General features: G+C 64.3%; 50 protein-coding genes (2 of these 50 running past the window's edge). 28 read left to right on the top strand and 22 right to left on the bottom strand.

Annotation, left to right across the window (positions count from 1 at the left end):
• Together BLEFHOIH_RS00755 and rhaI are read left to right on the top strand one after the other, a co-directional pair.
• Positions 1-1190 carry the 3' portion of a bifunctional rhamnulose-1-phosphate aldolase/short-chain dehydrogenase gene (locus BLEFHOIH_RS00755; protein ID WP_088342576.1) on the top strand. The gene continues 913 nt to the left of window position 1, outside the view, so only the last 1190 of its 2103 coding nucleotides appear in the window; its start codon lies beyond the left edge, outside the window; it ends in the stop codon at positions 1188-1190.
• Between the two features lie 146 nt (positions 1191-1336).
• On the top strand, positions 1337-2626 hold the full coding sequence (rhaI, locus tag BLEFHOIH_RS00750; protein ID WP_088342575.1) for an L-rhamnose catabolism isomerase: 1290 nt from the start codon (positions 1337-1339) through the stop codon (positions 2624-2626).
• Positions 2627-2656: 30 nt separating this feature from the next.
• Here the strand turns inward: rhaI and BLEFHOIH_RS00745 are convergent, their stop codons facing one another.
• Complete coding sequence (locus tag BLEFHOIH_RS00745; RefSeq protein ID WP_088342574.1) at positions 2657-3259, bottom strand: TetR/AcrR family transcriptional regulator; 603 nt, start codon at positions 3257-3259, stop codon at positions 2657-2659.
• Positions 3260-3408: 149 nt separating this feature from the next.
• On the opposite strand from BLEFHOIH_RS00745, the gene BLEFHOIH_RS00740 reads away from it, so the two are divergent.
• From BLEFHOIH_RS00740 to BLEFHOIH_RS00730, 3 genes are all read left to right on the top strand, one after another.
• Positions 3409-4167, top strand: coding sequence for an SDR family oxidoreductase (locus tag BLEFHOIH_RS00740; protein WP_088342573.1), 759 nt, complete (start codon positions 3409-3411; stop codon positions 4165-4167).
• A gap of 277 nt (positions 4168-4444) precedes the next feature.
• Positions 4445-5284 carry a substrate-binding domain-containing protein gene (locus BLEFHOIH_RS00735; protein WP_088342572.1) on the top strand — a complete coding sequence of 280 codons (840 nt, stop codon included), beginning with the start codon at positions 4445-4447 and terminating at the stop codon, positions 5282-5284.
• Entirely contained in the window at positions 5281-7371 is a 2091-nt protein-coding gene (locus tag BLEFHOIH_RS00730) for an ATP-binding protein (RefSeq protein WP_088342571.1), read from the top strand. Before BLEFHOIH_RS00735 ends, BLEFHOIH_RS00730 begins: the two co-directional genes overlap by 4 nt.
• A gap of 40 nt (positions 7372-7411) precedes the next feature.
• Here the strand turns inward: BLEFHOIH_RS00730 and BLEFHOIH_RS00725 are convergent, their stop codons facing one another.
• From BLEFHOIH_RS00725 to BLEFHOIH_RS00700, 6 genes are all read right to left on the bottom strand, one after another.
• The gene (locus BLEFHOIH_RS00725; RefSeq protein ID WP_088342570.1) at positions 7412-8401 is read right to left on the bottom strand and encodes an ABC transporter permease; all 990 of its coding nucleotides are present in this window, start codon (positions 8399-8401) and stop codon (positions 7412-7414) included.
• A complete protein-coding gene (locus tag BLEFHOIH_RS00720; protein WP_088342569.1) occupies positions 8401-9954 on the bottom strand; it encodes a sugar ABC transporter ATP-binding protein in 1554 nt (517 codons plus the stop codon). Before BLEFHOIH_RS00720 ends, BLEFHOIH_RS00725 begins: the two co-directional genes overlap by 1 nt.
• Positions 9955-10007: 53 nt before the next feature.
• Positions 10008-10958, bottom strand: coding sequence for a sugar-binding protein (locus BLEFHOIH_RS00715; RefSeq protein WP_088342568.1), 951 nt, complete (start codon positions 10956-10958; stop codon positions 10008-10010).
• 59 nt (positions 10959-11017) lie between these two features.
• Entirely contained in the window at positions 11018-11788 is a 771-nt protein-coding gene (locus BLEFHOIH_RS00710) for an SDR family NAD(P)-dependent oxidoreductase (RefSeq protein WP_088342567.1), read from the bottom strand.
• Between the two features lie 123 nt (positions 11789-11911).
• Positions 11912-12907 (bottom strand): sugar-binding protein, encoded by a 996-nt coding sequence (locus BLEFHOIH_RS00705; protein WP_088342566.1) that lies wholly within the window; start codon positions 12905-12907, stop codon positions 11912-11914.
• Positions 12908-12968: 61 nt separating this feature from the next.
• Positions 12969-13952 carry an NAD(P)-dependent oxidoreductase gene (locus tag BLEFHOIH_RS00700; protein ID WP_088342565.1) on the bottom strand — a complete coding sequence of 328 codons (984 nt, stop codon included), beginning with the start codon at positions 13950-13952 and terminating at the stop codon, positions 12969-12971.
• 285 nt (positions 13953-14237) lie between these two features.
• On the opposite strand from BLEFHOIH_RS00700, the gene BLEFHOIH_RS00695 reads away from it, so the two are divergent.
• The 3 genes from BLEFHOIH_RS00695 to BLEFHOIH_RS00685 are packed head-to-tail and all read left to right on the top strand — an operon-like array spanning position 14238 to position 17215.
• Positions 14238-14978 carry an ATP-binding cassette domain-containing protein gene (locus tag BLEFHOIH_RS00695; protein ID WP_088342564.1) on the top strand — a complete coding sequence of 247 codons (741 nt, stop codon included), beginning with the start codon at positions 14238-14240 and terminating at the stop codon, positions 14976-14978.
• 31 nt (positions 14979-15009) lie between these two features.
• On the top strand, positions 15010-16008 hold the full coding sequence (locus BLEFHOIH_RS00690) for an ABC transporter permease (protein WP_088342563.1): 999 nt from the start codon (positions 15010-15012) through the stop codon (positions 16006-16008).
• A gap of 43 nt (positions 16009-16051) precedes the next feature.
• Positions 16052-17215 (top strand): LacI family DNA-binding transcriptional regulator, encoded by a 1164-nt coding sequence (locus BLEFHOIH_RS00685; protein ID WP_245296809.1) that lies wholly within the window; start codon positions 16052-16054, stop codon positions 17213-17215.
• On the opposite strand, the gene mgrA is transcribed toward BLEFHOIH_RS00685, so the two are convergent.
• Positions 17198-18238, bottom strand: coding sequence for an L-glyceraldehyde 3-phosphate reductase (gene mgrA, locus BLEFHOIH_RS00680; protein ID WP_088342562.1), 1041 nt, complete (start codon positions 18236-18238; stop codon positions 17198-17200). The genes BLEFHOIH_RS00685 and mgrA overlap by 18 nt on opposite strands.
• 355 nt (positions 18239-18593) lie before the next feature.
• Here mgrA and BLEFHOIH_RS00675 point away from each other — a divergent pair, with 355 nt between their 5' ends.
• From BLEFHOIH_RS00675 to BLEFHOIH_RS00630, 10 genes are all read left to right on the top strand, one after another.
• On the top strand, positions 18594-19715 hold the full coding sequence (locus BLEFHOIH_RS00675; protein WP_088342561.1) for a sugar ABC transporter substrate-binding protein: 1122 nt from the start codon (positions 18594-18596) through the stop codon (positions 19713-19715).
• Between the two features lie 68 nt (positions 19716-19783).
• Positions 19784-21340: a sugar ABC transporter ATP-binding protein gene (locus BLEFHOIH_RS00670; protein WP_088342648.1), complete on the top strand. Its 1557-nt coding sequence runs from the start codon at positions 19784-19786 to the stop codon at positions 21338-21340.
• Positions 21337-22317: an ABC transporter permease gene (locus BLEFHOIH_RS00665; protein WP_088342560.1), complete on the top strand. Its 981-nt coding sequence runs from the start codon at positions 21337-21339 to the stop codon at positions 22315-22317. Before BLEFHOIH_RS00670 ends, BLEFHOIH_RS00665 begins: the two co-directional genes overlap by 4 nt.
• Positions 22318-22333: 16 nt before the next feature.
• Positions 22334-23302 (top strand): ABC transporter permease, encoded by a 969-nt coding sequence (locus tag BLEFHOIH_RS00660; RefSeq protein ID WP_088342559.1) that lies wholly within the window; start codon positions 22334-22336, stop codon positions 23300-23302.
• Positions 23303-23368: 66 nt separating this feature from the next.
• Positions 23369-24244 (top strand): SMP-30/gluconolactonase/LRE family protein, encoded by an 876-nt coding sequence (locus BLEFHOIH_RS00655; RefSeq protein ID WP_088342647.1) that lies wholly within the window; start codon positions 23369-23371, stop codon positions 24242-24244.
• A gap of 217 nt (positions 24245-24461) precedes the next feature.
• Positions 24462-25976, top strand: a complete 1515-nt coding sequence (locus BLEFHOIH_RS00650; protein WP_245296808.1) for a sugar ABC transporter ATP-binding protein — start codon at positions 24462-24464, stop codon at positions 25974-25976.
• Positions 25973-26974, top strand: coding sequence for an ABC transporter permease (locus BLEFHOIH_RS00645; protein ID WP_088342558.1), 1002 nt, complete (start codon positions 25973-25975; stop codon positions 26972-26974). Before BLEFHOIH_RS00650 ends, BLEFHOIH_RS00645 begins: the two co-directional genes overlap by 4 nt.
• Positions 26975-27004: 30 nt before the next feature.
• Positions 27005-27955, top strand: a complete 951-nt coding sequence (locus BLEFHOIH_RS00640) for a substrate-binding domain-containing protein (protein ID WP_088342557.1) — start codon at positions 27005-27007, stop codon at positions 27953-27955.
• 214 nt (positions 27956-28169) lie between these two features.
• Positions 28170-29225: a sugar phosphate isomerase/epimerase gene (locus BLEFHOIH_RS00635; protein ID WP_088342556.1), complete on the top strand. Its 1056-nt coding sequence runs from the start codon at positions 28170-28172 to the stop codon at positions 29223-29225.
• Positions 29222-30394: a Gfo/Idh/MocA family oxidoreductase gene (locus BLEFHOIH_RS00630; RefSeq protein WP_088342555.1), complete on the top strand. Its 1173-nt coding sequence runs from the start codon at positions 29222-29224 to the stop codon at positions 30392-30394. Before BLEFHOIH_RS00635 ends, BLEFHOIH_RS00630 begins: the two co-directional genes overlap by 4 nt.
• Before the next feature lie 150 nt (positions 30395-30544).
• On the opposite strand, the gene BLEFHOIH_RS00625 is transcribed toward BLEFHOIH_RS00630, so the two are convergent.
• The 5 genes from BLEFHOIH_RS00625 to bhcA all read right to left on the bottom strand — a co-directional run bounded on the left by BLEFHOIH_RS00625 (position 30545) and on the right by bhcA (position 36106).
• On the bottom strand, positions 30545-31597 hold the full coding sequence (locus tag BLEFHOIH_RS00625; RefSeq protein ID WP_088342554.1) for a 2-dehydropantoate 2-reductase N-terminal domain-containing protein: 1053 nt from the start codon (positions 31595-31597) through the stop codon (positions 30545-30547).
• Positions 31598-31782: 185 nt separating this feature from the next.
• Positions 31783-32748: an iminosuccinate reductase BhcD gene (gene bhcD / locus BLEFHOIH_RS00620; protein WP_088342553.1), complete on the bottom strand. Its 966-nt coding sequence runs from the start codon at positions 32746-32748 to the stop codon at positions 31783-31785.
• A 9-nt stretch (positions 32749-32757) separates the two neighbouring features.
• Positions 32758-33915, bottom strand: coding sequence for a 3-hydroxy-D-aspartate aldolase BhcC (bhcC, locus tag BLEFHOIH_RS00615; protein ID WP_088342552.1), 1158 nt, complete (start codon positions 33913-33915; stop codon positions 32758-32760).
• A 16-nt stretch (positions 33916-33931) separates the two neighbouring features.
• Complete coding sequence (gene bhcB, locus BLEFHOIH_RS00610; RefSeq protein ID WP_088342551.1) at positions 33932-34912, bottom strand: beta-hydroxyaspartate dehydratase BhcB; 981 nt, start codon at positions 34910-34912, stop codon at positions 33932-33934.
• A gap of 3 nt (positions 34913-34915) precedes the next feature.
• Complete coding sequence (gene bhcA / locus BLEFHOIH_RS00605; protein WP_088342550.1) at positions 34916-36106, bottom strand: L-aspartate--glyoxylate aminotransferase BhcA; 1191 nt, start codon at positions 36104-36106, stop codon at positions 34916-34918.
• Between the two features lie 193 nt (positions 36107-36299).
• Between bhcA and bhcR the strand changes: the two genes are divergently transcribed.
• Positions 36300-37127 carry an HTH-type transcriptional regulator BhcR gene (bhcR, locus tag BLEFHOIH_RS00600; protein WP_088342549.1) on the top strand — a complete coding sequence of 276 codons (828 nt, stop codon included), beginning with the start codon at positions 36300-36302 and terminating at the stop codon, positions 37125-37127.
• Positions 37128-37396: 269 nt separating this feature from the next.
• The gene (locus BLEFHOIH_RS00595; RefSeq protein WP_245296807.1) at positions 37397-39379 is read left to right on the top strand and encodes a L,D-transpeptidase family protein; all 1983 of its coding nucleotides are present in this window, start codon (positions 37397-37399) and stop codon (positions 39377-39379) included.
• A 124-nt stretch (positions 39380-39503) separates the two neighbouring features.
• Here BLEFHOIH_RS00595 and BLEFHOIH_RS00590 read toward each other — a convergent pair whose 3' ends face one another.
• Together BLEFHOIH_RS00590 and BLEFHOIH_RS00585 are read right to left on the bottom strand one after the other, a co-directional pair.
• A complete protein-coding gene (locus tag BLEFHOIH_RS00590; protein WP_088342547.1) occupies positions 39504-41906 on the bottom strand; it encodes an MHYT domain-containing protein in 2403 nt (800 codons plus the stop codon).
• Between the two features lie 192 nt (positions 41907-42098).
• A complete protein-coding gene (locus tag BLEFHOIH_RS00585) occupies positions 42099-42398 on the bottom strand; it encodes a hypothetical protein (RefSeq protein WP_088342546.1) in 300 nt (99 codons plus the stop codon).
• Between the two features lie 736 nt (positions 42399-43134).
• Here BLEFHOIH_RS00585 and BLEFHOIH_RS00575 point away from each other — a divergent pair.
• Positions 43135-44070: a hypothetical protein gene (locus BLEFHOIH_RS00575; RefSeq protein WP_088342544.1), complete on the top strand. Its 936-nt coding sequence runs from the start codon at positions 43135-43137 to the stop codon at positions 44068-44070.
• Positions 44071-44279: 209 nt separating this feature from the next.
• Entirely contained in the window at positions 44280-44597 is a 318-nt protein-coding gene (locus tag BLEFHOIH_RS00570) for a hypothetical protein (RefSeq protein WP_088342543.1), read from the top strand.
• 72 nt (positions 44598-44669) lie between these two features.
• Here BLEFHOIH_RS00570 and BLEFHOIH_RS00565 read toward each other — a convergent pair whose 3' ends face one another.
• Both BLEFHOIH_RS00565 and BLEFHOIH_RS26500 read right to left on the bottom strand, forming a co-directional pair.
• On the bottom strand, positions 44670-45662 hold the full coding sequence (locus tag BLEFHOIH_RS00565; RefSeq protein WP_245296816.1) for an HAD family hydrolase: 993 nt from the start codon (positions 45660-45662) through the stop codon (positions 44670-44672).
• Positions 45663-45907: 245 nt separating this feature from the next.
• Positions 45908-46069, bottom strand: coding sequence for a hypothetical protein (locus BLEFHOIH_RS26500; protein ID WP_170936925.1), 162 nt, complete (start codon positions 46067-46069; stop codon positions 45908-45910).
• A gap of 176 nt (positions 46070-46245) precedes the next feature.
• On the opposite strand from BLEFHOIH_RS26500, the gene xth reads away from it, so the two are divergent.
• From xth to BLEFHOIH_RS00550, 3 genes are all read left to right on the top strand, one after another.
• Positions 46246-47016, top strand: a complete 771-nt coding sequence (xth, locus tag BLEFHOIH_RS00560; protein WP_088342645.1) for an exodeoxyribonuclease III — start codon at positions 46246-46248, stop codon at positions 47014-47016.
• A gap of 94 nt (positions 47017-47110) precedes the next feature.
• Positions 47111-47800 (top strand): alpha/beta family hydrolase, encoded by a 690-nt coding sequence (locus tag BLEFHOIH_RS00555; RefSeq protein ID WP_088342541.1) that lies wholly within the window; start codon positions 47111-47113, stop codon positions 47798-47800.
• Between the two features lie 54 nt (positions 47801-47854).
• On the top strand, positions 47855-48664 hold the full coding sequence (locus BLEFHOIH_RS00550) for a Ku protein (RefSeq protein WP_088342540.1): 810 nt from the start codon (positions 47855-47857) through the stop codon (positions 48662-48664).
• Positions 48665-48706: 42 nt separating this feature from the next.
• Here the strand turns inward: BLEFHOIH_RS00550 and BLEFHOIH_RS00545 are convergent, their stop codons facing one another.
• From BLEFHOIH_RS00545 to BLEFHOIH_RS00525, 5 genes are all read right to left on the bottom strand, one after another.
• Positions 48707-50143, bottom strand: a complete 1437-nt coding sequence (locus BLEFHOIH_RS00545; RefSeq protein WP_088342539.1) for a hypothetical protein — start codon at positions 50141-50143, stop codon at positions 48707-48709.
• Positions 50137-51075: a DUF6384 family protein gene (locus tag BLEFHOIH_RS00540; protein WP_088342538.1), complete on the bottom strand. Its 939-nt coding sequence runs from the start codon at positions 51073-51075 to the stop codon at positions 50137-50139. The genes BLEFHOIH_RS00545 and BLEFHOIH_RS00540 overlap by 7 nt, the downstream gene beginning before the upstream one ends.
• A gap of 9 nt (positions 51076-51084) precedes the next feature.
• A complete protein-coding gene (locus tag BLEFHOIH_RS00535) occupies positions 51085-52314 on the bottom strand; it encodes a cell surface protein (RefSeq protein ID WP_088342537.1) in 1230 nt (409 codons plus the stop codon).
• A 192-nt stretch (positions 52315-52506) separates the two neighbouring features.
• Positions 52507-52791, bottom strand: coding sequence for a hypothetical protein (locus BLEFHOIH_RS00530; protein ID WP_088342536.1), 285 nt, complete (start codon positions 52789-52791; stop codon positions 52507-52509).
• Positions 52792-53102: 311 nt separating this feature from the next.
• The gene (locus tag BLEFHOIH_RS00525) at positions 53103-53510 is read right to left on the bottom strand and encodes a lysozyme inhibitor LprI family protein (protein ID WP_088342535.1); all 408 of its coding nucleotides are present in this window, start codon (positions 53508-53510) and stop codon (positions 53103-53105) included.
• A 228-nt stretch (positions 53511-53738) separates the two neighbouring features.
• On the opposite strand from BLEFHOIH_RS00525, the gene BLEFHOIH_RS00520 reads away from it, so the two are divergent.
• The 3 genes in view from BLEFHOIH_RS00520 to BLEFHOIH_RS00510 are tightly spaced (at most 14 nt apart) and all read left to right on the top strand, a layout consistent with a single transcriptional unit that may run on beyond the window.
• Positions 53739-54440, top strand: a complete 702-nt coding sequence (locus tag BLEFHOIH_RS00520) for a rhomboid family intramembrane serine protease (RefSeq protein ID WP_210191735.1) — start codon at positions 53739-53741, stop codon at positions 54438-54440.
• Between the two features lie 2 nt (positions 54441-54442).
• Positions 54443-56701 carry an excinuclease ABC subunit UvrC gene (uvrC, locus tag BLEFHOIH_RS00515; RefSeq protein ID WP_088342534.1) on the top strand — a complete coding sequence of 753 codons (2259 nt, stop codon included), beginning with the start codon at positions 54443-54445 and terminating at the stop codon, positions 56699-56701.
• 14 nt (positions 56702-56715) lie between these two features.
• A protein-coding gene (locus BLEFHOIH_RS00510; RefSeq protein ID WP_088342533.1) for a putative glycolipid-binding domain-containing protein crosses the window boundary here: on the top strand, positions 56716-56810 show its 5' portion. Its footprint extends 457 nt past the window's final position; 95 of the gene's 552 nt are visible here — the first part of the coding sequence; the start codon lies at positions 56716-56718; its stop codon lies off the right edge, out of view.

Below are 56810 nucleotides of genomic sequence, written 5' to 3'. Positions count from 1 at the left end.
ATTTCCTGCGCACCAAGATCAGGCCGCTGCTGGTGGATTTCGACCCGGCCGCGCCCGACCTCGACCGCACCATAGCCGGTCTGTCCCCGGCCATCGCGGCGTACCGCGAGGACTACGCCGCCTATTACGAGCGCTGCAAGCACCCCGATTCGCCCCCCATGCGTGACCCCAATGCGGTGATCTATCTCGTCCCCGGCGTCGGCATGATTAGCTTCGCCAAGGACAAGGCGACAGCGCGCATCGCCGCGGAATTCTACGGCAATGCGATCAACGTCATGCGCGGGGCGTCCGCCGTGTCGGACTATGTCGGCCTGCCCGAGCAGGAAGCCTTCGACATCGAATATTGGCTGCTGGAGGAGGCCAAGCTCCAGCGGATGCCGAAGCCCCGGCCGCTCGCCGGAAAAGTGGCGCTGGTGACCGGCGGGGCCGGTGGCATCGGCAAGGCGACCGCCGAGCGGCTGCTGGCGGCCGGCGCCTGCGTCGTGCTCGCCGACATCGACGAGCGCGCGTTGGAAGAGGCCGACGCCGAGCTGGCCGCGCGCCATTCGCCGGACGCGGTGCGCAACATCCGGCTCGACGTGACGCAGGAAGCGCAGGTCGCGCAAGGCTTCGCCTTCGCCGCCGAGCAGTTCGGCGGCCTCGACATCTTGATCTCGAATGCGGGCATTTCCTCCTCGGCGCCCATCGAGGACACCGACCTCGCCGAGTGGCGCCGCAATTCCGAAATCCTGGCGACCGGCTATTTCTTGGCCGCGCGCGAAGCCTTCCGGCTTATGAAGCGGCAGCGGACGGGCGGCGCGATCGTCTTCATCGCGTCGAAGAACGGCCTCGCCGCCTCGCCCAATGCCGCCGCCTATTGCACGGCAAAGGCTGCGGAAATCCATCTCGCGCGCTGCCTCGCCTTGGAGGGGGCCGAGTTCGGCATCCGGGTGAACACGGTCAATCCGGACGCGGTGCTGCGCGGCTCGAAAATCTGGTCGGGCGAATGGCGCGAGCAGCGTGCGGCCGCCTATAACATGCCGCCGGACGGGCTTGAGGAGCATTACCGCAAGCGCTCGCTGCTGAAGCTCAGCGTCTATCCCGAGGACGTGGCGGAGGCCGTCTATTTCCTGGTCTCCGACATGTCGGCGAAATCGACGGGAAATATCCTCAATGTCGATGCCGGAAACGCACAGGCATTCACGCGGTAGGGTGGGTATTATACGAGCCCTTTTCTTGTCATTTCCGCGCCGGCGGGAGTCCAGTACTCCGCAGCGGCCTGGGTGATTAATGGATCCCCGCCTTCGCGGGGATGACAAAGGAAGAATACTGACTGTCTTGCGGATGGGAGCACGCCATGGACCAGATGATCGATCATGGGCTTGTCGAGGCGCAGAACGCCGCGCTGGCGCCAGCGCTCGAGCGCGATTACGGCGATCTCGGCGAGCGGCTGGACCGGCGCGACATCGCCATCGAGGAGGTTTACCGCAAGGTGGCGGCGTTCGGCGTCGCCATCCCGTCCTGGGGCGTTGGCACCGGCGGCACGCGGTTCGCGCGGTTCCCCGGGGAGGGGGAGCCGCGCGATATTTTCGACAAGCTCGAGGACTGCGCCGTCATCCAGCAATTGACGCGGGCGACGCCCAGCGTGTCGCTGCATATCCCCTGGGACAAGGCCGAGCCGGGCCGGCTGAAGGCGGCGGCGGAGCGTTTCGGCCTCGGCTTCGACGCGATGAACTCCAACAGCTTTCAGGACCAGCCGGGCCAGGAGCTGTCCTACAAATTCGGCTCGCTCAGCCACACCGACCCGGCGACGCGCCAGCAGGCCATTGCGCATAATCTGGAATGCATCGAGATCGGCGAGGCCATCGGCTCGAAGGCGCTGACGGTCTGGATCGGCGACGGCTCGAACTTTCCGGGTCAGGCGCATTTCGCGAGGAGCTTTGAGCGCTATCTGGCCTCGATGCGGGAGATTTACGCCGCGCTCCCCGGCGACTGGCGGCTGTTCTCCGAGCACAAGATGTACGAGCCGGCGTTTTACTCGACGGTCGTGCAGGATTGGGGAACGAACTACATCATCGCGCGCGAGCTCGGCCCGCAGGCCTTCTGCCTCGTCGACCTCGGCCATCACGCGCAGGGCGTCAATATCGAGATGATCGTCTCGCGGCTGATCCAGTTCGGCAAGCTCGGCGGCTTCCATTTCAACGATTCAAAATATGGCGACGACGATCTCGATACGGGGTCGATCGATCCGTACCGGCTGTTCCTGGTGTTCAACGAACTGGTGGATGCCGAGCTTGCCGGCGCGAAAGATTTTGCCCCCGCGCATATGCTGGACCAGAGCCACAACGTCACCGACCCGATCGAGAGCCTGATGATCTCGGCGACCGAGGTGCAGGCAGCTTACGCGCGGGCGCTGCTGGTGGATCGCGCGGCGCTTGCCGGCTATCAGAATGCGAACGACGCGTTGATGGCGAGCCAGACGCTGAAGGCGGCGTTCCGCACCGATGTCGAGCCCATCCTGGCCATGGCGCGGCTGCGGCGGGGCGGCGCGATCGATCCGGTCGCGGCCTATCGGGCAAGCGGCTATCGCGCAAGGGTCGCGGCGGCCCGCCCGGCCGTGCGGGCAGGGGGCGGCGGGATCGTCTGACGCCCGGCTTGCTGCCGCCGTACCCGGTAATCAGGTCGCGCTTTTCGCTCCGGCTTCAGGCCAGGTGGAAAGCGCCTGCTCGGCGACGGCCTCCAACTTTTCGCGGCTGAAGCCGGCCTTGGCCTGCACCGCCATGCCGTGCGTGATCGCCAGCACGAATGCCGCGAGCGTATCGGGATTGGCCGTTTCCGGCAGGTCGCCCTCGGCCTTCGCCCGTTCGAAGCGGTCACGAAGCAGCGCCTGACCTGCGGCGCGGAAATCGATCAGGGCTTGCCGCACCGGCTCCGCGTCATCCGATACCGCCAGCGCCCCGTTGATGCCGAGGCACCCTTTATGATCGGGGTAGCGCGTATTGAGGTCGGCCGCGTTGTACAGGATGTGCGCGACGACCTGGCGCGATGTCGGCAGCCGGAGCGCCTCCGGGATGTAACCCAAATAGCGCTCGTCATAGCGAGCGAGGGCCCGGCGGAACAGCGCCTCCTTGTTGCCGAAGGCGGAATAGAGGGCGGGGCGCTCGACGCCGGTCGCCTCGGTCAGGTCGGCGTAGGACGCACCTTCGAAGCCCTTGCGCCAGAACACGCACATTGCGGCGTCGAGCGCTCTCTCCACGTCGAATTCCCGATGGCGGCCCATCAGCTTTGTCCGCTCATTTCCATAACGATCGTTATTAAACCACTTGACAGCCTCTGTCCAGATTTCATATCAACTGTTACGGTAATGACCGTTACGAAATTGTCGCGCCGGCCAGACCGGCAGCGCGCAGGCTGGATAGGAGATTTCTTGTGTCGAATAGCTTGAGGGGCAAGGTGGCCCTCGTGACCGGAGGCTCGCGCGGGCTTGGCGCCGCGATCGCCGAGGCGCTCGCCGAGCATGGGGCGGATGTGGCGATCAGCTACGTCGCGTCGGCCGGTAAAGCGGAAGCTGTGGTCGAAAGGCTGATCGCGAAGGGCGTCCGCGCCCTGGCGATCCGGAGCGACCAGGGCGACATGGCGGCGGCCAAGCCGCTGGTCGGCGAGGTGCTGGCGCATTTCGGCAAGCTTGACATCATCGTCAACAACGCGGCGGTCGTCGCGAAGGGCCAGACCATCGACGATCCCGCGCTCGACACCGCCGCGCTCGACCGGCAATGGCAGGTCAACGTCATGGGCCCGGTGGCGGTCACCCGTGCGGCCGCGCCGGTGCTCTCCGACGGCGGTCGGATCATCTTCATCGGGTCGCTGAACGGCACCCACGCCTTGGTCTCCGGAGCCGCGGACTATGCCGGGACCAAGGCCGCCCTGATCGGCTATGTCAAGGGCGCCGCCCGCGATCTGGGGCCGCGCAACATCACCGTCAATGTGGTCCAGCCCGGCGCCATGCCGACCGACATGATGGTGTCGGTCCTAGGTGAAACCGTCCCCGAAAGCTTCCTCGACCAGCATCCCATCCGCCGCATCGCGACGCTGGAGGAAGTGTCTGCCCTCGTCTGTTTCCTGGCCGGCCCGAACGGGGGCTACATGACCGGCGGCGTGATCGACATCGCCGGCGGGCTGAGCATTTGAGTTCAGCGGCGCGGCGCCCGCGCTGATCCGAAAGTGGCTCCCGGACGGCTTGATGGCCGTCCGGGACGAGGCGGCTTCCTAAATCTGCAGCCCCGCAGACGCCAGGGCGGCGTGCTGTAGCGCCGCCTGGACCGCAATCCGCGCAGATAATGCGGAGCTTTGACTCGGCTTTCGAGTTAAAATATTAAGAAAATTCCTGCGATAGTCGGTTAGTTTCAGCAAAAGTAAGAAATTCTTATAGATATGCAAATTTAATTAAAGTTTAAAATCTGCGCGGTTGCGTGTATGCGAAAGTGCTCTGTTGACAAGATACTTAATAAAATTGGCGATATTTGCTCCTATTGCCGCGCTTGCGGCGATCCACCCGGCATCCGCTGAGACGCTGAGGATAGGAGGCACCGGATCTGCGACCGAAATGCTCCGGCAGATCGGCCCCGCATTCGAAGCGGCCACCGGCGTCGCTTTGCACGTTGTTCCCAGTCTGGGCACCAGCGGCGGCAACGCCGCCGTCGCCGACGGCGTGCTGGACGCCTCGGTGGCCGGCCGCGATCTGAAGCCGGAGGAAGTGGCAAGGGGCCTGGTGGTTGCCGCGACGCTGCGAACGCCCTTCGGCTTCGTCACGTCCCGGCAGGCGGCCGAAAATCTCGCCAGTGGCGAGATCGCAGGACTTTACCGGTCAGCCAGGCCCTTGTGGCCGGACGGCACCCCAATCCGCCTCATCCTCCGACCCACGGAGGAGAGCGACAATGCCGTGCTTGGCGCGCTGTTTCCGGGGATGAGCGCAGCGCTTAAGCAGGCCCGGACGCGCGGGGACCTTTCTCTCGCGGCCACCGATCAGGACAATGCGGAAATGGCTGAGCGCATCGCGGGTTCGCTGGTGGGCGCGTCCTTTACGCAAATGACGACGGAAAAGCGCAAATTGCGGTTCGTGTCGATCGACGGCGTTCTCCCCAGCCTGACAAGCTACGAGAACGGTTCCTATCCCTACGGCAAGTCTCTGTATATCGTCGTGCCCGCCAAGATCGGCGCCGAGGCCGCCGCTTTCGTCTCATTCATCGCGACGCCGGAGGGCAAAGGCCTGCTGCGGCAAGCAGGAATTGTCGCGGGCACGCAATGATCAAGTCGCGCAGGACGCTGAGGAGCCTCGTGACGACCCTTGGTCTCTTTGTTGCGCTTTCCACCGCGATACTCGTGCCGCTCGGATACCTTGCCGTCGTATATGCTCAATCCAACCAGGAGCTCTTGCTTACGGCCCAGATCAAGGCCTCCCGTCTGGCGAGGTACATCTATACCCATGAAGAGCTCTGGCAATACCAGCGCGTGCGCCTTGCGGAGCTCATCGACCTTCCCGAAGCCAAAGACGCCGATCATCGCCAGCGCATCTTCGACTCCGCGGGCAAGCTGGTGCTGGAAACAGGCTCGGAGCCCGATTTCCCCGTCACGACGCGGCGGGCTCCAATCGTAGTCTCGGGTATCGAGGTCGGATCCGTCGAAAATGCGCATAGCTTTCGCCCCGAACTGATCCGCACCGGCTTGGTAGCTCTGTTCAGCGCAATGCTCGGCTTCGGCATGTTCTATGCGCTGCGCGTCTTGCCGCTGCGGGTGATCGACGGGACGCTCAGCGCGCTCAAGCACCAGACCGTCATCTTCGAGACCTCCCTCGACAACATGTCCCAGGGCCTCTGCATGTTCGACGCGGACCAGAAGCTCGTCATTGCCAATACGCGCTTTTTCGAGCTCTTCGGCATCCCGCTCGAAGCGGTCGCGCAGGACATGTCCAAGGCCGATCTCATGCGCCTGACCGAGGCGCTGAGCGTCAGGTCCGGGGTGGAACTCAACGAACCCGGTTGCGATGACGGCGTCCTGTTCCGCCCCAACGGCACCGCGATCGCAATGCTGCGCCGGCCCATGGCCAATGGCGGCGAAGTCATCACCTATGAAGACATAACCGAACGCCGCAAGATCGAGGATGAAAACCGGCTGATGCTCGCCCGCCTGCGCGTCACCCAGGATGAATTGCGCCGGGCGGCCGTCGAGGCCGAAGCCTCCAACGAGGCGAAATCGGCGTTTCTGGCCAATATGAGCCACGAGATCCGCACTCCGCTCAACGGCATTCTGGGCATGGCGCAGGTGCTGGATTCCGGTGAGCTCAGCCCCGCGCAGGCCGAGGGCGTCCAAGCGATCCTGGAGTCGGGCAAAACGCTGATGACCTTGCTCAACGACGTGCTGGATCTCTCGAAGATCGAAGCCGGGATGCTGGAGATCCAGCCCACGGACGGCAATCTTGCGGATGATTTCCTCTATGTGCAGAAGCTGTTCCTCGGCCGCGCCCGGGAGAAATCGATTGCGCTCTCCGTGCAGATCGACCCGTCGGTGCCGAAGACCGTCAGCTGCGACCACATCCGCGTCCGCCAATGCCTCTCGAACCTGGTTTCCAATGGGATCAAGTTCACCAAGTCCGGCAGCGTCACCATTGCCGTCGGCTGGGAGGCGGCCGGGGACGAACATCTGGTCCGCGTGGAGGTGAGGGACACGGGCATCGGCATCGGCCAGGAAGAAGCCCGGCGGCTGTTTTCGGAATTCTCCCAGGCCGACGCCTCGACGATGCGCCAATATGGCGGCACCGGACTGGGTCTTGTCATTACCCGGACGCTCGCCCGGATGATGGGCGGGGACGCAACTGTCGCAAGCACGCCCGGCACGGGCAGCATTTTCAGCTTCAGCTACAGGGCAACCGCCACCCCGTCCGCCCGCGTGGCGGCTCCCGACCGGGATGCTGGCTTGGGCGGTTCCGCCGCCTTGCAGGGTCTCAGGGCGCTGCTGGTGGACGATAATGCCATCAACAGGAGCGTCGTCCGGCTGTTTCTGACACCGTGTGGCATCCTCGTCACCGACGCGGTCAACGGCAAGGAGGCGCTGGGTTTGCTCGCCCAGCAGCCCTTCGACCTCGTCCTTCTCGACGTTCACATGCCCATCATGGACGGCATCGCGGCGATCCGTCATATCCGAGCGGCCGAAGCGGCGTGGCGCGACATCCCCGTCATCGCCACGACCGCGGACGCCATGAGCGGCGACCGCGAGCGTCTCATCGCGATCGGCATGAGCGGCTATGTCTCCAAGCCGATCGAGAGAGCCGCGTTGCTGCGCGAAATTCTCCGCGTTGTCGGCGCGCGCGACGAACAGGGGCTGCGGATTTCGGCTTAGGACGCCGACACCGCCGAAGCGCTCTCGGGTCCTCTCCGCCCTAACTCTGCAACGCGGCAGGCGCGGGGGCGGCGCGCGGGGCGCCGCCGCGCTGGCGGTAGGCGACGAGCTGCTGGTCGGCCAGCACGCCGATCAGGATGACGCCGCCCATCACGGCGAAATTCAGCGAACTCGGAATGCCCAGCAAATTCACCAGGTTCTGCAGCACCTGCAACAGGATCGTGCCGAGCACCACGCCCAGGATCGAGCCCTCGCCGCCGCGCAGCGAGCAGCCGCCGAGCACCGCTGCCGCGATCGCATAAAGCTCGTAGAAATTGCCGTGCGAGGCCGGCGAGATCGAGCGGGTGTACATGGCGATGAAGATCGAGGCGAAGGCGGTCAGGCCGCAGCAGATGACATAGGCGGCGATGGTGATGCGGTCGGTGCGGATGCCGGAATAGCGGGCGGCCTCCTCGTTCTTGCCGACCGCGAACAGGTAGCGGCCATAGACAGAGCGGTGCAGTACGACCGCGAGGATCAGGGCCACGATGGCGAAGGCGATGGTGCTGTGCGGCACGCCGAAGCTGCGGCCCGCCGTGAGCCATTCCAGCGTCGGAAAACTCTGGCCGAAGGCAAAGCCGGCGGTGGCGTCCTGAGTGTAGAAGCGGGCGATGCCGCGATAGATCAGGAGGCCGCACAGCGTCACCACGAAGGGCTGCATTCCGAGCTTGGTGACGAGCAGGCCATGCACCATGCCCATGAGGATGCCGATGGCGATCACCACGATAACGGCGACGCCCCAATGCAGGCCGACATTGGCGATCAGGTCGATGAAGACGACGCCGAGCAGGGCGATGATCGACCCGACCGACAATTCGATGCCGCCGGAGATGATGACGAAAGCCTGCGCCAGCGAGAACAGGCCGAACAGGCCGATCAGATTGGCGGTGTTGGACAGGTTGATCGGCGACAGGAAGCGCGGATTGATGGTCGCCACGATGGTGCCGACGATCAGGATCAGGAGCAAAAGGCCCAGGTCTTTCTTCAGCATCAGGCGGCGCTCCCGGCGGCGGCGCGCTCGGCCGCGATGGTTTTCCCGACCGCCAGCAGCAACACGTTCTGCTCGCTGAAATCCGCCCGCGCCAGATGGCCGCTGACGGCGCCTTCATGCATGACCACGATGCGGTCGCTCACGCCGATCACCTCTTCCATGTCGCTCGAAATCATGATGATGGCGACGCCGCCATCGGCAAGCTGGCGCATCAGCGCGTAGATCTCGCCCTTGGCGCCGACATCGATGCCGCGCGTCGGCTCGTCGAAGATCAGCGCGCGCGGGCGCATCGCCAGCCATTTGGCCAGCACCACCTTTTGCTGATTGCCGCCGGACAGCGATTTGACCGGCGTCGCCACGCCGGGCGCGCGGATGCCGAGCGAGCGCTTCTGGCTCTCGGCGCGGTCGGCCTCGGCGGCGGTGTCGATGAGGAAGGCGCGCGCATCGGCGGCCAGATCGGGCAGGCTGATATTCGACGCGATCGACATGTCGATAAGCACGCCCGAGCGCTTGCGATCCTCCGGCACGAGATAGAGGCCCTGGTCGATGGCGTCGCGGGCCGAGTTGATCGCCACGTCGCCGCCATCCAGCCGCAGCTTGCCCGCCAGCATCTTGTCGATGCCGAAGACGGCGCGCGCCAGTTCCGTGCGCCCCGCGCCGACCAGCCCGGCAAGGCCGACGATCTCGCCGCGCCGCACCGTCAGGCTGACGCTGCGCTCGGGGAAAGCGGCGGTGCGCACGCCGTCGATCTCCAGCATGACGCTGCCGGGCGGCGACTGCGGCGGGATGTAGAGCGAGCGCAGATCGCGCCCGATCATCAGCCGGATCATTTCCTCATGCTGGATGCGCGCGCCGACCAGCGTGCCGACGACGCGCCCGTCGCGCAGCACCACCACCCGGTCGCAGCAGCGCTCGACCTCATGAAGCCGGTGCGAAATGAAGACGATGCCGACGCCGCCGGCCTTCAGTTCAGCGATGACGCGCAGCAGCCGCTCGGTCTCGGACAGCGTCAGGCTGGAGGTCGGCTCGTCGAGGATCACCAGCCGCGCGTCGAGCGCCAGCGCCTTGGCGATCTCGACCAACTGCATCTGCGCCAGCGAGAGCTCGGCGAGCGGCGCATCGGGGGCGAAATCGGCGCCGAGGCGGGCAAGGATCGGCTGCACCTGGGCGATCATCGCCGCCCGGTCCATCAGCCGCAGCGGACCGCCCCAGAGCGGCTCGCGACCGATCAGCACATTGCCGGCGACGTCGAGATTTTCGAACAGGTTTAGCTCCTGATGCACGAAGGCGATGCCGCCCGCGATCGCATCGCCGACGGTCAGCGCCTGATAGCCGCGCCCGTCGAGTTGAATCGCGCCCGAGGTCGGCGCGACGACGCCGCCGAGGATTTTCATCAAGGTGGATTTGCCCGCACCGTTCTCGCCGATCAGCCCGACCACCTCGCCGGGCGCAACGGAGAAATCGACGCGGTCGAGTGCGACCACCCCAGGATAGGTCTTGGAGATGCCAACGAGATCGAGCAAGGCGTGTGTGACCTGCGATTGCCGAAGCATGACGGAACGCAGGCCGGCGCGGATTGGGGCCGCGCCGGCCTGGACGGGCAGGCTTATTTGCCTGCGATCCGCGACTTCAGCTCGGACTCGAACTTGTCGACATTCGACTTCTCGATCACCTGGCCCGGCACGATGATGAGGCCGTTGGCGGGAATGCCCGATTTGTCGCCCTCGAGATAAGCGGCCATCAGCTTCATGCCCTTGTAGCCCCATTCATAGGGGTTCTGCACGACGGTGCCGGAAATGGTGCCTTCCTTGACGCCGCCCAGCGTGATCGGGTCTTCGTCGAAGCCGATGATCTTGATCTTGCCGAGCTGGCCGGCTTCCTTCAGCACCTCGTAGATGCGCGGCGTGTTGTAGGAATAGATGCCGACCATGCAGTCGATGTTGGGGCTCTTTGCCAGCGTGTCCTCGACATTGCGCTTGGCGCGGGTCTGGTCGATGTCGTCGCCGCGCACGTCGACCAGTTCGACCTTCGAACCGGCCAGCGCCGCTTTGATGCCCTCGATGCGCTCGCGGGCATTGTCGGCGCCGGGCAAACCGACGAAGCCGACACATTTGCCGCCATTGGGCAGCGCCTTCTTGATCAGGCCGCCCGCATCCTTGCCGAGCTCGACATTGGACGAGCCGATATAGGCGAGGCGCTTGGAATTGGGGGCGTCGCTGTCTGTCGTGAACAGCGGCACCTGTTTAGCGATGCGGTCAAGGGCTTCGGTCGAGGTCTTCGGATCGACGGCGCTGACCATGATGGCATCGGTTCCCGCCGCCACCAGATCGTCCATCAGCCGCTGCTGGATGGCGGCGGCGGACTGCTCGGGATATTTCAGCGAAAGCTCGTATTTCGGCAATTCGCTCTGGGCCTTCTTCACACCGGCTTCGGCGATCTTCCAAAAATCCGAGGCGCCGTTGACGACGAAGGCGAGGCTTTTCTTCTCCTGGGCATTGGCGGCGCCGACACTCAATGCGGCGGCGACGGCCAAGCTGCTGATCAATAGGCGTTTCATGCGTCCTCCCATATTTTTAAAGGCTGTTTTGGCGTTGTTGCCGGCGAACCGGTCTAGTCTCAGGTCCAGCCGCCATCGACCGTCAGCACCGTGGCCGAGATCATCTTGCTGTCATCGGATGCCAGGAACAGGCAGGCGCGGGCGAGATCGTCGGGCTGGACGCGCCCGCTCAGGGCTTGCCCCGCTTCGATCTCCGCTTCTGCCTGCGGCGTGACCCAAAGCTTGAGCTGGCGCTCCGTCATCACCCAGCCGGGCTCCAACGTGTTGACGCGGATGCCGTGCTTGCCGAGATCGGTTGCAAAGCCCCGGGTCAGGCCGTAGATGGCGGCCTTGGAGGCGGTATAGCCGGGCATGCCGCCCTGCTTCAGCCGCCAGGACACCGAGCCGAAATTGACGATTGAGCCTTGCTTGGCCGCGATCATGCCCGGCGCGACGGCCTGAATGGCGAAGAAATGCGGCCGCAAATTAACCGCGACGCGCTGGTCCCAATAGTCGGGCGTGACGTCTTCCCATTTGTGCCTGGTGTCGTTGGCGACATTGTTGGCGAGCACCAAAGTGGGGCCGTTCCTCGCCTCCAGATCGGCGATGGCCTTGCGCAGGGCAGGGATGTCGGTGACGTCGCAGCGCTCGAACAGCACCCGCTGGCCTTGCGCCGTCAGCTCTTCGGCGAGCGCCTGTCCGGCCTCGGCTTCAAGATCCAGGAAGCCGACCTTGGCGCCCTGGTCGGCAAAGGCCCGGACCAGCGACGCGCCGATGCCGGTCGCTCCGCCGGTAATGAGTACGGGGCGGTGTTGCAGACTTGGGTAACGGGCGTATCGATCTCTTGGCATTTGTCGTTCTGCTCCATGTCATTGCGTGTCCACCGCCGGCAGGCTGGATAGGGCTGCAACCGGCCGGCGATGTCTGGAAGCGGCCCCCTGGGGCGGCCGCTCCCTAGCATGGCAATCGCCCGGCTATTTGGCCAGACAGGTCGCCACGTTTTCGGCCGTGCACTCGTCGAGGCCGGTATAGACCGGGTCTTCGACCGGCTTCTTTTCCAAGAGCTGAATCATCACGGTCGGGGCCTTGTAGCCCATCTCGAACGGGCGCTGGCCGATCTGGGCATGGCTGCGCCCGGCCTTCAGCGCTTCGATCTGCGGCGGCAATGTGTCACCGGCGACGATGATGAGATCCTTGCTTTTCAGCTTCGGCATGACCTGATCAGTGACCTGGGCATAGGCTTGCGGGGCGAACTGCGCCCAGCCGCCGAGCAGGATGAAGGCGCCGAGATTGGGATTGGCCGTGAAGGTGTCGGCCATCTGCTGGTTGGCAAGGTCGGGCTGGTCGTTGGTGTAGACCGGGCAGCCGGAGACTTCCGTCCAGCCGCCCTGGCCGGTCAGGCGATCGGTGCCCTTCTTGCCGGCGATGGTGTCGCGATAGCCTGCGGCGCGCTGGTTGATGTTGTCGGCCGCCGTATTGCCCATCTGCAGGCAGACGGTGCCGCCGGCGGGCTTCAGCTTCTTGGTGTGCTCGGCCATCTTGACGCCCATCAGATAATTGTCGGTGCCGAGATAGGTCTGGCGGAGCTTGGCGTCTTCCTTCAGCAAATCCGCGTCGATGGTCATCACCGGGATGGTCGGCGCGCGCTTCTTGAGGATGTTGCCCATTGCGGGCGCATTGGACGGCGAGATGGCGATGGCGGAGACGCCCTTGGTCAGGAGGTCATCGACGATCTGGACCTCGCCGGCTTCGTCGGTCGTCGACGCCGGTCCGGTATAAAGGCAGGTATAGGGCGAGGCGGCGTTCTCCTTTTTCCATTTCTGGCAGCCCTGATTGATCTGCTCGAAAAACGGATTGTCGAGGCCTTTCACCACGATGGCCAGGGTCTTTTTGTCCTGCGCGCCGGCGGCCGCCGCCGACAAGGCGAGGCATGTTGCGGCGACCATGATTGCTGTCGTTGTGTTTTTCATTAGGCTTCCTCCCACTCTTATTGCTGGATGCGTGCTACTCCACCCTTCATGACCTCCCGATTCAGCCCGGATACCAGACCTTGCGCCGGTCCTGAGACGAGCGCTCGAAGCTCCAGGCCGCTTCGATGAGATTTTCCATGTCATAGGCCGGCTCCCAGTCGAGCAGGAACCGGGCCTTGCTGTTGTCGAGCCAGTTGCTGTGCAGCGCGCTATGGATCGGCACGGATTTCAGCCCGCGCGTCGCTGCCAGATAATCGGCGACCTCGCCGTAATCGATGGGGCGGGTCATGGCGATGTTGAAAAGCTGCTGGCGCGCGCGAGGGTGATCGACCGCCGCGATGATCGCGTCGACGAGATCGTCGACATGCACGAAATTGCGCTTCAGCGGGCGCCCGTCCGCATCATGCAGGCATGGCACGGTGCCGTCCTCGCGGTAGCGCGCGGCGTCATTGGCGGGCACCAGATCCTTCCAGACCGGCGCGCCGAAAACATCCTCGCCGAAGGACAGCGTGTAGCGGAAATCGTCCTTCTCCATGATCCAGGGCGCCCGCAGGCAGCAGCCGTTCAGATCATATTGCAGGTAATATTGGGCGAGCATCGCCTCTTCGAGCACCTTCGAGAGCGCGTAGCAGCCGGGATAGGCGTGGTGCGGCGTGGCCTCCGTCACCGGCGCGGCATGGGCGACGTGGAAATGGCCGACCGCCGCATCGCCGCCGACCAGGATGAACTGGCGCGCCGCGCGGCTCTCGCGCATCTCCTCGAGCAGCCAGAACAGACCCTTAACCGTGACGTCCATGATGTCGTCCGGCGTTTCCTTGCACGTGGCGAGATGGACGACATGGGTGACGCCGCGCATCGCCTCGCGCACCACCTCCCGCGAGGCGATCGAGCCGCGCACGGTCGAAACGCGGTCGGACGAGACGGCAATCGGACGGTTATGGCAGAGGGCGCGGATCTGCAGGCCGGGCAAGCGCGGGTCGGCGAGCGCTTTCGCGATGAGGGTTTGCCCCACCTTGCCCGTCGGTCCCGTGATCAGCATGAGCATGGGCGCCCTCCCTGCTGGATATTAAGCACTAATATCTGTAAAGTTCCATTAGTTATTTCGGAGGGGTGGTATCGGCGGAATTATTGGGCTTCCGCGACAGCTTTGCTGAAAACGGGTAGAACAACGGGTATGCTGTATACAACAAAATGGGTTGCATAAGCTTGTCACGTTCACAACCTTAGGCTGTGTCTGCTAATGTGTGATTGACCGCCGGGCATGCTCGACTAATAATTATTAGAAAAATTAATGTCGGCAACGGCATCCGGGAGGAAGGGAAAATGCTCTATGACGGTTCTGGAATTGCAAGGAGTTTCCAAGAGTTTCGGCGCCATTCAGGCGCTGTCGGACGTGTCGCTGAAGATCGAGCCGGGTGAGGTCGTCGGGCTGATGGGGGACAATGGCGCGGGCAAATCCACCCTCGTCAAAATCGTCGCCGGGAATTTCCCGCCCACCAAGGGCACGCTCAGCATCGCCGACCGGCAGGTGTCGTTCCACCGCCCGTCCGATGCGCGGGCCGCGGGGATCGAGATCGTCTACCAGGAGCTCGCCTTGTGCGACAACCTCACCGCCGCCGCCAATGTCTTTCTCGGCCGCGAGCTGATGCGCAGCTTCGGCCCGATCCGCATCCTCGACTACAAGACCATGTATGAGCGCGCCGGAAAGCTCTTCGCCGAGCTGAAATCGGAGACCCGCCCGCGCGATCTGGTGCGGCGCATGTCCGGCGGCCAGCGGCAGGCGGTCGCCATCGCCCGCACGCGCCTGTCGGACGCGCGCATCGTGCTGATGGACGAGCCGACCGCCGCCATCTCCATCCGGCAGGTCGAGGAGGTGCTGAGTTTGATCCGGCGGCTGCGCGATCACGGCATCGCGGTGGCTCTCGTCAGCCACCGCATGCCTGACGTCTTCGCGGTCGCCGACCGTGTCGTCGTGCTCCGGCGCGGGGAGAAGGTGGCGGACAAGCCGACCGCCAAAAGCTCGCCCGAAGAGATCACCGGTCTCATCACCGGCGCCATCACCACCGCATGACCCAGCCCGCACAGCGATAAAGGCAAGCCGAATGGCCATCACTCTCGAGGAAACGATCTCCAGGCAGGTCCACGCCACGCCGCTGAGCTGGATCTTGAGCCGTCACACATTCTGGGTCTTCATGGCGGCGGTGGCCGCCTGCATCGCGCTGACGCTCGCCACCGACACTTTTGCCACCGAGCGCAACATCTTCAACGTGACGCGGAATTTTGCCTTCGTCGGCATCATCGCGCTCGGCATGACCGCCGTCATCATCACCGGCGGCATCGACCTGTCGGTCGGCTCCGTCGTGGTGCTGTCGGCGATGATCACCGGCATGACCATGGCGGGCGGCGGCTCGATCTGGCTGGCGATCCCCTTGGCGCTTGCCGGGTCGCTGGCGGTCGGCCTCTTCAACGGGCTGATGATCGCCTATATCGGCGTGCCACCCTTCGTGGTGACGCTCGGCACGCTGTCCGTGGCGCGCAGCCTGGCGATGGTGTTGTCGGACAATAAGATGGTCTACCAGTTCGGCCCCGACCATGAGCTGCTGCTGGCGCTCGGCGGCGGCTCGACTTTCGGCATTCCGCATCCGGTCTTTGCGCTCGCCATTCTCGGTATCCTGACCGGCCTTGCCTTCCGCTGGACGCGGCTCGGCCGCCATATCTTCGCCGTCGGCGGCAATGAGCACGCTGCGACACTGACGGGCATTCCGGTCAAGCGCGTGAAAATCTTAGTCTATATGTTCGCGGCGCTGACGGCGGGAATCACCGGCATTCTGGAGGTCGGCTGGCTGGGCGGGGTGACGACCAATCTGGGGCAGGGCATGGAGCTGAACGTCATCGCGGCGGCGGTGATCGGCGGGGCCAATCTGGCCGGCGGCGTCGGTACGGCCTTCGGCGCGATCGTCGGCGCGGCGCTGATCGAAGTCATCCGCAACAGCCTGATTCTGCTCGGCATAAGTACATTTTGGCAGGGGACTTTCGTTGGCAGCTTCATCATAATCGCCGTGCTGTTCGACCGCCTGCGCGCCAGCCGGACCAACGAGTAAGCGGGGCCGCTGCAAGCCTCGCTTGGAAGATGAGACATCTCGCATGGACGACGCCGATATTGCCTGGAACGACGCAGACGGCCCTTCGCAGGAGATCGGCGGCGGCGAGATCGCCGGCGAGCGCCAGCACGGCCGCCGCGTCACGATGACGGATGTGGCGCGGGCGGCCGGCTGCTCGCAATCGACGGTCTCGGTCGTGCTCAACAACACGCCGAGCATCAAGATCTCGACGGAGACGCGCAGCCGCGTGCTGTCGGCGATCGAGGAGCTCGGCTACCGGCCACAGAAGAGCCGCACCGCGCCCGTCGCCCGCAGCGCGCAGATCGCCATCATCTTCGACCGCATCGCAACGAGCCCCGAAGCGGTCGTCGCCATCGACGGCGCGCGCGAGGCGGCCTGGGAGTCAGGCCATATCGTCTGCGCCTTCCAGACCTTCAACGACGCCGAGATGGAGCCGCTGACCATCCAGGCCGCGCTTGGCAACGGCGTCGACGCCATCATCTACGCCACCATCATGACCCGGCAGGTCGTCATCCCCGACCTCCTGCACGAGGCCGAGATCCCGGTCGTGCTGCTCAATTGCTATGCGGACGGGCACGCCTTCCCGGTGATCCTTCCCGGCGAAGTCGCGGGCGGCCACCGGGCGACCAACCTGCTGATCGCCTCCGGCCATCGCCGCATCGCTCATATCACCGGCGAGATGTGGATGGATGCCGGCAAGGAGCGGCTGAAAGGCTACCGGCACGCGCTGGCGACGGCCGACATTCCCTTCGATCCCGATCTCGTCCGGGTCGGCAATTGGCAGACCAGCGCGGGCTATGAGCAGACCAATGTGCTGATGGACCTGCCGCATCCGCCGACCGCGATCTTCTGCGCCAATGACCGCATGGCGGTGGGCTGCTACGAGGCGCTGAAGGAGCGCGGCCTCGCCATTCCCGGCGATGTCTCCGTCATCGGCTATGACGACGAGGAGATCGCGCGGCACCTGACGCCGCCGCTGACGACGCTGGTGCTGCCGCATCGGGAGATGGGGCGCTGGGCGGTCGAGACGGCGCTGTCGCTGGCGCGCAGCCGGGCAGGGCGGTTCCGGCCGACCAAGCTGGAATGCCCGCTGATCGAGCGGGCCTCGATCGCTCCGCCGAAGCGGGCGGAACCGGCGCTCAAATCCGTGTCCCGCCGCCGCTCGGCCTCACGCGATCGAGCTTGATTTGGACCAGAGGTCGATGCCGCTATCGGTGGCGTAGCGGTCGATTTCGGCCAGCTCCTCCGGCGTGAAGGCGAGATTGTTCAGCGCCGCGACGCTGTTCTCGATCTGCGCCGGGCTGCTGGAGCCGATCAGGGCGCTCGTCACGCGCGGATCGCGCAGCACCCAGGCGAGCGCCATCTGCGCCAGACTCTGGCCGCGCTTCTGCGCGATGGCATTCAGGCCGCGCACCTTTTCGAGCGTTTCCTCGGTAAGGAAATTCCGGTTGAAGGCGCTGGTCTCGTCCGAGGCCCGCGATCCGCTCGGCACGCCGCCGAGATATTTGTCGGTGAGCAGCCCTTGCGCGAGCGGCGAGAAGGCAATGCAGCCGATGCCTTCCTGGCCCAGCACATCCGTGAGCCCCGTCTCGATCCAGCGATTGAACATGGAATAGGACGGCTGGTGAATCAGGCAGGGCGTGCCGAGGCCGCGCAGCATTTCGGCCGCTTCGGCGGTCTTGCGCGCCGAGTAGGAGGAGATGCCGACATAGAGCGCCTTGCCTTGCCGCACCGCGCTGTCGAGCGCGCCCATGGTTTCCTCGAGCGGCGTCTCGGGGTCCAGCCGGTGCGAATAAAAGATGTCGACATAGTCGAGCTGCATCCGCTTCAGGCTCTGGTCGAGGCTCGCCAGCAGCGATTTGCGCGAGCCGTAGGTGCCGTAGGGTCCGGGCCACATCAGATAGCCCGCCTTGGTGGAAACGATCAGCTCGTCGCGGTGGCCGGCGAGATCGGTCTTCAGGATGCGGCCGAAATTCTCCTCGGCGGAGCCGGGCGGCGGGCCGTAATTGTTGGCGAGATCGAAATGGGTGATGCCGAGGTCGAAGGCGCGCCGGATCATGGCGCGGGCGTTCTCATGGGTCGAGATGCCGCCGAAATTATGCCACAGGCCGAGCGAGATCGCCGGGAGCTGCAGGCCGCTTCGCCCGCAGCGCCGGTAGGGCATGTTCTCATACCGGTCCGCCTTCGCCACCCAATCCGCTGCCACCATCGCCTATTCTCCCCAGTAAATGCTTTGCGATTTCGTAGCCTGATTGATGCGGTCCCGCAACCGCGTGCCGTTCGCGGAGAAGAAACAACGCGCTAGCGGCTCGCAGTAAAATTCTGGCCGGCGTCGGAAATCGCGAGCATCGCCGAGCGATGTTCCCGCCAAGCGCGAAATGCTACTTAATCGGGCAAAGACAAAAATGGTTAATTTCCGGTCAGAACGGCTAGAGCTGCCATAATCACAAGCAATACAACCGCCTTGGATTGACTATCATAAGCAATCGACATACTAATATTTTAGGTGAGCCCGACGTTAAGATCGGGCGGTGCCTGGGAAGAAGCACGATGGGAGGTTCCTCATGTTGCGCCGGAAGCATCTCGCTGCCGCAATGGCGGCTGTCTTTTTGTCCACTACCGCCGCCTATGCCGGTCCCGAGACCGTGAAAGGCCCCGGCGCCTCGCCGGAATGCTTCAAGCCCTGGGACGCCAAGACCAGCTACTTCAAATGGCCGGCCAAGAAGGGCCCCTATAAGATCGCCCTCGCCAACGGCTTCGTCGGCAACACCTGGCGCATCCAGATGATCAAGACCGCCAAGGCCTTCGCCGAGCAGAAGGGCATCAAGGAAGACATCGCCGAGTTCAAGGTGGTCTCGACCGGCACCGACGTCGCCGCCCAGATCGCCGCCATCGATAATTTCATAAACCAGGGCTATGACGCCATCGTCACCATCGCGGTGAACCCGAAGGCCTTCACCCCGGTCATCAAGCGCGCCAACAAGGCGGGCGTCGTGATCGTGCCGTTCGACAACGTCGTGGATTCGGAAGAAGTGCTGATGGTCAATGAGGACCAGCACGAAATGGGCCGGCTGATGGGCGACTGGCTGGTCAAGAACATCCCGTCCAAGACCGGCAAGCTGCTCGAAGTGCGCGGCCTGCCCGGCAATTCCGTCGACCGCGACCGGCATGAAGGTTTCCGCAAGGTGCTGGCCGAGGGCGGCAAGTTCGAGGTCGTCGAGGTGGTCGGCAATTGGGACGACGGCACCGCGCAGAAGGTCGTCGCCGACGCCATCGCCGTGCATAAGAAGTTCGACGGCATGTATGTGCAGGGTGGCACCACCGGCGCGGTGCGCGCCTTCATCGACGCCAAACACCCCTTCATCCCGGTCTCGGGCGAGGGCGAGAACGGCTTCCGCAAGCTCTGCGCCCAGCACGCCAAGGACGGGCTGCTCTGCTCCTCCGCGACGCAATCCCCGGCGCTGGTCTCGATCGCCATCAAGACCGCCATCTCCGCGCTGAAGGGCGAGACGCTGCCGCAGATGATTTCCGTGCCGATCCCCTATGTCGATGCCGCCGGCCTGAAGGAGAACGTCAATTACTACCCGGCGCTCGGCGATAATTTCTTCGTCGGCAACTCCTACCCGGCCTGCGGCGTGAATCTGACCGACGTCGAGATCATGTCGAAGAACGAAGCCAACAATTAATGATGCGGGCGGGCGCTCTGGCGCCCGTCTCCTTCGGCTCTTGCTCAGCCATTTTGGGGGCGCGCTTCATGCAGGCGGTCAGCGGGCCGGTCCTTGAGACGATCGGCGTGTCAAAGCGGTTCGGCGGTGTCCAGGCGCTCTCCAATGTGGATTTCGCCTGCCGGAGCGGACGCATCCACGCGCTGCTCGGCGAGAACGGCGCGGGCAAGTCGACCCTCATCAAGATCATCGCCGGCGTCGTCCAGCGCGATGCCGGGCGGATGCTGCTCGGCGGCGAGGAGGTCGTCTTCGCCACCCCGCGCGAGGCGAGCGCCGCCGGCATCGGCTGCATCTTCCAGGAATTGTCGCTGATGCCGCATCTGAGCGTTGCCGACAATATCTGCATCACCGATCCGCCGCGCCGCTGGGGTTTTATCGACGGGCGTGCGCAAAGGCACATCGCGGCGGACGCTTTGGCACGGGCAGGCGCGGAGGACATCAACCCGTCCGCGCCGGTCTCCAGCCTGCCGCTGTCGCGCCGCCAGATGGTGGAGATCGCCAAATCGCTGGCGCGCGACCCGAAACTGCTGATCCTCGACGAAGCGACCTCGGCGCTCACCGCCGCCGATGTGACCCGCGTCTTCAAGGTTTTGAAGCGGCTGCGCGAGGAAGGGCTCGCCATCATCTACATCTCGCACCGCATGAGCGAGATCGCCGAACTCGCCGATGACTGCTCGGTGTTCCGCAACGGCCAGCATGTCGCGACCTTCCCCGCCGGCACGAAGAGCAATACCGAGGTCGTCGAGATGATGATCGGGCGGGAATACAGCCATGCCTTTCCGCCAAAGCCCAAGCGCGATCTGCGCGGCGTCCAGCCGGCACTGGAGACGCGCGGCCTGTCCTGGGAGAGCGCGCTGCGCGATGTTTCGATCGCGGTGCGGCCGGGCGAGATCCTGGGCCTCGGCGGGCTGGACGGGCAGGGCCAGATGGAGATGCTGCTGGCGCTGTTCGGCGCGCTGAGCGGCGTCGGCGGCGAAACGCTGGTCGAGGGCCGCCCCGTGACGCTGGCGAGCCCGCAGTCCGCAAAGGCCTGTGGCATCGGCATCGCGCTCATCCCCGAAGACCGCAAGACCGACGGGCTGATGTTGCCGATGTCGGTGCGCGACAACCTCACCTTCGCCGCGCTGGATTCGATCTCGACTGCAGGCATCGTTTCGTCACGCGCGGAAAACGCCGCCGTCGCCGACATGGTCAAGCTGCTGGGCATCCGCATGGGCGCGGCGGACGACGCGGTCGGCACGCTGTCGGGCGGCAACCAGCAGAAGGTCGTCATCGCCAAATGGCTGCTCAACAAGCCCGGCATCATTCTGCTCAACGATCCGACGCGCGGCATCGACGTGGCCACCAAGCAGGAACTGTATCAGCTTCTTCGGCGGCTTGCGGATGAGGGCGCGGCGATCATCCTCTACTCTACGGATTATTACGAGCTGATCGGCTGCTGCGACCGCGTCGCCGTCTTCTATGACGGGCAGATCGTGCGGCTGCTCGAAGGCGACCAGATCACCGAGCGCGCGCTGATCGCCAGCGCGCTGAACATCTCCACCGCCGACCAGGGCGACGTTCTGCTAGGCGAGGCTTCGCTATGAGCCGTTTGCGCTACCAGCTTCTCGAACATCGCGGCACGCTGCTCGCGGCGGCGGTCTTTGCGGCGCTGTTCCTCGTCTACATCTCCAACTACGCGACCGGGCTGAATGCGGCGGTCGCGACCACCGTCGCCAATAAAGGCGTGCTGCTGGCGATCGTCGCCATGGCGCAGACGCTGCCGATCCTGACCGCCGGTCTCGATCTCTCCGTCGGCATGGTGTTCGTGCTGGCCAATTGCCTCGCCTCCGAGCTGGTCGTCGGCGGGCCGCTGCAAACCGCCTTCGGCATCGTCGTGGTGCTCGGCGCGGGCCTCGCCTGCGGCCTGCTGAACGGCCTCATCATCGTCTATGGCCGGCTGCAGCCGATCATCACTACCCTGGCGACCGGCGCCATCTATTACGGCCTCGCGCTCTGGCTGCGGCCCGTCCCCGGCGGCGACATCAATTCCGACCTCGCCGACGCCGTCACCGGCCAATTGCCCGGAGGCATCCCGGCCATGCTCGCCGTGTTGATGGCCGTCGTGCTGCTGGTTTGGGTGCCCTTCCGCAATTCGGTGACGGGACGCGCCGCGCTCGCCATCGGCTCGTCGGAGACGGCGGCCTACATGTCCGGCATCCCGATCGCCCGGGTGAAGATCGTCACCTATGCGCTTTCCGGCCTGCTCGCCGCCATCGCCGGGCTGCTGCTAACCTTCGTCACCTATTCCGGCGAGGCGTCCTCCTCCATCGGCGGCACCTATACGCTGAACTCCATCGCGGCGGTGGTCATCGGCGGCACCTCGCTGATGGGCGGCTATGGCAGCGCCATCGGCTCGATTTTCGGCGCCTTCGCGCTGCGCACCATCGGCGACCTCCTGTTCGTGCTCGATCTCGACCCGCTCTGGCAGCCGCTGTTCCAGGGCATGATCCTGCTCGTCGCCGTCAGCCTCAGCGCGCTGCGGCTGCTCAAGATCCGCAACCGCCTCGACCTCTTCAGCTAACGGAGCGCGCCGACCGATGTCCGAACTCGTCATGCAGCTTCGCCGGCACACCAATCCGGCCGTCCTGACGGCGAGCGGCTGCATCGTCGCGCTGCTGATCGCGGGCAGCTTCTATTCGGCCAATTTCCTGTCGCCGAACTATCTGTTGCAGCAATTGCAGGTCGCCTCCTTCCTCGGCATCATCGCCACCGGCGCCATGATCGTCATCCTGCTCGGCCATATCGATCTGTCGGTGCCGTGGGTGGTGACGCTCGGCGGCATGATGGCGACGGCGGCGGCCGGCTGGTGGGGCGATCTCGGGGCGGCGCTCGCCATCCCGTTCGGCGTCGCCTGCGGGGCGCTGGTCGGCCTCATCAACGGCATCGGCACCGCCTATCTGCGGGTGCCGTCGATGATCTTCACGCTCGGCATGAATGCGGTGGTGCAGGGTCTCGTCGTCGTCCACACCGGGGGCTTTGCGCCGCAGGACCGCGCCACCGAGGCCATGCACGATCTGGCGACGGAGCGGACGTTTTTCGGGCTGCCCAATGCGCTGCTGCTCTGGGCGGTGCTCTCCGCCGCGATGATCTTCCTGCTGACCCGGACGACGCTCGGCCGGAAGATCTACGCCATCGGCAACCGCGAAAAGGCGGCCTATCTCTCCGGCATCAATACCCGCGCCGTGACGCTGATCTGCTTCGTCATCTCCGGCGCGATGTCCGCGCTTGCGGGCGTGCTGCTTGCCGGTTATGCCACAAAGGCCTATCAGGCGATGGGCGACGCCTATTTGCTGCCCGCCATCGCGGCGGTCGTGCTCGGCGGGACAAATATTCTTGGCGGCAAAGGCACATATGCTGGCACCATCGTCGGCACCATCCTGATTACGCTGCTGTCCTCGATCCTGTCGGTGATGCAGATTGAGGAGATGGGGCGGCAAATCATCTATGGTGCCGTAATCATCGTGATGCTGCTGACCTATGGGCGTGGCGCCAAGACGCAAGGGTAGACGGAGGGACTTAATTTGCTGACACAGGCCTTTGAAGTGCTGGACGAGCGGTTTACCAAGCTCGCCATGGGCAATGTCCATCTGGAAAAGCTCGGGACCGGCTGCCGCTGGGCGGAAGGCCCCGCCTATTTCCCGGCCGGGCGCTATCTGGTCTGGTCCGACATCCCCAATGACCGCATCCTGCGCTGGGACGAGACCGACGGCTTCGTCTCGGTCTTCCGCCAGCCCTGCAACAACACCAACGGCCACACGGTCGACCTCGAAGGCCGGCTGGTTTCCGCCGAGCATCGCGGCCGCTGCATCTCGCGCACCGAGCATGATGGCAGCCGCAAGGTGCTTGTCGACCGTATCGACGGCAAGCGCTTCAACTCGCCGAACGACGTCGTGGTGAAATCCGACGGCACGGTCTGGTTCACCGACCCGAGCTACGGCATCGATTCCGACTATGAAGGTGACGCCGCTCCCTCCGAGATCGGCGCCAGCCATGTCTACCGGTTCGATCCGGCAACGGGCGCGGTGACGGCGGTCGCCACCGATTTCGTCAAGCCGAACGGCCTTGCCTTCAATGTCGACGAAAGCGAACTCTATATCTGCGATACCGGCGCGACCCATGTCAAAGACGGGCCCCGCCATATCCGCCGTTTCAACGTCGGCGCCGGCGGCGCTTTGTCGGGCGGAGAGGTCTTCGCGACCTGCACCGCCGGGCTGTTCGACGGCTTCCGCTTCGACGTCAAGGGCAATCTCTGGACCAGCGCCGGCGACGGCGTGCATTGCTACGCCCCGGACGGCACGCTGATCGGCAAGGTGCGGGTTCCGGAGGTTGTCGCCAATGTCTGTTTCGGCGGCATCAAGCGCAATCGCCTGTTCATCTGCGGCACCACCTCGCTCTATGCGGTCTACCTGAATACGGCGGGCGCGCTGCGGCCGGTTGCGGCGGGCTGAGGGCCGTTTCAATTGACAGATCGCCCGCATCCGTTAACCTTGGGGGCATCGACTGAATAAGAAGCGCGGCAGTCTCAATCTGTTGCCATAATAATGAATTCGGAGGAATCGCCCGCGCCGCAGCAACCATGCTGACCGGCAAAGATCATCCTTGGATTTCATCTCGCGTGCAACCGTCGGGGACACATGCCGTCCCCGCAGTGATCTGGAACTTGCTTTGCTGCAGGCCGACCAAATTTCGAAATCCTTCGGCCCGGTCAAGGTGCTGGATGGCATCTCGATCGCACTGGAGCCGGGCCGCGTTCATGCCGTGATCGGCGAGAACGGCGCCGGCAAATCGACATTGATGCGCATCCTTTCCGGCTATCTGGAGCCGAGCGGCGGCGGGCTGCTCTGGGAGGGTGCGCCGATCCGCTTCGCCAGCGCCTTCGAGGCCGAGCGGCATGGCGTCGTGCTGATCCATCAGGAAATTCTGCTCGCCGACGACCTGAGCGTGGCGCAGAACCTTTTTCTCGGCCGCGAAATCCGGCGCGGGCTGATGGTCGACGACGCGGCGATGGACCGGCGCACGCGCGACGTCTTGGCCGAACTCGGCACGGCGATCCCTGCCGATTCGGAAGTCCGTCGTCTGTCCCTCGCCGACCGCCAATTCGTGCAAATCGCGCGGGCGCTGCTCGTGCCGAACAAGGTCGTCATCTTCGACGAGCCGACGGCCGTGCTGACGCCCGTTGAGACCGAAAAGCTCTTCGTCGTCATCCGCCGGCTGCGCGAGGTGGGCGTCGCGGTGCTGTACGTTTCGCATCGCCTGCCCGAAGTGAAGGCGATCTCCGACACCGTCACCGTCCTGCGCGACGGCCGCCATGTCACGACAGCGCCGACCTCCGATCTCGACCCCATCGACATGGCGCGGCTGATGGTCGGTCGCGACATGGCAAAGCTCTATCCGGCGCGGAGCGCGGGCGGCGGCGCAGTCGTGCTAGCGGCCGAAGGCATCAGCGTGCCCGGCTATGTCGAGGACGCCAGCTTTAAGCTCCGGCGCGGCGAAATCCTGGGCTTCGGCGGCCTCGTCGGCGCGGGCCGCACGGAGCTGTTCGAGGGCATCGTCGGCTTGCGTCCTTCGCGCGGCGGCCTCGAACTGCACGGCAAGCCGGTGCATTTCACCGATGTCCGCGCCTCGATGAAGGCGGGAATCACCTATCTCAGCGAAGACCGCAAGGGCAAGGGGCTCCTGCTCGACGAGGAGCTGCGGGAAAATCTCACCCTCGCCGCGCTCGACCGCTTTGCGCGTGGCGGCGTCATGGACGTGCCGGCAGAAGAGGAGGCGCTCGACGGCGCCATCAGCCGCTTCGATATCCGCGTCGGACGCCGCAATCTGCTCGCTCGCCAGCTCTCCGGCGGCAATCAGCAAAAGCTGTTCCTGGCCAAGATGATGCTGCTCGAGCCGCGCATCGTCATCATCGACGAGCCCACGCGCGGCGTCGATATCGGCACCAAGCAGCAGATCTACAGTTTTCTCGCCAACCTCGCCGCGCAGGGCGTCGCCGTCGTGGTGATCTCCTCGGAGATGCAGGAGCTGATCGGGCTTTGCCACCGTATCCTGGTGATGCGCGGCGGGCGGATCGCGGGGGAGGTGAGCGGAGACGAGATGACGGAGGATGAGATCGTGTTTCTGGCGACCGGCGTGCATGAAATAGGCGTTGAGACAGCGGTGGAAGCCGCGCGCCCGGCATGAGCCAGGCCGTTTCCCCGACCCCGGCCCGGAGGCTCGGCTGGCGCTTCGACATGCGGGCGCTGTCGCCGTTCCTGGCGCTGGCGGCGCTGCTGGTTCTCGGCACGGTGCTGAACCCGGATTTTATGAGCGTTTCGAACCTCACCAATGTCGTCACGCGCTCGGCCTTCATCGCCATCATCGCCGTCGGCACCACCTTCGTGATCGCCAGCGGCGGGCTCGACCTGTCAGTCGGCTCGATGTCGGCCTTCGTCGCCGGCATGATGATCCTGTTCCTGAACGCCATGGGCGGTGCGGAATGGACGACGCTCGCCATGGCCATGGGCGTCGCCCTCGTATTGGGCGCGGCCTGCGGTCTCGCCAATGGCCTGATGGTGACGGTCGGGCGGATCGAACCCTTCATCGTCACGCTCGGCACAATGGGCATTTTCCGCGCGCTGATCATGTATCTGGCGGCGGGCGGCACCATCACCATGGCCAGCTACGAGATGCGCGATCTCTACCGTCCTTTCTATTTTGGTGACGTGCTCGGCATTCCGGTGCCGGTGATCGCCTTCCTGGCGGTCGCCTCGGTCGCCTCGCTCATCCTCTACAAGACGCCGTTCGGGCGGCATGTCGTGGCGGTCGGCTCGAACCAGGATGTCGCGCGCTATTCCGGCGTCCCGATAGCGCGCGTCATTACGCTGACCTATGTCATCCAGGGCCTCTGCGTCGGCCTTGCGGTGCTCGCCTATGTGCCGCGCCTCGGCTCGGCGACGCCGACGACCGGGCTGCTGTGGGAGCTGCAGGCCATCGCCGCCGTGGTCATCGGCGGCACGGCGCTGCGCGGCGGACGCGGCCGGATCTGGGGCACCATCGCGGGCGCGATCATCCTGGAAGTGGTCGGCAACATCATGGTGCTGTCGAACCTCGTCTCCGAATATCTCATCGGCGCGGTGCAGGGGGCGATCATCATTATCGCCATGCTGGTGCAGCGCAGCTTGCAGCAACGGTCGCAATAGGCCGGACTTTACGAAAACTGGGAGGAAGTAATGAAACGTACAATGATTGGATCTCTTGCCGCGGCGTCATTGGCGCTCGGCCTGGCCACGGGCGCCATGGCGCAGCAGAAGAACATCACCATCGGCGTCTCGATCCCCGCGGCGACGCATGGCTGGACGGCGGGCGTGATCTATCACGCCGAGCGCACCAAGGCGCTGCTGGAGAAGGCCTATCCGGGCCTGAAGGTGCTGGTGAAGACCTCGCCGACCGGCGCGGCGCAGGCCAATGCGCTCGAGGATTTGACGCAGCAGAAGATCGACGCTCTCGTCGTGCTGCCGTTCAATTCGGACGAGCTGACAGGGCCCGTCGCGCAGGTGAAGAAGCAGGGCACCTTCGTCACCGTCGTCGATCGCGGGCTGAAGGATCCGGCCATCCAGGACGTCTATGTCGCGGGCAACAACCCTGAATTCGGCCGCGTCTCCGGCCAGTATTTCAAGGACACGCTGAAGACCGGCGATGTCGTCGTGCTGCGCGGCATTCCGACCGTGATCGACAGCGAGCGCGTCGATAATTTCGAAGCTGCGATCAAGGGCTCAGGCATCAACGTCATCGACAAGCAGTTCGCCAATTGGAGCCGCGACGACGCCTTCAAGGTCATGCAGGATTTTCTCGCCAAGCATAAGAAGATCGACGCCGTCTGGGCCTCGGACGACGACATGGCGATCGGTGTGCTGGAAGCCATCAAGCAGGCCAAGCGCGACGACATCAAGCTGGTCGTCGGCGGCGCCGGCATGAAGGACATGGTCAAGCGCGTCATCGACGGCGACAAGATGGTGCCGGTCAACGTGCTCTATCCGCCGGCAATGATCGCCACCGCCATCCAGGTGACGGTTGCACATTTCTACGGCGGCGCGCCGGTGCGCGGCACGTATTTGATCTCGTCGCCGCTGATCACCCAGGCGAATGCGAAGGAATATTACTATCCGGACTCGCCGTTTTGAGAAGGCCCCCTCACCCGGTCGCTGACGCGCCCGCCCCCTCCCGCCAGGGGAGAGGGCGTGCCGAGCAAGGTGAGGGGCACGGTATTGCGGCTCGCGCCGCTGCCCTCTCCCCTTTGTGGGAGAGGGCTCCCGCCCAATGCGGGTGGGTGAGGGGTGGCTAACTCAGCGCCGGCTCGGCACCGCCAATTTTCTCCATTTCCGAAGGACCGCACCGATGAAAACCATGAAAGGCCCGGGCATATTCCTTGCCCAGTTCGCGGGCGACGCGGCCCCGTTCAATTCGCTCGACGCGATCTGCGCCTGGGCGGCCGGGCTCGGCTATAAGGGCGTGCAGATACCGACCTGGGACGCCCGGCTGTTCGATCTCGCCAAGGCCGCCTCGTCCGACGCCTATTGCGAAGAGGTGAAAGGCACCGCCGCCCGCCACGGCCTCGCCATCACCGAGCTTTCGACGCATCTGCAAGGCCAGTTGGTCGCCGTCCATCCTGCCTATGACGACGCCTTCGACGGCTTCGCGCCGGCCGCCGTGCATGGCAATCCGGCCGCCCGCACCGAATGGGCCGTCGAGCAGATGCGTTTTGGAGCGCAGGCCTCGCGCCGCCTCGGGCTGAACGCGCATGTGACCTTCCCCGGCGCGCTGGCATGGCCCTTCATGTATCCCTGGCCCCAGCGGCCCGCGGGGCTCGTCGAGACCGCCTTCACCGAACTCGGCCGGCGCTGGCGTCCGATCCTCGACGCCTTCGACGAAGCCGGCGTCGATGTCTGCTACGAAATCCACCCCGGCGAGGACATCCACGACGGCCTCAGCTTCGAGCGCTTCGTCGACGCGGTCGGCGGCCATAAGCGCGCCTGCATCAATTACGATCCGAGCCACTTCCTGTTGCAGCAGCTCGATTACCTCGCCTTCATCGACCTCTATCACGAGCGCATCAAGGCCTTCCACGCCAAGGATGCCGAGTTCAATCCGACCGGCCGCTCCGGCGTCTATGGCGGCTATGCGAACTGGGTCGACCGGGCCGGCCGCTTCCGCTCGCTCGGCGACGGCCAGATCGATTTCGGCGCGATCTTCTCAAAGCTGGCGCAGTACGACTACGACGGCTGGGCCGTGCTGGAATGGGAGTGCTGCCTGAAGCATCCCGAGGACGGCGCGCGCGAAGGGGCGGAATTCATCGCGGCCAACATCATCCGCGTCACCGAGAAGGCGTTCGACGATTTCGCCTCGAGCGGCACGGACGAAGCCATGAACCGCAAAATGCTGGGGTTGTCATGATTGAAGGCTCGAAGGAAGGCAAATTGAACCGCCGCCTGCGGCTCGGCATGGTCGGCGGCGGGCGCGGGGCGTTCATCGGCGCGGTCCACCGCATGGCGGCGCGGCTCGACGACCGCTGGGATTTCGTCGCCGGGGCGCTGTCCTCGGACGCCGAGCGGGCGCGGCTGTCGGGCGAGGACCTGCGGCTGGCGCCGGACCGCGTCTATCCCGATTTCGCCGCCATGGCGGAGGCGGAAAGCAAGCGTCCCGATCCGATCGACGCCGTCGCCATCGTCACGCCGAACCACATGCACGCCGCGCCCGCCAAGGCGTTCCTCAATGCCGGCATCCACGTCATCTGCGACAAGCCGCTGACCACGACGCGCCAGGACGCCGACGAGCTGCAGCAACTCGCCGCCGACCGCAATCTGATCTTTGCCGTCACCCACAACTACACCGGCCATCCGCTGGTCAGGCAGGCGCGGGCGATGGTCGCGGGCGGCGAGATCGGCAGGCTTCGCGTCGTGCAGGTCGAATATGCGCAGGATTGGCTGACCACGGCGCTCGAAAACTCCGAGCATAAGCAGGCGCGCTGGCGCACCGATCCAGCGATCTCCGGCCCGGTCGGCGCGGTCGGCGATATCGGCACCCATGCGTTCAACCTCGCCGAGTTCATCGCCGGGGCTGAGGTCGCCAGCCTCGCGGCGGACCTGAACGTCTTCGTCGAGGGCCGCCGCCTCGACGACAATGCCGGCATGATGCTGCGCTTCGGCAATGGCGCGCGCGGGATGCTCTGGTGCAGCCAGGTGGCGGTGGGCAATGAGAACGGCCTTTCCATCCGCCTCTATGGGGACAAGGGCGGCCTGGAATGGCACCAGGAAAACCCGAACGTGCTGACCTTCTCGCCGCTCGGCGAGCCGCCGCGCCTCATCCGCCGCAACGGCGCCGGTTCCGCGCCGGTGGCGCAGGCTGCCTCACGCATTCCGGCGGGGCATCCCGAGGGCTATCTGGAAGCCTTCGCCCAGCTCTATGCCGACATCGCCGAGCTGATCGCCGCGCGGCTGGAGAACCGCGAGCCCGATCCGCTCGCAAGGCAGGTGCCGATGGCCGCCGATGGCATCAGGGGCGTCCGCTTCATCGAGGCGGCGGTGAAATCATCAGCGGCCAACGGCGCCTGGACGGAACTTTAGGTGCTCCCGTCGTCCCGGACGCCGCAAAGCGGCGAGCCGGGACCCAATGGCCGATCCGCGAGCACTTCGTTAGAGGAGAGGCGAGTGGGCCCCGGCTCTGACGGCCGGGGCGACGGAGGATTTACGGGTTGGTGGAGTGTCAATGGCTCGTTACGCCGCGCTGACCTGGTTCTTCGCCAGCGCGGCATCGACGGTCGCCACGGTCTCGTCGATGGCGGCGTGCTCCATGCCTAGGGAACGGCCGATCAATTGCACCAGCCTGTCCACGCGCTCGATGAAGGGCTGCCCCGCCATCACCGCCCGCGCGACAGAGGACGGCCGCAGCAAGCTCTCGGCGGCCTGGGCATATTTCTCGAACTCGACCTGATCTGAGGAATCGGCGCCGAGCCGTTGGATGATGGCATCGACATGGGCATAGATGGCCCGCGACTTGTCGATGTCGCCATGCACCGCATCGCGGATCGGCACCGCGTCGCCGCGCGTGATGCAGCGATAATTGCCGGTCAGCAGCATGCTCCATTTGGCGAGCGGCACGAATAGCGAGTCATGCACCCGCAGCTTCACCGGCACGTCCTTGCCGTCGAGCAGCACTGCCGCGATGTCGGCTTCGAGCGCCGCCAGCATAGCGTTGTGCTCAGGCTTGCCGAAGGGGGCCGCCTTAAAATTGGTCGGCAGGCCGACATGCAGCACATTGGCTTCCTCCTCAGGCGGGCGGAAGGCTTGCGGGTCGGGCGAGCAGAGCGAGACCAGCTCCGGGTCGAAACGCTCCCAGACGCGGGGATTGGCGAAGGCCGGCTCGAGCTTCGAGGTGTCGAGCCCTGGGATGCGCTTCAGATAGGGCAGGGGCGGCATGTTCATGATCGAGAGGCAGGGCAGCCGTTCCTCGGCGATGCGGATGAGCAGAGTGCGGATTGCGTGGACGCTATATTGCGGCTCCTGCATGGCGAGCAGCACGAGGTCGTAGGCGGCGGGGTCGGCGCGCTCGGGCGTCACGGCGTTCAGATGCCCCGGCAGGTCCGTGGAGTAGATCGAGCGGTGCCCGGCCTCGCCCTTCAGCTTGAGGCGGATTTCGGTGCCGCGTTCATTGATGAGCTGCGCGGTGGCGGAGCGGCAGACCAAAGTTACGTCATGGTCGGCCATCAGGAGCTTGGTGCCGAAAAGCGATCCATAGGAGGCGCCAAGGATGAGCACTTTATATCGCATGTCCTAACTCCAGTTTTCTGACAGCGCAAAACCGCCGTTCAACGCGCAACCGACAGACACCGGCCGCCCTGCGGCAGACGGCATGAAGTGAAACCAATAAAGTCAGAGCGTGGCTGCGCCTATCCACTGGCGCAGCATTCAATCGTAGACGGCAAGCCTAGCGCGGCTGCCGCGCGCCTTAAACGTCAAAATTCGATATTGATTGCGACATTCTTGGCGATGGCCAGATCGACGACAGCGGATGCTACGGCCAGATCTTGCAGCCCGACGCCGGTGCCGTCGAACAAAGTGATTTCGCTCTCCGTCGACCGGCCGGGATGCTCGCTATTGATGACGTCGCCGATCGGCGTGACGGATTTCTGATTGATGAGGCCCTGGCTCATGGCGTGCTGGCATTCGCCGATGGTGATCGATTGCGCCACCTCGTCGGCGAACAGGGTCGCCGCCGCGACCAGCTCGGATTCAACCTCCTGCTTGCCCTTGGTGTCGGTGCCCATGCAGGCCAGATGCGTGCCCGGCTTCACCTGGGCGCGCGTCAGGATGGGGGCGAAGCTGGAGGTGATGGTGATAATGACATCCGCCTCAGCGCCGATGCGGTCGAGATCGACGGCCTCGAAGGGCACGCCCGCCTCGTGCGCGGTTTGTTCGAGGCGGGGCAGCATCTCCGGATGCAAATTCCAGCCGATGATCTTTTCGAAATTGCGCTGCTCCAGCGCCGCGCGGACCTGGAAGGCCGACTGGAACCCGGCCCCGATCATGCCGAGCACCTTGGCGTCCTTGCGGGCGAGATATTTGATCGAGATGGCGGAGGCCGCCGCCGTCCGGATCGCCGTCAGATAGTTGCCTCCGACCATCGCCTTCACCTTGCCGGTGTCGGCGTCGAAGAGGAACACCGTCGACTGATGGTTGGTCAGACCCTTTTTCTCATTGCCCGGCCAGTAGCCGCCGGCCTTGAGCCCGAGGACGAGACCGGCGCGGTCGAAACCCGACTTGAAGCCGTAAAGCGCGTCCGCATGGCCGATGGCCTCGCGGATGACCGGGAAATTATATGCCTTCCCGCTCGCCATGGCGGCAAAGACGGCTTCAACCGCCTTAAACGCTTCCGGTCTGCCGATGATCTGACGGCAGGTCTCCTCCCCGACAACGATCATGGGTACCCCTCAATAGGCTTTGCCGCGGGCGGAAACCGGCCAGACCGTTTCGACCTTGCCGCCGCGGATGCCGACATACCAGTCATGCACGTTGCAGGTCGGGTCGCAGTGCCCGGGCACCAGCTTCAGCTTTTCGTTGATCTTCAGCGCGCCGTTCGGATCGGAGATGACGCCGTGCTCGTCGGAGCATTTGATGTATTCGACGTCGCTGCGCCCGAAGACGTAGGGCAGGCCGCTGTCGACCGATTGCGCCTTGAGGCCCGCGTCGCAGATGGCCTTGTCGGGTTTGGCGTGGCTCATCACCGATGTCAGGATGAACAGCGCATTCTTGAACTCGGAAATGCGCTCGCCCTTGGCGTCGTGGATGCGGCCGTAATCGGCATCCATGAAGGCGTAGGAGCCGCATTGCAGCTCGTTATAGACCTGCGAGTTGCCCTCGAAATAATAGGAGCCGGTGCCGCCGCCGCCGACGATGTCGCATTCGAGGCCCGCCTCGCGCAGCATATCGACGGAGCGCTTCACCATCTCTACGGCGATGTCGATCTTGGCCTTGCGGTCCTCGTAATTCTGCATGTGCTGCATGGCGCCCTGATAGGCCTGGAGGCCGGAGAATTTCAGCCCCGGCGCCGCGTCGATGGCCTTGGCAAGGTCGACGACCGGCTGGCCGGCCTGCACGCCGCAGCGCCCCGCCCCGCAGTCGATTTCGACGAGGCATTCGATGGTGGTGCCGTGCCTCTGGGCGGCGGCGGAGAGATCGGCGACATTGGCGATGTCGTCGACGCAGCAGATGGTGCGCGCGCCGAGCTTGGGCAGCCGGGCGAGGCGGTCGATCTTGGCGGGGTCGCGCACCTGGTTGGAGACCAGCACGTCCTTGATGCCGCCGCGCGCGAAGACTTCAGCCTCGCTGACCTTCTGGCAGCAGACGCCCACGGCGTCGCCCAGGCTGTGCTGAAGTTTCGCGATGTCGACGGATTTGTGCATCTTGCCGTGGACGCGGTGGCGCACGCCCATCTGCGCGCAGAAATCGCGCATCGCCTTGATGTTGTATTCCAGCGCGTCGAGATCGACGACCAGGCAGGGCGTCTGGATGTCGGCCTCGTTCATGCCGACGGCGGCGGGCACGTCATAGCCAACTTCGAGATCGGCCAGTTTTGTGAACACATTCATGGTCTCGTCTCCAAGGTCAGTGCTTGAGCCAGGGCAGTTTGCCCAGATCGACATTGCCGCCGGTGATGACGACGCCGACGCGCTTGCCGGCGAAACGGTCGCGGTTCTTCAGGATGGTGGCGAGCGGCACCGCCGAGGACGGCTCCATCACGATCTTCATGCGCTCCCAGATCAGGCGCATGGCGCTGACGATCTCCTCCTCCGACGCGGTGAGGATGTCCGTCACCTTGCCGGAGACGAAATGCCAGGTGAGGTCCTTCAGCGGCACTTTCAGCCCGTCGGCGACGGTGTTGGGGGCGTCGTCGGCGATGATGTGGCCGGCCTTGAAGCTCCGATAGGCGTCGTCGGCCTGTTCGGGCTCGGCGGCGTAGATCTCGACCGAGGGAGCGATCGACGACAGGGTCAGGCAGGTGCCCGACACCATGCCGCCGCCGCCGATCGGCGCGATGACGGCGTCGAGCACCCCCAGCTCCTCGACCATCTCCCGGGCGCAGGTGCCCTGGCCGGCGATGACGCGCGGATCATTATAGGGGTGCACGAAATCGGCGCCGGTCTTGGCGACCACCTCGGCGAATACGGCCTCGCGGGAGGAAGTGCTCGGCTCGCATTCGACGATGGTGCCGCCATAGCCGCGCACGGCGGCCTTCTTGGCCTCAGGCGCCGTGCGGGGCATGACGACGGTGACGGGAATGCCCCGGCGTCCCCCCGCATAGGCGAGGGAGAGGCCGTGATTGCCCGACGAATGGGTGGCGACGCCGCGCTTTGCCTTCTCCTCGCTCAGTCCGAAGACCGCGTTAGAGGCGCCGCGCGCCTTGAAGGCTCCGGCCTTCTGGAAATTCTCGCATTTGAAGAACAGCTCGGCGCCGGTCAGCGCGTTCATGAAGGCGCTGGTCAGTACCGGCGTGCGGTGGATATACGGCTTGATCCGTTCATGGGCGACGACGACGTCGTCATAAGTCGGGATGGTCAAGCCGTCGGGTGTGGTGTGGATGTTCATGGCTTACGCCGCCTTCATCTGTACGTTCCCGGTGCTGGTGCGGTAATGCTCCTGCGCCGCCGCGACGCCCGAGCCGAGGCGGACCGGGAGGCCGAGATCCACCATCACCATTTCGGCCGTCGCGATGCCGGCCAGCGCCATCACATCGGTCAATGAGCCGAGATGGCCGATGCGGAACACCTTGCCGGCGACGTCGCCGAGCCCGACGCCGAAAGCGACGCCATATTTGGTCGCGGCATGGGTGACGATCCTGGTCGCATCGAAACCGGCGGGCGTCGCAACCGCGCTGACGGTATCGGAATAGAGCCGGGGCTCCTTCGCGCAGAGCGAAAGCCCCCAGGCGGCCACGGCCTCGCGAATGCCCTCGGCGATGCGGAAGTGCCGCGCGAAGACATTGTCGAGACCTTCCGCTTCCAGCAAGCGGATCGACAGGTCGAGACCTCGGATCAGGTTCACCGGCGGCGTGTACGGGAAGCCGCCATTCTCATTCGCCCTCAGCATATCGCGAAAATCGAAGAAACAGCGAGAGCATTTTGCGGCGGTCATCGCCTGTTTCGCCTTCGGGCTGATGCCGAGGATGGCGAGGCCGGCCGGCAGCATGAAGCCTTTCTGCGAGCCGGTGATGGCGATGTCGACGCCCCATTCGTCCATGCGGAAATCCATCGAGGCGATCGAGCTGACCCCGTCGACGAAGAGCATGGCCGGGTGATTGGCAGCATCGATTGCGCGGCGGACGGCGGCGACATCGCTGCGCACGCCCGTCGCAGTCTCATTATGCGTGACGAGTACGGCGCGGATCTGGTGCGACCTGTCCGCCTTCAGCGCCTTCTCGAACTGGTCGGCCGGCGCGCCGCGCCCCCATTCCTCCTCGATCATCTGCACTTCGAGGCCGTGCCGGTTGCACATGTCGATCCAGCGATGCGAGAACATGCCATGACGTGCCGCAAGTACCACGTCTCCCGGTGACAGCGTGTTGTTGATCGCCGCTTCCCATGCGCCCGTCCCAGTGGAGGGGAAGATCAGCGCGTCGCCGTGCTGCGTCTTCAGAATGCGTTTGACGCCATCGAGTGCGGGCCTCAGCATTTCGACAAAGACGGGCGAGCGATGATCGATCGTCGGAAAGTCGATTGCCCGGCGCAGCTCTTCGGGAATGTTGGTGGGGCCCGGAATGAAGATCGGGTTCTGCGTGGACATTTCGTACCTCCCATCTTCTCCTCACGAATGTCGAGGAGCTTTTTAAAAGACTACCCTGCGTGGACTGCGCTCACAATTTTTTTGAAATGATTTTTCAGAATCTGATATAGTCTCTTACAGCAATGTTATCAAACGGGATTTTATTTTTTCGGTCAATGAAATGATATTTCAAATTGCTCAATAGGAGTTGGCTATGGCCGCAGTGACCGCACGCAACCGAGGCCGCCCGAAAGCCTTTCACGACAAATCGCATGACGTGCTGATCCAGTCGCTCGACCGGGCCATGGAGGTGCTGAAGACAGTCGCCTCCGGCAATGGCATGACCCTGACCATGATCGCCGAGACCGGCGGTCAGTCCGCGCCGACCTGCTACCGCATCCTGACGACGCTGAAAAAACACCGGATCGTCGAATTCGATGAGGTCGGGCAGCTTTGGCATGTCGGGCTGGAGGGCTTTCGCATCGGCATGAACTTCATCGGGCGCACCCGCATCGCCGAGCAGAGCCGCCCCGTCATGCAGCGCATCATGACGGAGACGGGCGAGACCGCCAACCTCGCTATTCTGGATCGCGGCGAAGTGACCTTCATCAGTCAGGTCGAAACGCATGAACCGATCCGGGCGTTCTTCCGGCCCGGCACGCGGGGCCCCGGACATGCCTCAGGCATCGGCAAGGCGATCATGGCCTTCCTGCCCGAAGAGCAGGCGCGCGCCTCGCTGCCCGAGGACCTGCCGCGCTATACCGCCAACACCATCACCACGCGCGATGCCTTCATGGCTGAACTCGCCGAGATTCGCGCGCGAGGCTTTGCCATCGACAATGAGGAGCGGACCGAGGGCATGCGCTGCATCGCGGCGCCCGTCTTCAACGCCTATAACGAGGTCGTGGCGGGGGTGTCGCTGTCCGGGCCGTCGGTACGGGTGAAGCTGGAGCGCGACGAGGAATTCGGCACGTTGATTCGGTCGGCGGCGGACGAGATTACGCGGGCAACCGGGGGAATCGTTAAAGGCATTTCGGATTGATGATTGCAAGCTACGCGCGATTGGGGGCCGCGCCACCAACCTATCGGTGCTGGTTTCCCGCCGGTTAAGGCCGAACTGTGACCTCGAATCCGCCCGCCGTTACATAATCTGGGCCTGACTAATTTGTGATGCTGGTAAAGACAGCCTCGCCCTGCAGAATTACGCTTCCAAAAGCATTTTTGCCTAAACTCCGGGCGTGCCCCCCTTGAAGCGCCAGTTCCCACCATTCAAGAGGCGGGGAGTTTTGCGTACCGGACGGGAGTGTAATCGTGAGTAATGTTGATAATGGCGCCTCCCGGCGCCTTTCGTGCCTGCGCGGCCTGTCGGCAATCTTCACCCTCAGCCTTCTGACTTGCCTGACGTTCGGCCCCGCGCAACCTGCATTTGCCCAAAATGACGACACGGCTGACGCGCCAGAGACCACGGCCGCCATGCCAAAGAAGGAGACCAAGCCCGACGGTTTCGGGCCCGGTCCGTATTTTGCCGTGGTTTCCATCGCCGATCAGCGCATTTCCGTCTATGGCAGCACCGGGCTGGTCGCCCGCTCAACCGTCTCGACGGGCATGCGCGGCTACGGCACGCCGACCGGCGTTTTCTCCATCGTGCAGAAGAAGCGCTATCACGAATCCAACATCTATAGCGGCGCGCCGATGCCGTTCATGCAGCGTATCACCTGGTCGGGCATTGCGCTGCACGCGGGCGTCGTGCCGGGCTATCCGGCCTCGCATGGCTGCATTCGCTTGCCGGGTGGCTTTGCTCCGCGCCTGTTCAGCGCCACCGAGGTCGGCCAGCGGGTGATCGTTGCGCCGCATGACATTACGCCTTTCGAGCTGCGTCACCCGACGCTCCCGGCGCCGAAAATGCAGCCGGCTCCGAAGGTTGCGATGCGGACCGGCCCGGATTCCATCTTCACGGTCAACAGCGCCCGCCAGAATGGTGGAGCGATCCTGGAGCCGACCGGCTTTCGCGAAGGCCCCGTCGAGCCGCAACAGCTCAACCCGCTCGAATTTGCGCGGATGATGAAAGACGAGGCGACCGCCAAGGCCAAGGTTGCGGCTCAGGACACCCGGGCTGCCGTGCTGCTGTTGGCGACCAAGACCACCGAGCAGCGCGTGTCAGGCAGGAAGCTTGCTATCGCCGAAGATGTGGCGAGGGAGGCGGCGCGCGATCTCGCGGCTGCCATCCGAAAGCTGGAGAAGACGGACGGCAAGCAGGCCATTGCCGATGCCATCGAGGGCGTCGGCGAGGCTTCGGCGGCCATCACCGAGGCGGAGAAGAGCAGGGACGCCCGCATCGCCGCCGCGACCGAGGCGCAGAAACAGGCCGAGGCAGCCATGTCCGAAGCGCAAGGCGCTGCCGACGATGCCCGCATCGCCCAGGCGAACGAGAATAAGACCGAGGCCGACGCCGCGCTGGCCGCGACGTTGAAGGTCAAGGAAGCGCGGCTTGCCAAGGCGATGGTTGCGAAAGGCAAGGCCGATGCCGCTCTCGCCGAGGCACAGAAGGTCGGCGAACTCCGCGTTGCGAAGGCCATCGCCGCCAAGGCCGATGCCGAGGCGCATGTCGTCGAGACGCAGAAGGATGAGGAGCAGCGCATCGTCGCGGCAACCGAGGCCAAGGCGGAGGCGGAACGGGCCCTTGCCGAAGCGCAGAAGCTGGCCGCCGAGGCCCGTGCCATCAACGAGGCCAAGCTGCAGGAACTGACGGCCGCGCGCAATGCGACGCTCGAGGCCAAGGCGACGAGCAAGGCAGCGGCGGATTCGCTGACCGAGGCGACGCGCCGGATGAAGCCGCTTTCGGTGTTCATCAGCCGCAAGACCGGACGGCTCTATGTCCGTCAGGCGTTCCTGCAATTGTTCGACGTCCCGGTCGCGATCCGCGATCCCGAGCGGGAGATCGGCACGCATGTCTATGTGAGCACCCGCGCCTCCGATGACGGCTCGCAGCTTTCCTGGCAAGTCGTGTCGATGCCGGCCCAGCCCGAAACCCGGCCGGTTGCCCGCGAAGGCAAGCGAAACAAGAACGAGGCGTCCATTGCGGCGGCCATGGTGCCTCTCGTGACGCCTGAGACGGCGAAAGGCGCCCTCGACCGCATCACGGTGTCCGACGATGTGGCACAGCGCCTCGCCGAGCTGACCTGGGTCGGCGCAACGGTGATCGTCTCCGACAATGCCATGAGCGGCGAAACCGGCAGCCCGCAAAGCGCAACGACGGATTTCGTGATCCTGACCCGGCGCGCCAGCGGCCGGTAATTCGCGAACGGTACCCGAACCCCATTCCGAAACAGTCGGAAGGGGTTCGCGGTGTCCTGGCTCGACAGCCTTCGGCGTGCGGGATCGGGTGGGTCGGAGCGGCTCGACAAAAGCCACCTCTGCGTCAGGCGGCCGCGGAAAGCGCTTCCTTGCGCATCTGGCGGCCGAGTTCGCCCAGCCGCTTGACCGACGCAGTCACATGCGCCACGTCGAACGGCTTGGCGATAAACTCGTTTACGCCCATCGCCTTATACGCCTTCTCGGTGCCGCGCATGGTGTTCGCGGTCAAGGCGATGATCGGAATATGGCCCTTCCAGTCAGTCCGCGCGCGGATCAATTCGATGGCGTCGATCCCCGACATGACCGGCATCTGATTGTCCATGATGATGAGATCGAAATCGGCCGCGGCCAGCCGGTCGAGCGCCTGTTTGCCGTTCTCCGTCATCGTTACCTGGCAGCCCATGCCTTCCAGCACTTCGGCGATGAGCATCTGGTTGAAAAGATGATCTTCGGCGACCAGCACGTCGAAGCTTGGGCCGGCTTGAGTCTGCGCCCCGGCCGATGCTGCTGCGCGGCAGGCCTGTTCGTCGGGCGTGGCCCGGCGCGGCAGGGGCAGCCAGACTGAAAACACCGAGCCGCTGCCGACTTCGCTGGCGACGCTGATGCGCCCCTTCATCATTTCGACGAGGCGCTTGGTGATGGTGAGGCCAAGGCCGGTGCCTTGGGAGCGATCCTCATTCGAACCGAGCTGAGCGAAACGGTCGAAGATCAGCGCGCGCTTGTTCTCCGGGATGCCCTCGCCGCTGTCGCCGACTTCGAACAGGAAGCCGTCATCCTTTTCCGAGAGCGACACCGTCACCGAACCCTGCGCGGTGAATTTGATGGCGTTGCCGATCAGGTTAATCAGGATTTGCCGGACGGCGCCGCTATCGCAGATCAGCGCGATGTCCGGCGGTAGGTCCGATCGGCTCGAAAGATGCAGCTTCTTGGCGTGGGCCAGCGGCTCCATGGAAAGCACGGTGGCGGAGACCAGCTCGGGAAGATTGCAGGGCCCGATTGCCAGCTCGACGTTGTCGCTGCTTATTTTCGAGAGGTCGAGCAGATTGTTCGCCAGATGCAGCAGATGGTCTGCGGACGTCTGGATGATCTCGGCGCGCTCGCGCTGCCGTGCCGAGAGTTCGTCTCCGAGCATGATCTGCATGAAGCCGATGATGCCGCCGATCGGGGTGCGGATTTCATGGCTGATCATGGCGACGAAATCGCTCTTGGCGCGGTCGGCGGCTTCGGCTTTTTCCCGGGCTTCGCTGAGCTCCTGCTCATGCCGCTTGAAGCTGGTGATGTCGGAGCGGATGCCGACCATCTCGCCTTCGGGCGTGCGCCGTTCGCGCCGGAGCATCCAGCGTCCATCGGAGAAATGGACGAAAGTGTCGGCGCCGTCGCCTTTCGCGCGCGCCCGGAGCTGGTCGGCGATCCAGGCCTCGGGATCTGCGCCATCCAGATCGACGCTTCCGCGCCCGACAAGCGCGCGTAAGACGTCCTCGAAGCGCGTACCGGGAACGATAACGTCGGCGGCGTCCCCGTGCAGGTCGCGTTGCGCCTGGTTGGCCACCACCAGCCGGTCGTCCTGGTCGTAAATGGCAAAGCCTTCCGACATGGCCTCGATCGCGGTGGCGAGACGCTGCTCGGCGGTTTTGGCGCTCCGCCGCGTCAATTCCAATTCGCGCTCGCGGACGAGCGTTTCGGCAGCCTCGCGCTCGGTCTGGCGCGCAAGCTCGGCGTTTGCCGCCGCGATCAGGCGCTGACGTGCATCGCCCGCCAGCGCCGCCACGAGACTGATGCCGAGCACCGCGACCGCCGCGCTGGCGATGGTCATGGACAGCGCATTCGGCGACAGCGACAGGGGAGCGATGGCGACCTCCGGGTCCGGGATGATCTCGAGAGCAGCCATGCCGGTGAAGTGAAGGCTGAGCACGGAAAGCGTGAGCAGGAGGGCGGATACGAGTGTCGCCCGAACGCCGCCGCCGCCGCGGGTGGCGGCCAGCATCGCCGCGATGCCGAGCAGCACGCCCATTGCAAGCGAGGCCGCCACAAGGCTGTCCGACCAGGTTACATGCCCCGGCACTTCCATCGCCGACATGCCCATGTAATGCATCACGCCGACGGCCAGACCGAAGATGATCCCGCCGAGGATCGCGGCCCAGACGCCGCGGCTCTCCGTGGCGACGGCGAAGGCCACCCCGGTCAGCACGATCGCGGCGAGCAGCGAAACCAGGGTCAGAGTGAGGTCGTAGCCTACAGGCGTTCCGGCGCTGTAGGCGAGCATGGCGATGAAATGCGTGGCCCAGACGCCATAGCCGGCTGCGGCGCCGATGGTGATGAGCCAGAGCGCCCGGATTGCTTGTCTCGTTGCGCTGGCGCGTTGAAACAGGTGGAGCGCGGCGCAGCTCGTGAAGAAACAGATCGCGACCGCCAGGATGATGAGGCGCCAATCGTGTTGCGTCGCAAAACAGGAGTAGACCCGAAGCATTTGCGGTAACTTTCCCTGAGACGCGAACAATAGGCGCTCGGCATTAATCGGGCGTTAATGGTTGCCGGCTGCCAGAATGCCGTCTTCAGGTTGTGGCGTACGCATCAAGCGCTTTCGCAATGCCGGGCTATTGGGCATGCGTCCGCCGCCTCCCGCGAACGGGAGAGTGCTGGCGGCATATGGCGCCGATGACTAGATCTGCATTGGAATTGTGCCCATCAGGGGCAAAGGGGCCGCCGGCGCTGCGTTTTCGGCCATACGAGGCTGCGCGAGTTTGGGCGCGTCGGCAAAGTCGAGTTCGAAGATGCCGGAAACCATGACGACGGAGTGGCGCTGCTGTCCGTTTTCGGCAAGCGCGTAGCGAAGCGCTGCGGATTGCGCGAAGAACAGACCGCCGCGTTGGCGCTCTTCGTCCTGGACAACCCACACCCCGCGGCTGTTGCGGCCGACGAACAAGGTCGGTCGCTGCGAGGGAGGTTCTGCTTGAACCATGGCACATCCTTTCGATGTGAATTCAGGCGGCGCGGACGCAAAGATGTCCACGGCGCGATCATCGCGGGGATTAGGTCGAGGGTTGGGCCGGGGTTGAATTACGCCTGCGACAAATGCGCGTGGCCCGCCCGGCGCGGCTGCGGATGCCCAATAGGTGCAGGCGACGCCATACTGCATCCCGGCAACCGCCGTTACTCATCATTTATGCGGGAGGGTTTGCCTCTTCTCGATTTCCTACGCGGCAGGCAGGAATTATGCGCACGGGAGCGGTCGCCGCAGGGCTCGCCTTGCGGTGCCCCGCGCCCGAGAAACGCATCAGAGGTTGTTGCAATGCCTAGTTTGAACCATCCCCCGTCAGAGCATAGCCGGCGGCGATTGCGATCCGGGTCGATTCCGTCGCAGCGCCGTCGCCATTGCCTACGACTATGTCGGCGGCGACTACGGACGCTATGCGGACGGGGAGGGGACGGACCCGCTCGCCGATCACGCCAGCCGTTTCGCGCATGCCGATGCCATCGTTTGGGATGCGATCCGTAGCGCCGTCGAGGAGCTTTGCCGTGTCTCGAATCAACGAACCGCGGCAACCGGCTAAGCTGCGGCTTCAGGCAGGCAAAATCCGCGGTCGCGAAGGGGCTGTGCGCATCATGACAGCGCACAGCCTGGCATAAGGGAACATGACTATCGCCCAGATGTCGCACCGATCCGATCCCGGGTCCAAGCCATCGAGGTCACGGCGATGACGCTTAACCGGAAGCCCTTACGCCTGCTGATCCCGGCGCTGGCCATCGCTTTCGTCGGATCGGCGGCCACGGCCGACGCCGACGGCACCGAGCCGGCAATTCAGGCGCAGCAAATCGAGCGCCTGCCGCCGCCACCGCCGAGCCCGTGGGAGATCACCTTCACCACCTACAGCTGGTTTTCGGCCATTTCGGGCGATGCCATCGTCAAGGGGCGCAAGCTGGACGTCGAGGCCAGTATCAGCGAGATCCTCGACCATCTCGATTTCGATGGCATCCCGGCCTGGATGAGTTACGCGGAGATGCGGCGCGGCCCGGTCAGCCTCTTCAACGATATCGTTTACGCCAAGCTCACCGACAGCAAGGATTTCGCGCGCGCGGTCAATGGACGGGTGGCCGGACGGCTCGGCGCCGATATCAGCGTCGATTTCGAGCAGGCGACCGTCGAGGTCGGCGGCGCCTATGAGGTGGGCGCGTGGTATTCGGGGGTCAATTCCGGCAGGAACAGCTCGCTGGCGCTAGACGTGCTCGGCGGCGCTCGCTATTGGCGCCAGGAACTCGACGTTTCCGCCGATCTGTCCTCGACGTTCGACCGCGACGGCCTGCGCATTACCCGCAATCGCGCCATCGCCAGGTCCGGCACTGTCGAATGGGCCGACCCGTTCATCGGCGCCCGGCTGCGCTATGAGCGTGCGCTCGGCCAGGAACTGGTCCTGCGCGGCGATGTCGGCGGCTTCGGCGCCGGCAGCGATTTCTCCTGGCAGGTCATCGGCGCCTATAATTTCCAGGCCTGCACTCTGTTCGGGATGCCGATGGAGGGCTATGTCGGCTACCGGGCGCTCGCGGTCGACTTCTCGGAGGGCTCGGGCCGGTTCGAATATAAGATCGACGACGTGGAATATGGCCCGGTGGTCGGCTTAACCAGCCGCTTCTGACGCGGGTGCCGGTATTGGATAAAGGCAACTAAAGAAAACCGATTAACTCGCAGGTCGCGCATTGACACTGTATTCGTCTTGAGGGGATTTCCGTCTCGTAACGCGATAAATTTTGGCGCTACCCTCCCGCTTGTAGACGCATGAGATTGTCATTTCCGCGCCGGCGGATATGGCCAGTTGAACAAGTTCCTACAGGTGGGAGTACTGGAATGCAAATCATCGGAAAATCTGCGCTGACCGCCGCTCTGATTGCGTCGTCTCTCGGTGCGGCGAGCCTGACGGCCTTCGCCAAGACCAATTACGACACGGTCACGGTCACCGGCGACTTTAAGGACCAGCGCATTACCGCGCCTGTCCGCATTCGGGAAAATGGCGCCCGGCATGTCCGCATTCCCGGCGGTGGCTGGGTCGATTGCGCTTCGGATTGCAAGCAGACGCTGCGGGATGCGACCGTCGACTTCTGGGGCGCGCAGGACGAAGAGATCGGCGGCGGCGGCGGTGGCGATGGTGGCGGCGGCGGCCGCTAGGCCATCGGCTTTAGGCTTTGAGATACAAGGGGTGGCACCGGGGTCCGGCGCCGCCCTCATTTTTCCCCTGCATCATTCGCCGACCGGACGTCCTTCTGTTTCGGGCGCGAAAATCACCTTCCAGTCGGTCTTCATATCCACGACCGTCCATTGGTTGATGGCCGCGGCATCAAGCGCCTTGTCGAGCCGTCCGAAAGTCGTGTCGCGATCATAGGCGTATTCGCGCTCGGCATCGGTGTGATGCACGATCAGGCCGAAGCGTCCGCCACCCGCCAAGGTGGTCCATTGCAGCATTTCCAGATCGCCGTCGGAATTGCCGAAAGCCGCGACCGGGCGGCGGCCAATGGCCTCCCAGATGCCGACCGGCTTGCCTGCCTTATCGTCGATGAAATTGACCTCGCCGATACGGTAAAGCTGCGGCCTGCCGTTGCGCATTTCGAAGCGGGTCTTGACCGACGTGCCGATCACCTGCTCCGGCGGCACGCCATAGACGCGCCCGGTCCATGGCCGCATGAACTCGACGCCGCCGCCAGAGGCGATGTAAGTCTTGAAACCATTGGCGCGCAAATAGCTGAGCAGTTCGAGCATCGGCTGATAGGCGAGATCGGTGTAGAGGCGGTTGAAGTGCGGGTGCCGCGCCGATGCCAGCCAATCGGTGACGATCTGCTCGAAGGCATCGGTGGTCATGCCGCTATGAGTGGCGACCATCAGTTGCACTAGGTCGCGTTCGCCGGACGCCGCCAGCGTCTTCATATCGCCGTCAAGCGCGGCCCTGAACGGCTGCTGCTTGCGCCACTCCGGATGCTTGGGCGCGAGCGTTTTTACACGGTCGAGCGCGAAAGCAAGCTGAGCGTACATCGGGTGCTCCGGCCAAAGCGTCCCGTCATTGTCGAAGACGGCGATGCGCTCGATTTCCGGCAGGTAGGCCGGCGAGTCCGGCGCGGTGACGCGGCCGACGAAGCTGAGGATCGATGCCTTGGCCGGTCCCTCGTTCCAAGATGGCAGCGGATCGGCCGATTGCGCCAAGACGGCAGCCGGCGACCAGCACGAGACCAGGGCGGCCATGAGGGCCGCCAGGACGGAGCGACGTGTGAGCGATCGATATGCTTGCATCCACTTCCTCCCAGCAATCACGGGCAATCCAGCCCTATGACAGGCAAGATCGGAAGGGGCGGCAAGTCCGCTTTCAACGTTTTTACAGTTGGATTAAGGGTCCGATAACGGTCGGACCGAAATAGGATGCTAGGCGCACGCATGAGAATGGGCCCGGGGATTTCCCCCCGAGCCCATTTGACCGTCGCTAAATCGTATTAGCCGGCCTTATTGATGGCGGCATCGAAATCGGAGATTGCGGGCGAGCCGGGAAAGACGCCCAAATTGCGGTCAGCGTTGTAGCGCGGAGCAGCGGAGGCGGCGGAAACGGCGCCGAAAAAGGCGAGAGCGACGAGTGCGGAACGAACGAACGTGGTCATGATCTTCTCCAGTTTTTTAGGTGGCTGAGCTTCTGCTCGACCGTAGCCTTGAGATGGGTCGTGACGCCGGTCAGAAAAGACGCCTCCCGGACGCGTGATCAGAGTTGCGCTCAGCGTGAAATTGCTTGAGTTTCAATTGATTAAAAAGAAGAGCTGTTCGCAGGATCATGGCCGCCGTGAAAATAGCCAGCTTCAACGTCAACAATGTCAATCGCCGGCTCCCGAGCTTGCTCGGCTGGCTCGAAAGCACCAGTCCGGACGTGGCCTGCCTGCAGGAACTCAAGGCCGCGCAGGAGAATTTTCCGGAAGCCGCGCTAGCCGAAGCCGGATACTCCGCCGTCTGGCACGGCCAGAAGACTTGGAACGGAGTCGCAATCCTTGCCAAGGGCACCACGCCCATTCTGACCCGGATCGGTCTGCCGGGCGATATTTCCGATGCGCAGAGCCGCTATATCGAGGCTGCTGTCGCCGGAGTGCTGATCGGCTGCCTCTATCTGCCGAACGGCAATCCACAACCGGGACCAAAATTCGACTACAAGCTCGCATGGTTCGAGCGCCTCATCACCCATGCCGCGACGCTGAAGGCAGCCGGCATTCCAGCCGTACTCGCCGGTGACTACAATGTTGTGCCTACCGATATCGACATCTATCCGACCAAATCCTGGGATGACGACGCGCTGCTGCAGCCCGAAAGCCGGGCCGCTTTCGCAAAGCTGCTCGCGCAGGGCTGGACGGACGCTATCCGCAGGCTCCACCCCGAAAAGCGCATCTACACATTCTGGGATTACAAACGCCATCGCTGGGAGCGCAATGCCGGGCTCCGGCTCGATCATTTTCTGCTGACCCCTGACCTTGCCCGGCGGCTGACGGGCGCGGGCGTCGACATGGCCGTGCGCGGCGAGCAGGGCGCCAGCGATCATGCGCCCGCCTGGATCGCCTTGCGCTGATCACGGCTAAACGGGCGGTCCGTGCGCCTGGATGGCGCCAAAGCGTGGTTTTCGGTTGCTGCCAACGCCTTTGCGCCGCGCTACTATCGCGTGCATGGCGCCCGCGCAAACTTTGACCATCCCGATCGAAGCCGGCGGAACTGTCTCCGGCCTGTGGCTCAAGCCGGACGGGGCGCGCGCCTGCCTCGTCCTAGCGCACGGCGCCGGCGCGGGCATGGCACATCGTTCCATGCAGGCCGTCGCGGATGGCCTCGCCGAACGCGGTATCGCGACGTTGCGTTTTCAATTTCCGTATATGGAGCGCGGTTCCGGCCGTCCCGACGCGCCCGTCATCGCGCATGGGGCCGTGCGCGCTGCTGTTGCGGAGGCGGCGCGGCTGGCAGGGGACCTGCCGCTATTTGCCGGCGGCAAGTCGTTCGGAGGGCGCATGACCTCGCAGGCGCAGGCGATCGCGGCGCTCCCCGGTGTGCGCGGGCTGGTGTTCTTGGCCTTTCCGCTTCATCCCGCGGGTAAGCCTTCGGCTATCCGTGCCGACCACCTCCTTGAAACCGACATCCCCCTGCTGTTCCTGCAAGGCACGCGTGACGCGCTGGCGCTGCTCGACCTGCTGCGCCCCGTCATCGCGGCGCTGGGCCCGCGCGCGACATTGGCGCTCGCTCAAGAAGCCGACCACGCCTTTCACGTTCCGGCCAAGTCCGGGCGCAAGGACGCGGAAGTCCTTGGCGAACTCCTCGATACTGCCGCCGCCTGGATGCTCCAGAGGGTGAGCGGCGGACCCACATAGTTGGGAACGGATTTACCGATCGAGTGTTCGCCCCAGAGCCAATGGAGGCTCCGCATGGCGCCGCGCACATTCTGGAAGGGCTATCTCAAACTCTCGCTCGTCACCTGCGCGGTGGCGATGACGCCGGCGACGACCTCACGCGAGAAAGTACGCTTCCATACCGTGAACAGCGCGACCGGCAACCGGCTGCGCACACGCTATGTGGATGAGGAAACCGGCAAGCCTGTCGAGGGAGGCGACGAAGCCAAGGGCTACGAGACCGACGCCGGTCATTACATCACTTTGGAGGACGACGAGATCGAGGCAATCGGGCTGGAAAGCACGCGCACGATCAACATCGACACCTTCGTGCCCGCCAATTCCATCGATTGGATCTGGTACGACACCCCGCATTATCTGCTCCCCGACGACGACGTCGCTCAGGAGGCGTTCTCCGTGATCCGCGACGCCATGGCGGCGACAGACACTGTCGGCATTTCGCGGCTGGTGCTCTACCGGCGGGAGCGGGCGGTGATGCTGGAGCCGCGCGGCAAAGGCATCGTGCTTTGGACGCTACGCTACGGCGACGAGGTGCGCGATCCCAAGGATTATATCGGCGATGCCGAGATCGAAAAGCCCGATCCCAAGAGCGTCGCGCTGGTCGAGCGTTTGATCGAGGATCTGTCGCAGCCCTGGGACCGCTCGATGGTGGACGATCCCGTCCAGAAACGCCTGAAGGACATCATCGAAGGCCGACGCAAGAAGAAGGGCAAGAAGCCTGCCGCGAAGGCGCAGAAAGACGAAGCCGAGGCGAGCACCAACGTCATCAGCATCATGGATGCGCTGAAAAAATCGCTGGAGACGGAAAAGAAGGGGAAGCGGTAGCCAGCTCTCACCCGAGTACAGCCCGGCAACCCGGTCGAGCCTTCAGAATCCACCGCCGGTACGGAAATCCGGACCGGAATCATTGCGGCCCGAAGACCCGCCGCCGCTGCTGCCGCCGCCGAACCAGTCACTGCCGCGACTGCTCGGAAAATCCGACCGCCGATAACCGTCGCCGGGGCGATTGCGCCAGCGCTGGCTGTTTTGGGTGCGAATCCAGTAATCGGCCGCCGTGATCGCGCCCTGCAAGAGCAGTTGCAGCCATTGCTGCGTGTTGCTCCCCGAGGGCGCATCGAACACCGAGCCCGGCTGGTCGTAGCGCGCGCGCCGGAATTCAGAGGCGATGCGGAGCAATTCCTGTTTGCGGGCGAAAGCGGCGTCCAGCGCCGCGCGCTTGCTCTGAGCGTCTTGCTCGACGGCATTGACCCCGTCCGCCAGCCGGCCGATCAGCGCCACGATCTCGTCGTCCTGCACATCGGGCGTTCGCCGCGCATCGCGCAGCAACGACCCCAGATTGACGCCTTCCAGAAATTTCGTCGTCCCATCGATCGCCGCACGGAAGGACTGGTCCTGGCCTTCCGCGTAGATTTTGAGCTGAGCGCCGGTCTCCTGCAACTCGGCGTTCAACGCCTGCATATCGGCGGTCTGCTTTTCGCGGCTGGCATGGGCGGCACGAAGCTTTTGCGGGAGGTCGTCGTCGGCGAGTTCGCGGATTTTTGCGCCTTCGATGGCGTCGAGCGCGTCCTTCTCCGCCTTCATGATCTGCGCCATGCGCGCGGCGTGTTCGGCAAGGCGCTGCGGAATCGCGGTCAGCATGTTGAAATTGAGCCGCGCCTCCTGATAGCCGATCAGCCGCGCGACCCAGCCATCGAGCCAGCGCACGAGACCCCTGTGCGGATAGTCCGAGGTGGCGAATTTGCGCTCCCACAAATAGAGGAACAACGGATCATTTCGATAAGGCGCGCCTTTCTCCGCTTCTTCGGCGCGGGATTTGGCCGCTTTCTCATTCGCCTTCTCCACTACGCCGCGCGAGTCCGCATAGAGCTTGGCATGGGAATTATAGGCCGGATCGGCGGCCAGCGCCTTGCGGGCGGCTTCGCCGAGCGCGTCGAGCTTCTTCTCCAGTTGCTCGACATCCTTATCGAGGAGCTTCTGCTCGGCGAGGATGCGCTCGCGCGTGCTATTGGCGTCCGCTTCGCGCTTTTGCAGCGCGTTCAGCGTTTTCTGCCGCGCCTGCAGGATCGTCGTGACCTGAGCGGACAACTGGTCGGCCTCGTCGATGACGCCGTCGACCGTGGCGAGCTTGGCGCGGAATTTCGCCAGTTCCTGGAAAGCGGTCAGGCGCTCGGCGATCAGCCGCGCCTTCTCCTGGGTCGCGCTATCCAGCTCGGCGCTCAACCGGTTGGACTCGGCGCTGACCTGTTGCAGGGCCTCCTCGATCGAGGCCAGCGTCTGCCGCCCCGTAATCATTCCCATCACCATTGAGTGAGCGCCCCCCCAAGGGTTTCGATGCGCCATTCCGGATCGAGTTCGCCGCGCCGCTTCACGCCGATCACCGCGCGCTGGATGATGCCATCGTCGCGCTTATCAGCCTGGATCGCGCTGAACGTCGATTCAGGCACCCGCACCGCCCATTTCTTCACTTTTTCCGCGCGGCCCGTCTCCTCGTTGACGACGGGGCGCTCGAGCACGCGGCCATTCGCATCGACCGCCTCGACCACGAGATAATAATTTTTGCCCTGCGGATTGACCTTCGGCACGCGCCAGATTCCGCTCATTTCGCCGGGGCGCGAGACGATCTTGATGTTGTAGGCGAGGCGCAATTCGTCGAGCAGCGCAGCGAGATCGGCGGACGCGGCGCGCGCCGGCTCAGCCTGTCCGGCGGCGGCGGCGGCGAGGCCGGAATCGTGCAACTGCTTGGCCTTGGCCTCGACCGCGGGATTGCTGGTTTCCGCATCGACGGTGGCAAGGAGCGTGTTGAGCCGGCTCGGCAGGGTGGTGCTGAGTTCGGTGCGGGCGGCAGCTTCCCGCTGCGCCTGCGGCCAGACATGAAACGCCTGCCAACCCAGCGAGATGCCCCCAAGCACCAGTGCGACCACCCCGGCCGATTTCGCCCAGCGCCAGCGGCTGACATAGAGCCGGGCGAGCGCCACCGAGAAGCTGGAGCGCGGCGGCTCATAGACGAAGCGCCGTTCATCCAGCGCCCTGACGCCCTCTTCGAGAATATGGTCGGGCACCTCGATGCCCTGACCATGATAAATCTCACGCAGCCGGGCGATCAGGCCTTTGCGCCGCGTGTCCTCGTCCATCTCCTGCTCGGCGACGCGCTGGTCCTGGCGGATGGTGTCCACGACATCCATCGACAGCATCACCTCGTCGAGCGGGGGCTTTGCCCCTTCGGCGGCCGCGTTCATCGGGGGGAACTAGACTTGCGTCTGCGACGGCAGCGCCTTGGCCGCGGCCGACGGCGGCAGCGAGCGGGCACCGTCGGCAGGCGGCAGATCCTTGATGTCGGAGGCAAGCCGGGCCATGCGGCGCTTGCCGCTTTCGACCGCATCGCGGATTTCCTCCGAATTGCGCGTCGCCAAGACCCGCATCTCGTCGATGATCTCGCGCGAGCGCTCCTGAAAATTGGTGACGCTGTCGACGAGCTTCTTCACCGCATCGGCGCGCACCGTCGGGCCGTAGCCGGCCTTGATCGCCTCCTCGGTGACGACGTCACCGACTTCGGAGAGGGTTTCGAGGCTGTCGGACACGCCCTTCTTCATCGCCTCGAGCGTCTTGGTCGATTCGTGCAGGCCGAACATGCCGGTGAAGGACGCCTTCAGCGCCGTCAGCACCGCCTCGTTGGTGGAGAAGAAGCTGACCGCCTGCGCATAGACCCGCTCCTTGGCGCTGGTCGTCTGCATCAGCCGGGACATGATGACTTCGGACGTGTTGTAGCCTATGGTCAGGTTGTCGGCGAGGTCCTTGGCGATCTGGTAGCGTTTGTCCTCGTTCATCATCAGGCGCAATTGCTCGTCGCGCTGCATTTCCAGTTCGGCGCGCTCGGCGGGCGAATTGCCGGCATATGAGCCGACCTTATCGGAGGCCTCCTTGAGGACTGTGCGGGATTCGTCGAGCTTGGCCTTGGCCTTTTCGTAGACCTCCAGTGCCAGCACCTGCGATTGCTTATAGGCGCCGCGATAATCGCGATAGGCGTCGAGGATCTTATGCTCGCGGGTGATCTGGTTCTTGGTCTCCTTGGCGACGGCGATGTAGCTGGCGCGGATTTCGTCGAAACGGTCGGCAACGTCGCCGCGCGCGACCTTCATCCAGATGTTGGTGACCCGCTCATAGGTGCTAATCTTGCCGTCGGCGAGCTGGTCGACGAGTGATTTGCTGTCGTCGCGAATCGAATTGAAGGCGGCGACGATGTCGTTATAGCGCTCACCGATCTGCATCCCGGCGACTTCATTGCGCACGATTTCATTGAAGGTTGACGCCTCGGCCAGGGTGCGGCCGATCACGGTAACTTTGTCCTGGTCGAGATCGACGATCTGATCGAGCAGGCCGGTAATAGGTTCGTCGTCGGTGCGTTTGGTGGGGATGCCGAGATCCGTAACGGTCTTCAGTGCCCGGTCGAGATAGCCGAGGGGAGTCAGTCTTGCCATGATTTTTCCGCCCTTATCGACGCGTTTCCTTGCCGCTGATGTATAGATAGAGCGCAGAGAAATAGAAACAACGTAGAAAGATTATTGCGATAATTGGCGGCAATCCACACCGGTTTGTTGGGCGCGGTTCAGAATCAGGCTCCTGGGCAGGATAAACGGGCGGGCGCCGCATCGCCGCCCACCCGTTTCTTGTTAATTCTTGGGCCGGAGGGCCTCCAGCGCGCCGTCGCGGCAAGCGACCGTGCGCTCCTCGGCGGAAATGCGCCCATCACCATTGGTGTCGACATTGGTCGCGATGCGGCCATAGCTCTCATATTCCTGGGCGTCGATATAGGTGTCGCGATTGACGTCGAGCGCCGTGGCTCGCGACACGCAAAGCCTGGGGTCCTCGGTCAAAGTGTTCGACGATTGCGCCTGGGCCACACCATAGGAAGCAGCCGACAAGGCTGCGGCAAGTGCGAAGCTGGAAAACTTCATCAGTTTTCTCCTGTTGTGCTTTAACTTGGTTCCATTGCGGCCCCGCTGAGAGCCACTGGCAGGAGAACTGACAATTCGCAGAGACGGTTCCAAAATTTCACCGCACGCACCCAACTGGACTTGCCACATCTTCGCCATGATTGGCGCCGTCGGCGGAACAATCTAAGGCATCCCGTAACGCGCATTGAGATCCTTGGCGGAGCTTCCTAAGTTCGAGCAAGGGCATGGTGATAGGATTCGCTCAGCGCGTTTTCTGCATCGGCAAACTCGTCACCTCCTACGCGCGAAACGCTGCTGATGTCTTCGGCGCGTTAGCGCGTCTCGGCGTGCGCATCGAGATCTTTGGTGCGGGCCTTGGTCAGCTCGGTCATGCAGGCGAGCACGGCGGATGTCGTGCCGGTGCCGCCGGACCACTCCATCGGCACGAGCCCGTTGCACTCGGCTTCCCGGAAGGCGACCCAAGCCCGCTGCGACTGGCGCAGGGCGGTTTCCCAGCTTTTTGCGTCGTAAGGCGGGGCGGCATCGCTCTTGGAAACCATAGCAATAACCCGCTGATAGGCCTCATTGAGCGCCTTGTCGGCCGTATCGAAATCCTTCTCGCCGCAATAATTCATCTCGACGGTCGACATCGCCTTACTGCAATCGATGTCTTTGGCCGACTGCGCATGGGCTGTGGGCGGGATCAGCAAGGCGAGTATGGCCAGGACGAATCGGGTCATGTTTTGGATCTCTTGGCTCGGCTCTAAAGGTTTCGTCAAAGCATCCGGCGCGACCAAGCGCCGCCACGAACGGGCGTTGCCTCTGGCTAATACGCCCGAAGTGCCTAAATTAAGGTTGCGGCGCCCCGATCGCGATTTGCCATTCCGGCGCGCGTAAGGATGCGGCAATCGCCGCGCTGGCCGAGTATTTCGAAAAAGATGTTTCCTCTTCGCGACTCAATACCGAGTGTGGCAACCCCCGTCGTCGTCTACGGTCTGATCGTGGCGAACGCGCTGGTATTTTTCTATCAGCAAAGCCTGGGGCCGATCGAAGACGTCGAATTCACCTATATGTTCGGGCTGGTGCCCTACATGTATTTCGATCCCGACTCCCATCTGCGGGCCGGGGTGACGGCGCTGGACCTCTTCCCTTTCCTCACCGCGACTTTCATGCATGGCGGCTGGCTTCACATCATCTTTAACATGTGGACGCTCTACATTTTCGGTTCGACCCTGGAAGGCCGGATGGGCTCGATGCAGTTCCTGATATTCTATCTCTGCTGCGCCGTGCTCTCGACCTACGCCCATGGCTATTTCAACCCGACTTCCGAAGTGCCGGTGATCGGCGCATCGGGTGCGATCGCCGGGGTGATTGGGGCCTATGCGGCGCGGTTCCCCAAGGCAAGGATCACGCTGCTGGTGCCGGTCGTCATCATTCCACTGATCTTCACCATTCCGGCGCTGTTCTATGCCGGCATATGGTTCGGGATACAATTGCTGCAGGGCGCCTGGGAGGCTATGCAGCCGAGCACGGGCGGCGGCATCGCCTGGTGGGCGCATATTGGCGGCTTCCTCGCGGGACTGGCGCTGGTGCCGCTGTTCCTGCTATTCGCACCCACGCAGCGCCCGGCGCGGAGCTGGCAGCCGGGACCCTGGGACTATCCGGACTGAGCATGAACACTGACGATGTCGATCATGATGGCGAGGGGCTGGCGGCGGCCAAAGAGGTCGGCCCGCGGGTCATCGCGCGCTATCTGAAGCATTTGCCGTCGACGCCCGGCGTCTACCGAATGCTCGATCTGCGCGGCGATGTGATCTATGTCGGCAAGGCGCGCAGCCTGAAGGCGCGCGTGAGCAATTACACAAGGCTCGGCGGGCATACCAACCGCATCGCCCGTATGATCGCCTCGACCGCGTCGATGGAGTTCGTCACCACGGCGACGGAATCCGAGGCGCTGCTGCTCGAAGCCAATCTGATCAAGCGCTTCCGGCCCTATTTCAACGTCTTGATGCGGGACGACAAATCGTTTCCCTATATCCTGATCTCGCGCGAGCACCGCGCGCCGCAGATCATGAAGCATCGTGGCGCGCGTAATCTGAAGGGGGAATATTTTGGCCCCTTCGCATCGGCGGGCGCGGTCAACCGCACGCTGAATATGCTGCAGCGCGCCTTCCTGCTGCGAAGCTGCTCCGACGCCATGTATGAGAGCCGCACCCGCCCATGCCTGCTCTATCAGATCAAGCGTTGCTCGGGGCCTTGTACCGGCGAGATCGAACTGGACGCCTACGGCAAGCTGGTCGACGAGGCTGAGCGCTTCCTCGCCGGCAAGACGGACGCCGTGCAGAGGAAGCTCAACACGCTGATGGAAGAGGCCAGCGCCGAGCTGGAATTCGAGCGCGCCGCCCGTTACCGTGACCGGCTCTGGGCACTCGCCCATGTGCAGGCGACGCAGGGCATCAATCCGCGCGGCGTCGAGGAGGCGGATGTCTTCGCCGCCTATCAGGAGGGCGGGCAGACCTGCATCCAGGTGTTCTTCTTCCGCGCCGGCCAGAACTGGGGCAACCGCGCCTATTTCCCCCGCGCCGACCGTTCGCTCGGCGTCGAGGAGGTGCTGGAGGCGTTCATCGCGCAGTTCTACGACGATAAGCCGGTGCCGCGCTGCGTCTTCGTCTCGCATGAGTTTCCCGAACGCGCATTGCTCGCCGAGGCGCTGACCATCAAGGCTGAACGCAAGGTTGAGATCGCCATTCCGCAGCGCGGCGAAAAGGCCGGACTGGTGGCGCATGCGCTCACCAATGCCCGCGAGGCGCTGGGTCGGAAGCTGGCCGATGCGTCGAGCCAGGGCAAATTGCTGGATGGCGTGGCGAAGACGTTCGGTCTGCCGCGCCGCCCAGCCCGCATCGAGGTCTACGATAACAGCCACATCCAGGGCACGAACGCCGTCGGCGCGATGATCGTCGCTGGGCCGGAAGGCTTCGTGAAGAATCAGTACCGCAAGTTCAACATCAAATCCGACACGCTCACCCCCGGCGACGATTACGCCATGATGAAGGAGGTGCTGCGGCGGCGCTTCTCGCGGCTAGCGAAGGAGCGGGCGAAGGCGGCCGGGGACGTGGAGACGCCCGCCGAGGAAGCGCTCGACGCAGCGACCGCTGCGCTTGTGTATGAGGATGCGCCGCAAGCCCCCTCACCCGGTCGCCTGACGGGGCTAGAAGAGGCGAATGATCCACGCTATCTGACATCGGAACGGGGCATAGAGCCAGCCACAGCCTCGGCTCAGCCCTCTCCCCTCGAGGGGGAGGGTGACGCGCCGGCGCCGGGTGAGGGGGCGCCACAAGCCTGGGCCGACATGGAAGGCACCGGACTCGACACCACCTCCGACCCCGAGGACGACCCCGCATTGACCGAATGGGCCGAGCTCGAAGCCGACGCCGCCGAGACGCGCGACGATCCAGACGTCAAAAAATCCGACTGGGGCACGCCCGACCTCGTGCTGATCGACGGTGGCGCGGGCCAACTGGCCGCCGCGCAAGAGGTTTTGGCCGAACTCGGCATTAGCGGTCTTGCCCTCGCCGGCATCGCCAAAGGCCCCGACCGCAATGCCGGCCGCGAGCATTTTTTCATGCGCGGCCGCCCGTCCTTCATGCTGGAGCCGCGTGACCCCGTGCTCTATTTCGTGCAGCGCCTGCGCGACGAGGCGCACCGCTTCGCCATCGGCACGCACCGGGCAAAACGCTCGAAGGCGATCGCGGCGAACCCGCTGGACGAGATCGCCGGCGTCGGGGCGAAGCGGCGGCGTGCGCTGCTCAAGCATTTCGGCTCGGCCAAGGCGATCAGCCGGGCGGGCTTGGCGGATTTGCAGGCGGTGGAAGGCATTAGCGCGGCGATGGCGCAGACGATTTACGATTTCTTCCGGGGTGACAAGACTTAGGCGGGGAGGCCGATATGCGGGACCAGATCACGGCGCGCTGGACGGATTGGCAGGGGCGAGGGCTCGAGCATCTCGTCCTTCGACCCGCTGGCGAGGCGATCGTCGCCTA

Origin of the sequence: Rhodomicrobium sp. R_RK_3, from assembly GCF_002198715.1 — a bacterium.
In the GTDB taxonomy this organism is placed as follows: Bacteria; Pseudomonadota; Alphaproteobacteria; order Rhizobiales; family Rhodomicrobiaceae; genus R-RK-3.
This window is presented reverse-complemented; position numbering and strand designations above follow the sequence as displayed.

Excerpts from the sequence above, each read along its gene's own strand:
- BLEFHOIH_RS00640 (WP_088342557.1), top strand. The coding sequence starts at position 27,005 with ATGAAACGTACAATGATTGGATCTCTTGCCGCGGCGTCATTGGCGCTC.
- BLEFHOIH_RS00690 (WP_088342563.1), top strand. The coding sequence starts at position 15,010 with ATGGCCATCACTCTCGAGGAAACGATCTCCAGGCAGGTCCACGCCACG.
- BLEFHOIH_RS00685 (WP_245296809.1), top strand. The coding sequence starts at position 16,052 with ATGGACGACGCCGATATTGCCTGGAACGACGCAGACGGCCCTTCGCAG.
- bhcB (WP_088342551.1), bottom strand. The coding sequence starts at position 34,912 with ATGAACATCCACACCACACCCGACGGCTTGACCATCCCGACTTATGAC.
- BLEFHOIH_RS00665 (WP_088342560.1), top strand. The coding sequence starts at position 21,337 with ATGAGCCGTTTGCGCTACCAGCTTCTCGAACATCGCGGCACGCTGCTC.
- BLEFHOIH_RS00695 (WP_088342564.1), top strand. The coding sequence starts at position 14,238 with ATGACGGTTCTGGAATTGCAAGGAGTTTCCAAGAGTTTCGGCGCCATT.
- BLEFHOIH_RS00745 (WP_088342574.1), bottom strand. The coding sequence starts at position 3,259 with ATGGGCCGCCATCGGGAATTCGACGTGGAGAGAGCGCTCGACGCCGCA.
- BLEFHOIH_RS00535 (WP_088342537.1), bottom strand. The coding sequence starts at position 52,314 with ATGGCAAGACTGACTCCCCTCGGCTATCTCGACCGGGCACTGAAGACC.
- bhcD (WP_088342553.1), bottom strand. The coding sequence starts at position 32,748 with ATGATCGTTGTCGGGGAGGAGACCTGCCGTCAGATCATCGGCAGACCG.
- BLEFHOIH_RS00635 (WP_088342556.1), top strand. The coding sequence starts at position 28,170 with ATGAAAACCATGAAAGGCCCGGGCATATTCCTTGCCCAGTTCGCGGGC.
- rhaI (WP_088342575.1), top strand. The coding sequence starts at position 1,337 with ATGGACCAGATGATCGATCATGGGCTTGTCGAGGCGCAGAACGCCGCG.
- BLEFHOIH_RS00525 (WP_088342535.1), bottom strand. The coding sequence starts at position 53,510 with ATGACCCGATTCGTCCTGGCCATACTCGCCTTGCTGATCCCGCCCACA.
- BLEFHOIH_RS00700 (WP_088342565.1), bottom strand. The coding sequence starts at position 13,952 with ATGCTCATGCTGATCACGGGACCGACGGGCAAGGTGGGGCAAACCCTC.
- BLEFHOIH_RS00645 (WP_088342558.1), top strand. The coding sequence starts at position 25,973 with ATGAGCCAGGCCGTTTCCCCGACCCCGGCCCGGAGGCTCGGCTGGCGC.
- BLEFHOIH_RS00705 (WP_088342566.1), bottom strand. The coding sequence starts at position 12,907 with ATGAAAAACACAACGACAGCAATCATGGTCGCCGCAACATGCCTCGCC.
- BLEFHOIH_RS00550 (WP_088342540.1), top strand. The coding sequence starts at position 47,855 with ATGGCGCCGCGCACATTCTGGAAGGGCTATCTCAAACTCTCGCTCGTC.
- BLEFHOIH_RS00660 (WP_088342559.1), top strand. The coding sequence starts at position 22,334 with ATGTCCGAACTCGTCATGCAGCTTCGCCGGCACACCAATCCGGCCGTC.
- BLEFHOIH_RS00675 (WP_088342561.1), top strand. The coding sequence starts at position 18,594 with ATGTTGCGCCGGAAGCATCTCGCTGCCGCAATGGCGGCTGTCTTTTTG.
- BLEFHOIH_RS00575 (WP_088342544.1), top strand. The coding sequence starts at position 43,135 with ATGACGCTTAACCGGAAGCCCTTACGCCTGCTGATCCCGGCGCTGGCC.
- bhcR (WP_088342549.1), top strand. The coding sequence starts at position 36,300 with ATGGCCGCAGTGACCGCACGCAACCGAGGCCGCCCGAAAGCCTTTCAC.
- BLEFHOIH_RS00730 (WP_088342571.1), top strand. The coding sequence starts at position 5,281 with ATGATCAAGTCGCGCAGGACGCTGAGGAGCCTCGTGACGACCCTTGGT.
- BLEFHOIH_RS00585 (WP_088342546.1), bottom strand. The coding sequence starts at position 42,398 with ATGGTTCAAGCAGAACCTCCCTCGCAGCGACCGACCTTGTTCGTCGGC.
- BLEFHOIH_RS00625 (WP_088342554.1), bottom strand. The coding sequence starts at position 31,597 with ATGCGATATAAAGTGCTCATCCTTGGCGCCTCCTATGGATCGCTTTTC.
- BLEFHOIH_RS00725 (WP_088342570.1), bottom strand. The coding sequence starts at position 8,401 with ATGCTGAAGAAAGACCTGGGCCTTTTGCTCCTGATCCTGATCGTCGGC.
- BLEFHOIH_RS26500 (WP_170936925.1), bottom strand. The coding sequence starts at position 46,069 with ATGACCACGTTCGTTCGTTCCGCACTCGTCGCTCTCGCCTTTTTCGGC.
- BLEFHOIH_RS00715 (WP_088342568.1), bottom strand. The coding sequence starts at position 10,958 with ATGAAACGCCTATTGATCAGCAGCTTGGCCGTCGCCGCCGCATTGAGT.
- uvrC (WP_088342534.1), top strand. The coding sequence starts at position 54,443 with ATGAACACTGACGATGTCGATCATGATGGCGAGGGGCTGGCGGCGGCC.
- BLEFHOIH_RS00630 (WP_088342555.1), top strand. The coding sequence starts at position 29,222 with ATGATTGAAGGCTCGAAGGAAGGCAAATTGAACCGCCGCCTGCGGCTC.
- BLEFHOIH_RS00555 (WP_088342541.1), top strand. The coding sequence starts at position 47,111 with ATGGCGCCCGCGCAAACTTTGACCATCCCGATCGAAGCCGGCGGAACT.
- bhcA (WP_088342550.1), bottom strand. The coding sequence starts at position 36,106 with ATGTCCACGCAGAACCCGATCTTCATTCCGGGCCCCACCAACATTCCC.
- BLEFHOIH_RS00540 (WP_088342538.1), bottom strand. The coding sequence starts at position 51,075 with ATGAACGCGGCCGCCGAAGGGGCAAAGCCCCCGCTCGACGAGGTGATG.
- BLEFHOIH_RS00565 (WP_245296816.1), bottom strand. The coding sequence starts at position 45,662 with ATGGCCGCCCTGGTCTCGTGCTGGTCGCCGGCTGCCGTCTTGGCGCAA.
- BLEFHOIH_RS00670 (WP_088342648.1), top strand. The coding sequence starts at position 19,784 with ATGCAGGCGGTCAGCGGGCCGGTCCTTGAGACGATCGGCGTGTCAAAG.
- BLEFHOIH_RS00655 (WP_088342647.1), top strand. The coding sequence starts at position 23,369 with ATGGGCAATGTCCATCTGGAAAAGCTCGGGACCGGCTGCCGCTGGGCG.
- BLEFHOIH_RS00720 (WP_088342569.1), bottom strand. The coding sequence starts at position 9,954 with ATGCTTCGGCAATCGCAGGTCACACACGCCTTGCTCGATCTCGTTGGC.
- BLEFHOIH_RS00590 (WP_088342547.1), bottom strand. The coding sequence starts at position 41,906 with ATGCTTCGGGTCTACTCCTGTTTTGCGACGCAACACGATTGGCGCCTC.
- BLEFHOIH_RS00530 (WP_088342536.1), bottom strand. The coding sequence starts at position 52,791 with ATGAAGTTTTCCAGCTTCGCACTTGCCGCAGCCTTGTCGGCTGCTTCC.
- mgrA (WP_088342562.1), bottom strand. The coding sequence starts at position 18,238 with ATGGTGGCAGCGGATTGGGTGGCGAAGGCGGACCGGTATGAGAACATG.
- BLEFHOIH_RS00545 (WP_088342539.1), bottom strand. The coding sequence starts at position 50,143 with ATGGTGATGGGAATGATTACGGGGCGGCAGACGCTGGCCTCGATCGAG.
- BLEFHOIH_RS00570 (WP_088342543.1), top strand. The coding sequence starts at position 44,280 with ATGCAAATCATCGGAAAATCTGCGCTGACCGCCGCTCTGATTGCGTCG.
- BLEFHOIH_RS00710 (WP_088342567.1), bottom strand. The coding sequence starts at position 11,788 with ATGCCAAGAGATCGATACGCCCGTTACCCAAGTCTGCAACACCGCCCC.
- bhcC (WP_088342552.1), bottom strand. The coding sequence starts at position 33,915 with ATGAATGTGTTCACAAAACTGGCCGATCTCGAAGTTGGCTATGACGTG.